The organism is Priestia sp. 53B2, from assembly GCF_056099005.1.
In genome coordinates, this window is sequence record NZ_JBLZXA010000008.1 from 917,051 (window position 1) to 974,721 (window position 57,671).

Here is a 57,671-nt window from a genome sequence, read left to right on the forward strand (position 1 = left end):
AATGGCCTCTGCTTTTAGCGTGGCATTCTCTACAAATGTAACGCCCGTTTCTTCCACGTCTTCAATCTCAGGAAAATCAAGAAGCGATTTTACTTTAAATCCCTTCGGTGAGAAAAGTGTTTCAAAATCTTTTACTTTGCCTGCGTTTTTAGTTGCAATAATGATTTCACGCACGTTAATCCCTTACCTTTCTTTAACCGGAATATAGGCAGCCAGGTGATCAAGAACTTCCTTTTGCTGTTCAATCAATTGATAAACACCCTTTTCCCCTAAATCTAGAAGATGGTTTAACTGTTCTCTCGAAAACGTCGATTCCTCTCCCGTTCCCTGTAATTCTACAAACTGTCCGCTTCCTGTCATCACAATATTCATGTCAACTTCCGCTGTCGAATCTTCTTCATAATTTAAATCTAAAATCGAATTTTCTCCATGAATACCTACTGAAGTCGCAGCTAAGTAGTCACGAATAGGAATTTCTGTTAGCTTGTTCTCTTCAACCAGCTTTCCAAACGCTAAAACCATGGCCACAAAAGCACCTGTAATCGATGCTGTTCTTGTGCCGCCATCTGCTTGAATAACATCACAATCAATCCAAATTGTCTTTTCTCCGACCTTTTCCAGATCGACTACAGAACGAAGAGCTCGTCCGATTAGACGCTGAATTTCCATTGTTCGTCCTGTGACTTTACCTTTTGATGATTCACGTATATTTCTTTGTGCCGTAGCTCGAGGCAGCATAGAATATTCAGCTGTAATCCATCCTTTTCCTTGTCCACGCATAAAAGGAGGCACTCTGTCGTCTATGCTTGCTGTACAAATAACCTTTGTGTCTCCTACCGAGATTAATACAGATCCTTCTGGATGCTTTAAGTATGAAGTATGAAGAGATACAGGTCTCAATTCATTAAATTCCCTACCGTCCAAACGCATTAAGCATGTCCTCCTATTCATTCATTTATATGTAATAGTCTCTTCCATTTTAACTATAAAACAGCGGAAAGAGGTCGCTATTTCAGCAGACCTCTTTCTACTTAGTCCTTTACTAGTATAACAAAAATTTGTTTTTAAAAACTACCTGTGTTCACATTTTTAGGTCTTGAAACTGGTTCCGTTAATTTTTTCCCTTTTTCATCTTTTAGCGTTTTTTTGCCATTCACCTTAATAGCAACGCTGTCTACGGCTTTTTGTTCCGTCAGAGATAACACTAAGGAGTCGAGAACATGCTGAGAAATTTCCGTTCCTTTTAAATTCCCAAAGATGTTTTTATTAAAGTTCAGCGTTAACTCACCGTCCGCATACTTTGGAGCTGCTACGAGCTTTGCATCAGGATTAAAATCTGTCACTAAACCTGATGCAGGCGCAGGTCCTTCTACAAGTTCGTTCACAATGGCAGTGTACATATCTTTGTCATCAGAAGCAATTCGTTTTGTGACAGGAACATAGTAAGTTTGTTTGCCCTCTTGAGCTAAGTAATAAATCGTAACTGGCTTCGTTTGAGTTACGTCAACTACTCCAGTATTATCAAAGTTAATGCCATCTGCTCTGCTCAACCCTTTACTGATTGGCGTATGATTTACAGGCATCTCATCTTTATCATAGCCGTTAATGCGAATTTTAACTTTATTTACGCCTTCAAACTGCGTCAGCGTCCAAGTGACGGCCTGCAGAATACGGAGTTCATCTTCTTTTTTATACTCAGCAAATTCAGGTGAAAAATCTGCTACCATCGTGCCGTCACTTTCCAGCTTTGTCCCTAAAACTCTTGTATCAGCAGGAAGAACCGCTCGGAAATTATTTGGCAATAAGTTTGTGACTGGTCCACCCTCTACTAAATATTCAAGAGACTGTTTAGCGACACCTTTTGATTTAGGAATTTCAAGCGTCTGGGGAACAACGTACCCGTTTTTATCAATTAAGTAGAGTTCTCTTTTGGTAGGCGCAGATGTTTCTGCGGCTTTACTTTGTTTTTTATTAGCTTCCGTTACTTTCGCTTCAGTCGCTAATGATTTTTCATCTTTCACATAGGTGACATCCTTTGGCGGATCAATTTCCTTTGCTGCGTTATCCCCTCCGAAAAGTCCACAGCCGGATAACAATACAGATGTGGTCACCACGGCGGATATGAGAACAAGTTGGGTCTTTTTGGACATTCCTTTCCCTCCTCAGACTGTTTGTACTACTATGTATACGAGCTGTTTTTGCATTTTAGACCAGCTCAAAAAAGTTTTTGTCCACAAAAAAAACCGAGCATGATATGCACGGTTTTAAAGCTTGATATGTTCAACATTATATACAGGGTGCTCAAACCATTTAGATGCAATAGATTGAAACAGTTCTGTTGATCCTGTTGTAAAGAAGTAGTGTTCAGGCTCCATATTTCTAGGAGCTAGTAAATTGCTATAAGAAAGAATGGCACTTACCTCTATTGCCGTTTCTTCACCAGAACTGATTAACTGAACTCGAGGCCCAATTGCTTCTTGAATAACTGGCTTTAATAACGGATAATGCGTACATCCTAAAATAAGGGTATCCATATCTGTATGATAAAAAGGTTTTAATGTTTCTTTTACAATTCGCTGCGCTTCCGGTCCTTCATAATTACCGCTCTCTACAAGAGGTACAAACAAAGGGCATGCTAAATTTTCCACTTCCACTCTCGTATGAAGAGCGCGGAGTGCATGTGTATAGGCTTGACTTTTCACGGTTCCGTTTGTGCCGATTACGCCTATTTTATGATTTTTAGTTACTTTAAGCGCAGCGCGTGATCCTGGTTCAATGACGCCTATAACCGGAATATCGAGCTGTTCTTGAATTTCATCCAGTACAACTGCCGTAGCCGTATTGCACGCAATAACAAGCATTTTAATATCTTTAGCTATTAAATAATTAGTCATCTCCCATGTGAAAGCTCGTACTTCTTCACTAGGACGAGGACCGTATGGGCAGCGGGCTGTATCTCCAATGTACATAATTTGTTCTTTCGGAAGCTGTCTCATAATTTCCTTTGCTACCGTTAATCCACCCACACCTGAATCTATAACACCAATTGGTCTACTCAAAACAATCGCCTCATTTTTCTTTCATTTCATCATGCAATTTTCGTAACGTTACTCGTAAAACTTCCGTTTCACTCGGAGAGAAGTTTGCCAGTACGCCATTTAAATACGTTTGTCTCTTTTCAATTACTTCTTCGATAACACGTGCTCCTTCAGGAAGCAAATGAATACGCACTACGCGGCGGTCTTTTGGATCTTTCACCCGAACCACCAACTTGTTTTTTTCCATACGATCTACTAAATCTGTCGTTGTACTACAAGCGAGAAAAATACGATTTGATAAATCGCCAATCGTCATATCTCCACGTTCGAACAGCCACTGCAAAGCAATAAACTGAGGTGGCGTAATCGTATAGTCTTCTAAAATTTCTCTTCCTTTTTGCTTCACAATCGCTGCAATATGTCGAAGTGACTTTTCTAATTCTGCCACTGTATCCTCATTATTTTTTGCTGTCATACCGTAATCCTTTCCACCTATAAGTCTTATTTTCTATTATTTCTTTCAGTTAAACCCGTCTCTATTGTTTCTCATTTCTATTTTATATTGTGCTCTTTTTTCGGTGATTTTTCAAGGTTAACATGAGGATTCTGCAACGTTCAGCATAAGTCTACATACTCTCATTCAGCATCAAAAAACAGCTGCTCCATAAAAGGAGCAGCTGTTTCTATTAATTATTGATATACAGCTCAAAAACTGAGCTGAAATCTTTTGTTGTGTAGGCTGTTTTTTTATCTAATAACCAAGAAAACGCGGCTTCGTTAATTTCTTTAAATTCACCAGCAACACTTCCACTTGTATTTTTTGTACTGCTTAGCGTAGAAGAAGCTAGCTGAATGCTTTGTTTAGCAAAATCGAGCGCAATTTCATTTTCACGCGTTATTTCAGACATTTTAAACAGCGCTTTATATAAATCTTTTACCTCTTCTATATGCTTTTTGTGTACATCGATAGAAAAAGTCTCCGAGCCAATTTTAAATTTAATTTCCACATCTAAATCGACAGTTCCAGCCGTTTCTAGCATCACGTTTGAAATGTGATTTGTGCTGTAGTTATAGCGGCGAAGCATTCGCTTTTTACTTGTAGCACTTGTTCCATCAAGGTGAATGAGCGCTTTATTGGTAAAGCAATATTCATCTGACTTTGATTTGATTAGAAAATAAATTTTTTCTTGTTCTTCATGCATAACGTAATCGTCTGCATCTACCTTGTCATAATCAACTGACTTAATAACAGAACCAATATCACTTAGCCCCAATACATCAGCAGCTACTTTTCCAAACATTTCCCCATCTCCCTTTTAAAAACGATTGTGTTATTTTCATGTTTTAAGTCTACTGTGCAAATGAGGGGATGTAAATAAAAAAAGGAGCTTCTTTAAAAGAAGCTCCACATTTATTAAAAGAACAAATTTAAAATCATATAGATAAGTGCAGCTAATGAAGCTGAAATTGGCAATGTGATAACCCATGTAATCACCATGCGCTGTGCAGTTCCCCATTTTACACCTTTCACTCGGTGTGCAGAACCTACACCTAAGATAGAAGATGAAATAACATGAGTAGTACTGACAGGTAGATGAATAAACGTTGCTCCAAAGATAATGGCAGCACCTGTTAAGTCCGCAGCTACTCCATTAACAGGACGAATTTTCATAATTTTACCGCCAACGGTTTTAATGATTTTCCATCCACCAATTGACGTTCCAAGCCCCATTGCAACCGCACAAGCCAGCTGTACCCACCACTGAATCTCAGTACCGCTTTGCATATTGTTAGCAATAAGCGCTAGCGTAATGATACCCATTGCTTTTTGCGCATCATTCGTACCGTGTGTGTAAGATTGTAGGGCTGCAGTCAGGATTTGAACGCGTCGAAAACGCTTATTCGTTTTCGTCAAGTTATGGTTTTTAAACGTTAGTTTGATAATCGTATAGACAATATAACCTACTACAAAGGCTAGAACTGGTGAAATTAGAAGAGCTTCAATGATTTTGATGAAACCTTTGTAATTTAAAGCACCAAATCCAGCAGCTGCAATAGCTGCTCCTGCAATCGATCCAATAATTGCATGAGAAGAACTACTCGGGATACCGAAATACCATGTGATTAGGTTCCACGCGATAGCAGAAATTAATGCTGCTAAAATAACGATAGAGCCATTTTGAAGCGTATAAGGATCAACGATATCCTTTGTAATCGTTTTGGCTACGCCCGTAAACGTCATAGCACCGACAAAGTTCATGGTTGCGGCTAAAAGAATTGCATGTCGCGGTTTTAAAGCTTTGGTTGAAACAGAAGTCGCAATGGCATTAGCTGTATCGTGAAATCCGTTGATAAAGTCAAAACCAAGTGCACCAACTACAATTAGAATGGTTAATATTAGCATCGAATCCATTATAATATAGCCCCGTTACGCATTCTTCATAATAACTGATTCTAAGTTGTTCGCAACCGTTTGACAATAATCCGCGATTTCTTCTAGCGTTTCATAAATTTCTTTATATTGAATAACTTTAATTGGATCTTTACATGTTGCAAATAATTGTTTTAGTGCACGACGATATAATGTATCACAATGTGACTCATACTCTTTAATTTTAATTGCATGCTCACTAATTTGAAGAAGCTTTTTCTCAGACAACAAATTAATAGTAATTAAAATCTCTTCAGCACAGCCTTGAATATTTTTAACAAATTCAGCTACATATTCATCAAATGTCGTAATTGAATGAATTTCCATTAAAGCAGCAAAGCTGTCGATGCCATCAAGTACATCATCCATGCTCATCGCTAGCTGTAAAATATCTTCACGCTCAATTGGAGTAATAAATGCTTTGTTCAACTCAGTAATCACTGTATGCACGTATTTATCACCTTTTGATTCATACGCTTTTAAAACGTTGGCAAATTCCTTTAGGTCAGATACATTTTGAAGTTCAAAGCTGCCTAAAAACTCCGCTGAGTCCTTAATATTTTGGGCAATGTCCATTAACATTTCAGAAAACTTGTCTTTTTTTCTTTTGATCACGTTGCAATCCTCCATCCAATTTATCGAAACTTTACCACTCGTTTTTTCTCTCTATCTTTTTATATGTGTTCTAGTTTCTTTTTTCATTTAAAGTAATGGATAAAACTTAGCTGTTCATTACTATAACGAGAGAAACCACCTCTCTTGTGTATCAAAAAATTCTAAAAAAACAAACGTTTACCAGAGCAAAAGTCCCAAAAGGTGGTTCTTTTACTTATAGGTTATGCGATTCATTTTTTTACGCCAAGTCAAAAATTACTCCTATTATTGTTAATTGTCAATAACTTTTCAAACACATTTTTTTAAGTCTCTTTACAATACATTAACAATAATACGTTCATTCCTTTTAAAATAAGGGTTTTCAGAGTTTGTATAAAACTGGGATTTACAAAAACTTAACATTACTCCCCTTGTGTAAATAACAAAAGCCAGCTCCTTTAGAACTGGCTTTTATTATTTACTTATTATATTGCTGAAATACATTTTTCACTTTCGGCACGACGTAATGACTTCCACCTTTATCTTCTACTCCTTCAACCATCATTGAAACGAGTAGGTTTTTCTGTTTGGTGTCCACAGCTACAAACCAGCCGTTTTCCTGCCCTTTTTCACCTTGAGTTTTCTTTAATTCTGCCGTTCCAGTTTTTCCAGCCAGCGTTAACCCATCTATCTTTGCAGCATGACCCGTACCGTTTTTATCTTCAATGACATCAACTAAATCATTTTGAATTAACTGCGCCGTTTCTTTCGATATTACTTGTTTTTTCCATATTCCACTCTCATCACCGTTCATAAGAATAGGCTTTACTATGTTTCCATCGTTTACAATCGATGTATACATCAATGCCAAGTGGAGAGGGTTCACTTGCAGTTTCCCCTGGCCATACCCAGAGTTTGCTAATACTCCCTCATCTTTAATATCTTGATCACCTGCAATTTTAGACGTTTCAAAAGGGTAATTAACAGGCATTTTTTGATTGAACCCAAACTGTTTTAAACCACTGTTAAATTTGTCTAAACCTAGCTTCAAAGCAGTCTGCGCAAAATAAATATTATCAGATGTAACATAAGCATCACGTAAATTAACATTCGGCTTGCTTCCCACTCGTGTTACGTAGAAATTCCCCCAGCTTTTATCTTTTTGCCATTTCTTCCCGCTGATTGATATACTTTCGTTTGGATTTAGCACGCCTTCATCAACTGCTAAAGCTCCCGTGACTAACTTAAATGTAGATCCCGGAGAATACGTTTTGGTAAAGCGATTCATTAACGGCTTATCGGGATTCGTTGAAAGGGATTGATACGTATTAGCATCGATTCCAAAAGAAAAAGAATTCGGATCAAAAGCTGGCGTGCTTACAAGACCTAATATTTCTCCCGTTTTAGGTTGAAGAGCAGTAGCTACTCCTTTTTCATCTTTTAACTGTTCATAAAGGGATTTTTGAACATTCGTGTCTACCGTAACTTGAATGCTTTCCCCGTCTTTTGGATTCACTTTTGCAATTTCATTCTTTTTGTTACCATCTTTATCTACAGTATAAATCGTGACGCCGTCTCGAGCACGAAGCTTATCTTCATATAAAGACTCTAAGCCAATCATTCCAGCTTTAGACTGAGCATTATAGCCTTCATCTTTATGCTCTTTTAAATATTCCGCTGTGACAGGCGCAACGTATCCAACTAAATGGGCACATGCTTCTTCACAAGGATATACGCGCGCATTTACCTTTTTTTGTTGAATGCCTTCTACTTTTTTCAAAGAATTCTCTAAATTAGAGGCATCTTTTTGACTAACTGTTTTAATAGGAACAAATTGATTCTCTTTCACCCAAGAAGCGCTCAGTGCTTGATTAATACTTTTTTCTGAAAGAGCAAGAGTCTTGCTTAATTGTTGTATAGCTTGCTCGCCTCCTTTAGAAAACTGCTGGGGAACAACTCCAACTTGAATCGCTTCTCCGTTTTGAGCTAAATATTTCCCTGAACGATCCATAATTTCTCCACGCACAGCTGACTGATTAGCTACTCTTATTTGCTCTCCTTGCTTAAGTCCTTTAAAAATCATATTAGGCTTCCAATTAATATACCAATTCTCTGTATCCCCTTGTTTTTCTTGAACCACAGCAGCATTTTCTTTAAATGAGATTTCACCGGCTACAGAGTTCATGTTTACTTCAAAAGGTAAAACAGCTTTATGGTCTTTTATTTCTAAGTCTTCTATTTTACTTACCTTCACTTTAAGCTTGTCCGCTTCAATTGCATCATAGATATTTTTATATCGATTTACAAAGTCTTTTTCTGAAATCGTCTTTTTAGCCTCTTTAGACAAGTATCCATACATGCCTTTAAAATCTTCTTTATTCCACATGGCTACATATTTATCAAATCGATCCTGTGCTTTCTGTTGATCATTTGAGCAACCGGCAGTTATTAATAAGAGAATTCCCATAGTAAAAAATAGCCACCCAATTCGTCTCATGATGATTTTCCCCCTTTTTTCAATACCATTTCTCTATCATATAAAATTTTACATAAACTTTCCATCGGAAAGCTACAATCAGGAATTAATTGGTATTACAACCCGCTAAAATTACATATCGACAAAAAAATCAATAGGTAAATAAGAAAAAAATGAACATTTTGTGAATATTTTGTGTCTTTTTTGGAAAGTATTTGATATAATAATTGTAAGAAGAAAAAGAATAGGAGGCGACTAAAATGAGAAGATTCTTACAGTTTTACTTTATGTTTAGTTCTCTGTTCTGTTTTGGAAGCGTTTTCGTCCTACTTATGTCTCAAGAATATTATTTTGCACCGTTATTCCTCACACTGGGCTGTTTAAATATTTTTCTCTTTAAAGTATATATTCAAGAAAGTCGAAAAGATAAACAAGCTGCACCTGAAAAACCTAAACCAACAATTTAACGAACTCGTCTCTCGGCTGAGATGAATGTAAAAGAAGAACCGGTGAATTTTTCACCGGTTCTTCTTTTACGAAGTTGAAGCTTTTGGAAACCTATCGTTTGCAATAATCTCACCGATGCTTTCACTCTTTCCTTCACCGTCATCAATATTTAAAAGCGGGAACAATAACTCTCCTACATGATAAGCCTCTTCTAAATGCGGATAGCCTGATAAAATAAAAGATTCAATTCCTAAAGCTTCATATTCTTTTATTCGTTTCGCTACATTTTCAGCACTGCCTACTAGTGCAGTGCCTGCACCTCCCCGGACGAGCCCTACACCTGCCCATAAGTTAGGGCTAATCGTAAGTTCCTCTCGGGTTCCTCTATGAAGGCACGCCATTCGCTGCTGCCCGACTGAGTCATACCTAGCAAAAGTACGCTGTGCAGCTTGAATCGTGTCGTCGTCCAAATGCTGAATTAATCGATCGGCTGCTTGCCAAGCTTCTTCTTCCGTTTCGCGTACAATAATATGCAAACGAATCCCAAACTTAACGGTTCTGCCTTCTGCTTCTGCTTGCTTTCTCACAGCCGTTATTTTTTCCCTTACTTGTTCAGGAGGTTCGCCCCACGTTAAATACACGTCAGAATGTTTTGCTGCAACTTTTTGTCCTGCGGGTGAAGATCCGCCAAAATAAATAGGTGGAGAAGGTTTTTGAACAGGTGGATACAACAGCTCACTGTTCTCTACATGAATATGTTTTCCTTCATAATTAACCGTATCTCCACCCAATAACCCTTTCCACACATCTAAAAATTCATCCGCAGCTTCATAACGTTCATCATGTGATAAGAAAAGGCCATCTCCCGCTAATTCTGCCGGATCTCCTCCTGCTACTACATTAACTAGTAAACGACCGTTTGAAATTCGATCAAGAGTCGAGGTCATGCGCGCTGCCACGGAAGGCGCCATAATGCCGGGACGTACAGCTACTAAAAATTTTAAACGCTCTGTTTCAGGTATAAGTGAAGCAGCCAATAGCCACGGGTCTTCGCATGATTTCCCCGTTGGAATCAAAACTCCTTCAAATCCTAACCGGTCAGCTGCTTGAGCAACTTGCCGAAAATATGAATAGTCTGCTGAACGACCTCCTCGATTTGTCCCTAGATATCTTCCATCTCCATGGGAAGGAATAAACCATAACATTTTCATGATTCAACACTCCTTTTTGTTTGTTCTAGATGATATCCCAGTTCTTTTAATGAACGTTTAATTCTCGCTTCTGCTTCTTCCGCAATAAACTCAATTTCGTTTTCTTTCGTATAGGCCACCTCAGAATCAACAATATAAACTCCGTGAATAAGAGCAGTAGCTCCTAAAACGGATAATGTCGGCTTAAATACATAATCAAGAGCCAATAGATGAGCAATGGTTCCCCCTGTAGCTATCGGTAGCACGGTTTTATTGTGCAAACCTTTTTCAGGTATTAAATCTAAAAATGTTTTTAAAATTCCTGTGTAGCTAGCTTTATAGATTGGACTGACAATAATAACGGCATCAGCATCTGCGACTTTCTTTTGAGCTTCTTGAATCGCAGAGCTAGAAAAGTTAGCATATACTAAGTCTTCAGCGGGCAAGTCACGGACATGCACGGTTTTCACTTTATATTTTTCATCTTGTAGATATACTGCAATATACTCGCTTAAAGCAGCTGACCTTGATTGCTTTGAAGGGCTTCCTGCAATAATTGTAACCTGGCTCATTATCATCTCTCCTTTTCACTTATAAAACTGATAGATTTACAAGGATTAATACGTGTATAAATCCTTCTTTTATTTTTCACCTGCGTAGCTGTCTCTCCATTTAAGAAGACGCTTTTCTAATACTCGGACAAATGAATCGGTTAATTTGCCTACAACAGCAAAAATGATAATTCCGACAAAAACTACGTCCGTTTGAGAAAACTGTCTAGCATCCATAATCATGTATCCTACACCTTCACTTGCTCCCATTAATTCAGCAACTACCAGTCCGAGCCATGCAATACCTAAGGACAATCGGACACCAAGTAAAATATTAGGAAGAGCAGCTGGTAAAATGAGTTCTGTGATTTGTTTCCATTTACTAAATTGAAGAACACGAGCAACATCAAATAATTTCGAATCAACGCCGCGAATGCCTAGATACGTATTAACATAGATTGGGAAAAATGCACCGTTTGCAATTAGCAATATCTTTGAAATTTCACCAAAGCCAAACCATAAGATAAATAAAGGCGCCAATGCAAGGTGTGGAACAGTTCTAAGCATTTGAATAGATGGATCCATATAGTGCTCCGTTTTCTTTGAGAAACCGACAATTACACCAAATAGTAACCCTAGTCCAGCTCCAACGGCAAAACCTATGGCAGCACGCAAAATACTGATTTGAAGATTAGCTCCGAGTTCCCCAGATACGATGAGCTGTTTAAAAGAAAGTACAATATCAACAGGTGTAGGAAGAACAGTTTTGGATACATAGCCCGCGGAACCAATGATTTGCCACACGACGATAAGCAGAAGTGGCACGACAAGAGAACGAAGGAAAATTCCCTGCTTATTTTTCGCTTCTTCCTTTCTTTTTTTCACTTTTTGCAAGTGAGCTGCTGAAGACTGGACATGTCCTGAAACCACAGATGTTTTACTCATTTTCATCACCTCATTTTTCTTTTAATGTTTTTTCAATAAATGAATTATCAACGACATCTCCAGTATCAATTTTCTTTTTAATAACGCCTAAAGATTGTTGAAAATCAGCTGTTCGCTGTTGTTCTGCAATAATTTCCTTAGAGGTTGGGCGATTATAGGCCGGATTATTTTTTAACACTTGTCTTACTACGTCTTTATCTAGATTTTTTTGTTTTGCTAAAATATCCACAGATTCTTCAAAATGTTCGTTTTGCCATTCCAGCGCTTTTTGATAAACTTGTAAAAACTTAACGACTAACTCTGGATGATCTTTTGCAAAGCCTTCTCTTACAATAGTAAAGCCCGGTGAAGCAACCTTTAATGAAGCGCCGTCTGCTAAAATACGCGCTTCATTTTTTAAGTTTTGCAGTGAGATAAACGGTTCCCAGATTGACCATGCATCCACTGACCCATTCTCAAATGCTGGCTGAGCTTCGTCTGGCTGAAGCTGAATAATCTTTACATCACTTGGCTTCAACCCATTTTGGTCAAGAGCTCTGTACAATAAATTAAAACCGCTGCTTCCTTTCGCAACCGCGATCTTTTTACCTTTTAAATCTTTTACGCTTTTAATCTTGCTCTTTTTCCCTACTAAAATAGCATTTCCTTTCAACCCGTCGCTGGAATTAGCAATTTCTAAAAACGGAATGTCTGCGCCTTGACCAGAAATAACCGGTGAATTTCCAACTTGGCCGAAATCCAAATGTCCAGATGCTAAACTTTCAAATTGCGGAGGTCCGCTTTGAAACTCTGTCCATTTAACATTTACACCTATTTTTTGAAATTCTTTTTCAAACCATTTTTGGTTTTGTGCCAGCATTAAAGGACCTAAGCTTTGTTGGATACCAATATTAATCGTAACGTCTTTTGAATCTTCTCCGCTCGCTTTTTCTTTCGTCCCGCACCCAGCCAATGCGAGAACAAGTACAATAGCTGCAGTTAAAAGTAGCTTTTTCATCTGTTCTGTCTCCTTCTCTGTCTTATTGAATCTTTAATGTTCTCCTGCTTCTTCAAATTCTTTCAGTACTTGCTGCCTTAGCTGCTGAAATGGTAACTCTGTCTTTTTTCGCGGATGACTAATTTCTACTGGAACGACCCGGCTAATTTCCCCTGGTCTGGCACTCATAATCACAATTTTAGTCCCCAAGTAAATGGATTCATCTAAATCATGCGTAACAAAAATCATGGTTGTTTTTTCTTTTTTCCATATGTCTAGCAGCACATCTTGCAAATGAGTGCGAGTAAAAGCATCTAACGCACCAAACGGTTCATCTAACAATAAAACTTCTGGATTTCTTAAAAGAGCACGCGCAATAGCAACTCGTTGAGACATCCCTCCAGATAGTTCTCGAGGATAAGCTTTTTCAAATCCTTTCAGCCTGACAATATCAATTAACTCATCTACACGGCGCCGAACGTTCGAATCTTTCAGCGATAAGTCAGCCGCTATATTTTGCTCCACATTAAGCCAAGGGAACAAGCGGTGTTCTTGAAAGATCATTCCTTGTTTAATGCTAGGTCCGGCTATGTACTTCCCGTTGATTTCAATACGCCCTTCATAATCCATATCAAGTCCTGCAATCATCTTAAGCAGTGTACTTTTTCCGCACCCGCTCGGACCAATAACGGTGATAAATTCACCTTTATTAATCGTAAGATTTACATTTCGCAATGCTTGAGTTACTTGTTCCCCTTTTTGAAATGAGCGGTTAACAGATTGAATGACAACACTCACAGCAATTCCTCCTCCTTGAATTTTTAAATCAAAAGCTCGTTCATCTAAAAACACAAAAGCTCCTACCTGAAAAAGGTAGGAGCTTTCGGTTGACCGATCAGCCCGTTGCTATATTTAACTGATTTGTTATTGGATTATTTTGAATTTTATCATATTAATCCGATTTGTCAACTGTGTTTTATATATTTTATCCTTTTGATTCTTGAGGATTTTGTTTTTTCCATTTAAATACCGAGTTTAAAAATCCGTATATATGCTTAGACTCCTTTGTTAACAAAGGGCCAATAATAGCTAAAATCAATACATAAAGCGCAGCGAATGGCTGAAGAATTGCGGATAATCCTCCTTCAATTCCAATGTTAGCCATAATGATCGAAAACTCGCCTCGTGACATAATCGTTAACCCAATGTTAGTAGAAGCCTTGTGTGACAGCCCGCTTTTTCTTCCTGAGATCATACCGGCTGTAAAGTTACCAATAATCGTAAGCGCAACTGCCCCAAGTGCAAGCCATCCTGCATCCCACAGCGTGAGAGGATCAATACTTAACCCGAAGCTGAAGAAAAAGATAGCCCCAAAGAAATCACGAAACGGTACGACAAGATGTTCAATACGATCGCGATGTTCCGTTTCAGAAAATACAAGGCCAAGCAATAACGCACCAATTGCTTCTGCCACGTGAATTGTTTCTGAGAAGCCTGCCACAAAAAACAATACCGCAAAAACGACGATTATAAAGATTTCGTTTGATGAAATATTTAAAAGTTTATTTAGTAGCGGCGTGGCTTTTCGAGCAATGATAAAGAACAGCATCATATAGCCAAATGCAATTAAAATAGATGTTAAAGATCCAGCAAGCGATCCGTGGTCTCCAAGTACCAACCCTGAAACGACAGAAAGATAAACGGCTAAGAAAATATCTTCAAACATGATGATCCCTAATATCAGTTCCGTTTCTGGATTCGCTGTTCGTTTTAAATCAACCAATACTTTTGCGACAATTGCGCTGGACGAAATCGTAATAATTCCAGCGATAATCAGCACTTCAAGAAGAGGATTTCCTGTCAGGTATCCATACAATAATCCTAAAGTGAAGTTAATTAAAATATAAATAGATCCTCCCACCGCGATGGACCTACCTGATTTAATTAGCTTTCCAACTGAAAATTCTAATCCTAAATAAAAGAGTAAAAAGAGAACTCCAATTCTCCCCATAAATTCAATAATCTCTTGGCTTTCAATAAACTTTAAACTGAATGAGCCAAACTCAGGAGCATGGGGACCGACCGCCATGCCCAGCAGAATGAGGAATGGAATAATCGTAAATTTAAATTTATGTGCTAGTATAGCCGCTAAAGCCACTAGTAACAAAGCTGTCCCAACTTCAAATACTAAATGATCCAATTATGAACTACCTCCTTGTGAAAGCAATTCTTTAATGAGCGTTTTTAAATTTCCTCTTTCACCAGAGATGACAAGCGTATCTCCTTCTTCAATTAACGTATCTGGTCCTGGGGTGGATAATTTTTTTTGCGTGTTTTTAATGACGGCGATGATAGTGACATCATAGTTGCTGCGAACGTCAATTTCACCAATTGTTTTATTGTGAGCTTTCGCTTGTTTTTCAACTTTGTACCATTCAATCACTAAGTCATTAAATGCCACTTCAATGGTTTCCATTGCTTTTGGTTTATAAATCATGCCGCCTAAAATCGCTGCTAGCTGTCTTGATTCCGTATCTGTTAATGTAATATCAAAAATGCTTTCTTCTAAATCTTTTTGATCGAAGTGATAGATTTCACGTCGTCCATCATCGTGAATGATAACGACTACGCAGTTTCCTCCGCTTGTCTCAATTTCAAATTTACGTCCGATTCCTGGCAATTCTGTTTCTTTAATCATCATTGAATGATCACTCCTATAAAGTTTTTAACAAGAATTTTTAAATTTTGTCGCGTTATTTGCATAGAAAATCCGCATAGCAAATAAGCCTAAGAATAGTTGGTAATTTTAGGTTTGAAGGAAAGGCTGTTTAAATTTCAACCTTTTTTATTTAATTGAGGTAACTTGATTGAAAGATTTTTGGATAAAAAAGGGTTTTCTTGAGGATAAAATACGCAATTTGATGCGTTGGAATGATGAGTTTGGCACTCATCCATACTAAAGCAAAAGTTACTATCACACTTTGTATGAGAGATCCTATTTGTTTAACGCTGTGCTTAGCTCCTGGAGACATGTGCACGATATCCGTGTAATGCTGAACCGAACTTTTTGTGACCTTTACTTTTTCAAAGTCGTTATCAATAAATTTATCTGGCAAACTCGCAAAAGGCAAACAGAATATCATGCATAACAATAAGCTCATCCATACATTTTTCATCATCTCACCTCTCTTTCTTCTGAACTAGTATCTCCTTACTTAAAAGTATACGTACTCTGAAATTCAATTTCAAGCAATAAGTTTTTTTTATAAAGATTTACCTTTTTTATAATATTTTCTTAACGTTATTCTTTTTAGATATGTATGCGACACTGAAAAAAATATACAAAAAGCTGGCTTTCTAAGAAGAAAGCCAGCTCATGTTATAGTTCAAGTTCTCCCATTCGAAGGAGTTCTACGACTGCTTGAGAACGCCCCTTGACTCCAAGCTTTTGCATCGCATTAGAAATATGATTTCGAACTGTTTTTTCGCTAATGAATAGTTCACTCGCGATTTCTTTTGTTGTTTTGTCCTGTACTAAAAGCTCGAATACTTCTCGTTCACGCTTTGTAAGTAGCGGTTTAGGTTGAAACTCTTTTTCTTTCAATGTAACCCTCCTTGCCTGATCCTGAGTTGAACTATCGGATGGGTGTAAATTTAGTCAACATATCTTATGTGCGGTATGCCTACGCGGTTACTAGTTTTAGAAAAAATATGCAAAAAACTCTTTTTTGCCTTTAAAAAAGAAAAAAAGCCTGAAGAAGAGCCTTCAAGCCATTTTCATATATTTGATAAACACCTTTTCATCTCTTCATTCCAAGCCACGCTTTTTCCTGTTTCTTTAGAAATTTGCACCATTGTTCCTCTCCCGGTGAGTACAACCTCTCTTTGCTCATTTTGAATCATATAGTGTAAATCAACCGACGAACGTCCAATTCTATGAGCTTTTACAAAAACAGATAGCACGTTGCCAAAATACACTTGTTTGACATAATCGCACTGCAAATCAGCCACCACCGGTATCGTTCCCTCATGCTCACTCGTCCACTTTTGCATAAAGCCAATATGGTGAAAGAATTCCGTACGTATTTGTTCAAAATAAACAAAAGGAACCGTATTATTTAAATGCCCAAACATATCTGTTTCCGAAAATCTTACCTTGATCTCCTGCTTAAACGAAAATGACTCTTTCCAATGATCCATGTCTTCAATATACGAAATATTATTCATCTGTATTTCCTCCGTTCGTCATAGACAAAATAAAACCTCTCCGCGTGGAGAGGTTTTGAGTGATTATACTTGATCGCTACCAAAGAAACTTCTGAATGCTTGAATTGTTGTATCGCGGTTCAAAGCTGCGATTGAAGTAGTCAATGGAATTCCTTTTGGACATGATTGAACGCAGTTTTGAGAGTTCCCGCAGTTCGCTAGTCCTCCATCACCCATAATCGTCTCTAAACGTTCTCCTTTATTTAACGCACCGGTTGGGTGGGCATTAAACAAGCGAACTTGAGAAAGCGGTGCTGGACCGATGAAGTTTGACTTGTCGTTTACGTTTGGACAAGCTTCTAAGCAAACGCCACATGTCATACACTTGGATAACTCATACGCCCACTGACGTTTCTTTTCAGGCATACGCGGTCCCGGACCTAAATCGTATGTGCCATCGATTGGAACCCAGGCTTTTACTTTTTTTAGTGAATCAAACATACGGCTGCGGTCTACTTGCAAGTCACGAACCACAGGAAATGTTTTCATTGGCTGTAAGCGAATTGGCTGTTCTAGTTTATCAACAAGAGCCGTACATGACTGACGAGGTTTACCGTTGATGACCATTGAACAGGCTCCGCATACTTCCTCTAAACAGTTCATTTCCCAGTTTATCGGAGCAACCTCTTTACCTGAAGCATCAACAGGGTTACGTCTGATTTCCATCAGTGCTGAAATAACGTTCATATTCGGACGATACGGAATTTCAAACTCCTGATTGTAAGGAGCAGATTCAGCTGAATCTTGACGTGTAATAATGAAGCGCACTGTCTTTTGGACTGTTTGTTGTTCACTCATTGATTAACGAACCCCCTCTTGTTGTTTTTTTGGTTTTTCATCTTTTTTCTTTGTGTAGTCGCGCTTACGCGGTTTGATTAACGATACGTCTACCTCTTCATAATGGAAAGAAGGAGCCGTTTTCTTATCCACAAAAGATGCCATTGTTGTTTTTAAGAATTCTTCATCGTTACGATCTGGGAAATCTGGCTTATAATGAGCACCGCGACTTTCGTTACGGTTGTAAGCTCCTAGCGTTACAACACGTGAAAGCTGAAGCATGTTTTGCAGCTGACGAGTAAATGGTGCCGCTTGATTACTCCATTTAGCCGTATCATTAATGTTAATACGATCATAGCGTTCAATTAATTCTTGAATCTTTTCATCTGTTTTTAACAGTTTGTCATTGTATCGTACGACTGTCACGTTGTCAGTCATCCATTCCCCTAGCTCTTTATGAAGAACGTATGCATTTTCTGTACCTTGAAGATTCATGATATTGTTCCATTTCTCTTCTTCTTCTTTCACATGACGATCATATACGCTTGAAGAAATAGCATCTGCGCTCTTTTCTAAACCATTGATGTATTCAACCGCTTTAGGACCGGCAACCATACCACCATAAATAGCTGATAATAATGAGTTTGCTCCTAAACGGTTCGCTCCGTGCTGTGAATAATCACACTCACCAGCTGCGAATAAGCCAGGAATATTTGTCATTTGATCGTAATCCACCCATAAACCGCCCATTGAATAGTGTACAGCTGGGAAAATTTTCATTGGTACCTTGCGCGGATCATCGCCCATGAATTTTTCATAGATTTCGATGATACCTCCAAGTTTAATGTCTAGCTCTTTTGGATCTTTATGTGAAAGGTCCAGATAAACCATGTTCTCTCCGTTAATTCCTAACTTCTGCGCTACGCAGACGTCAAAAATTTCACGAGTTGCAATATCACGAGGTACTAAGTTACCGTATGCAGGATATTTTTCCTCTAAGAAATACCAAGGTTTACCGTCTTTATATGTCCAAACGCGTCCGCCTTCTCCACGAGCAGATTCACTCATAAGACGAAGCTTATCATCTCCTGGGATAGCAGTTGGATGAATTTGAATAAACTCTCCGTTTGAATAGTATGCACCTTGCTGATACACGATAGATGCCGCTGAACCTGTATTAATAACTGAGTTCGTCGATTTTCCAAAAACAATTCCAGGTCCACCTGTAGCCATAATAACCGCGTCAGCTGGGAACGTTTTAATTTCCATTGATTTTAAATTCTGTGCAGAAATCCCGCGACAGCTGCGCTCATCATCAAGAACAGCACCTAAGAATTCCCATCCTTCGTACTTTGTCACAAGTCCGGCAACTTCATAGCGACGAACCTGCTCATCTAATGCGTACAATAATTGTTGACCCGTTGTTGCTCCAGCAAAAGCCGTACGGTGATGCTGCGTCCCGCCAAATCGTCTGAAGTCTAACAAACCCTCAGGAGTACGGTTAAACATAACACCCATGCGGTCAAGTAAGTGAATAATACCAGGAGCTGCTTCACACATTGCTTTTACAGGTGGCTGGTTGGCTAAAAAGTCTCCGCCATACACTGTGTCATCAAAGTGTTCCCATGGTGAATCCCCTTCACCTTTCGTATTTACGGCCCCGTTGATTCCACCTTGCGCGCAAACTGAGTGAGATCTTTTTACCGGAACTAGTGAAAATAAATCTACTTGCTTGCCAGACTCAGCAATTTTTATTGTTGCCATCAAGCCAGCTAAACCGCCACCGACTACGATGATTTTTCCGTTACTCATCGGAACCCCACTCCTTCAAAACCTTAATTTTATGCAAATGCGAATAATGTACGAACACCTACAAATGTAAGTGCTAAGAAGATTGCTAATGTCACATAAGTTGAAATTCTTTGAGAACGTGGTGTTACAGTTAACCCCCAGCTAACTCCAAATGACCATAGACCGTTTGCAAAGTGGAAGATCGTAGATACAACACCAACTATGTAGAATGCAAGCATTGCCGGGTTGCTTAAAATTCGTTCCATCATTTGAAAATCTACTTCTTTTCCAAGCGCAGCTTGTATTCTGGTTTCCCATACGTGCCATGTGATGAAGATAAGTGTGATTACACCTGAAACACGCTGAAGGATAAACATCCAGTTACGGAAAAACCCATAGTTGTTAACGTTTGTTTTAGCAGTGAATGCAATGTAAAGACCGTATATTGCGTGAAAAACGATTGGTAAGAAAATAATGAAAATTTCTAGAGCATAGCGGAAAGGTAAGCTCTCCATGAAGTGAGCTGCTTGATTAAATGATTCTTCTCCCTTTGTCGCGAAATGATTCACAACTAAATGCTGTGTTAAGAAAATCCCGATTGGTATTACCCCAAGTAATGAATGGATTCTCCGATATTGAAACTCTCTGTTTGCCGCCATCTGCGTAGACCCCCCTTAGTTAAATGAACATAGTTTGTGAAGAACTTTCTTACTCCCACTAGACAAATAGATTAATCGTGAATAGAGGAAATGAAAACCTTTGCATTTCCTAATAAAGTATGTGACAGGTTAATTTTACTCCCATCGATTAAGAGCGTCAAGGCAAGATATTTAAATCTTCTATAAAATATAAATTTATAAAATTTTATATTTGTTAACGCTTACTATATTGATGTTACAGATTTTTTCTTTCTATTATAATATTGCTTGCCACAACTAAGTAAGCGTTTACTTTATACTTTTATTGTAAACAAGTTCACAAAACATTTACACAGGTAAAAGTACCCTTTTAAAAGGTATATTATGGATTTTTTATCTTTACATCTAACTCTTTTTACCATAATAAAGATCCTCTTACATTTTATTAAAAAAATGCGTGAGAGGTTTTTTAGATTTGTATATAATAGTAGTAAAGAAAGAGGGGAAAGCATGAGCAATTTACAAACAGAATCACAGCAAGAACTTGAAGAGACGATGGAAACATCAGAACCTAATGTCACAGCTGAAACAGAGAGAACTCTTGATCACGTTTCATATTTCGGATACAGCCTTTTGCGTGACGTGTTAATTCCAGAGCTTCTTGGAGACGAAACGAATACCATTTCATACTGGGCAGGAAAACACCTTGCGCGGAAATACCCGTTAAATACAATGGATGAAATCGTCGCTTTTTTTAAAGCAGCTTCCTGGGGAACACTGACGCTCGCAAAAAAAGATAAATATTCACTAGAGCTTGAGTTATCAGGTGATGTGGTCAGCAAAAGATTTCAGCAGGAAACTTGTTCGTTTCATCTTGAGTCAGGATTTGTGGCTGAACAGATTCAGCGTCAAAACAACTGCCTAACAGAAGCCTACCTAACACATAAAGAAAAGAACGGAAAAGTGCTGATTTCCGTGCAGTGGGACCGAAAAGATATCTTACCTACCGAAACACGCGCGGAGCGTTATAAAAAGTAGGAAATACGTATATATAAAAGACGTGGAGATACCACGTCTTTTTTCTCTTCTTTATACTTGCACTGCTTGCTGCTCTTCTAATTCAAATGCTACGTGAAGCGTCTCAACAGCTTTTACCATATCAGCGTGCGGTACAACTGTAGATACTTTAATTTCAGACGTGCTGACCATCTTCACTTCAATTTTCTCTCCTGCCAGCACTTCAAACATTTCGGCTGCAACGCCTGGATTAGAAATCATGCCAGAGCCGACAATTGATACTTTAGCCAGACCGCTTTCATGTTCAATACGCGTATATCCTAAAGTAGATTTATACTCTTTTAAGACGGCAAGAGCGGCGTCTACGTCTACGGTTTTAATAGAAAATGAGATAGAGAGACGATTATTAGCCGTTACGTTTTGAATAATAATGTCCACATTTAACTGTTCTTTTGCTAATGCTGTAAAAATAGTAGAAAGAGTTTGCAACTCGTTGTTTAACCCTTCAATTGTCACCCGTGAAATATTATCTTCAAACGCAATTCCTCTTACGACTAAGTTTTGTTCCATTGAAACTTCCTCCTCAACAATCGTTCCATTCTCATTTTCTAAGCTTGAACGCACTTCTAGCGGTACCTGATAATTTTTTGCAAACTCAACAGCGCGCGGATGCAGCACCCCTGCTCCCAAATTGGCTAATTCTAACATTTCGTCATATGAAATAGAGTGAAGCTTACGAGCATCTTCTACATAGCGCGGATCTGTCGTAAACACTCCTGTTACGTCTGTATAAATATCACATTTTGCAGCTTTTAATGCTGCGGCAAGAGCTACTGCCGTCGTGTCAGAGCCGCCTCGACCTAATGTTGTAATGCTTCCATCTTCTGAACAGCCTTGGAATCCAGCTACTACTACGATTCGACCTCTATCTAATTGGCTTTGAATAAGAGTCGTGTCAATGTGCTGGATTCGTGCATTGCTGTGAACTGCTTCCGTCTGAATACCAGCTTGCCAACCTGTTAGCGAAGTTGCTTCATGCCCTTTGCATTGAAGAGCCATTGTTAACAGGGAAATCGTTACTTGTTCTCCAGTTGTAAGAAGCATATCCATTTCGCGTTTGCTTGGACTGCCCGTAATATCACTTGCTAATTTCACCAGTGCATCTGTAGTTTTGCCCATTGCCGATACAACAACAACTACTTGGTTACCGCGCTCTACTTCTTGGATAACACGGTTTGCTACATGTTGGATACGTTCAACAGAACCAACAGATGTTCCACCAAATTTTTGAACGATTAATGCCATAATTTTGTTCATTCCTTTTCAATAAATTTGCATATGCAGGATGATGAGAAGCTAATTTTTTTTACTCAGACAATAAAAAAAGCAATGAGATGAGCTCTCATTGCTTAACGAACGAAAATTATAAAACATAACCGTCCACTGCCGTGAGATAGCTCTCCAAGAATCTACATCTTGACAATCCTACGTTTATTCAACGCAGAACCAGCAATCATTACTATGAGGTAATGTTCACTTCGGCAAATTTCCCTTTCCGCATCATTCATAAGAGCTCATACCCTTCCTGATACGTACTGATTAAATTTGCACCTCTATCTTCACTTCATTTGATGAAGTGTCGTATGAAATTAGTTAATAGCTTATCAAATATTTTCTATTATTTCAAGACTATTTTTGCAATGTTTCATAAATTTTTTCAGCAATGTTTTGAGGAACACCTGAATTCCGAATATCTTCAACCGTTGCTTCTTTCAATTTTTTCACCGAACCAAAATACTTTAACAAAGCTTTTTTACGCTTTTCTCCCACTCCCGGAATGTCGTCCAGAACGGACTGAAAAGCGGACTTAGAGCGCACTTGACGGTGGAAGGTAATCGCAAAGCGGTGAACTTCATCTTGAATTCGCTGAAGCAAATAAAATTCTTGACTATTGCGTTCAAGCGGTATGATTTGAGGAGGCTCACCAATCATCAGGTTGGAGGTTCTGTGCTTATCATCTTTGACAAGACCTGCTGTAGGCACTAAAAGTCCCAATTCATTTTCGAGAACGTCCTGTACTGCAGCTAAATGCCCTTTGCCTCCATCTACAACAATTAAATCTGGAAGCGGAAGACCTTCTTTTAACGCTCTGGAATACCGTCTGCGAACTACTTCTCTCATGGAACTGTAATCATCTGGTCCCTTTACGGTCTTAATTTTATATTTGCGATATTCTTTCTTTTCCGGTTTCCCATCAACAAAAACAATCATCGCAGAAACTGGGTCTGTTCCTTGAATATTTGAATTATCAAATGCTTCAATCCGATAAGGAGCGGCAATTCCAAGCTCTTCTCCTAACCGTTCAACTGCGCCAACCGTGCGCTCTTCATCTCGTTCAATTAAATAGAATTTTTCACCGAGCGCAATTTTTGCATTTTTACACGCAAGTTCTACTAATTCTTTCTTTTTGCCTCGCTTTGGATGCTGAACCTCTACTTCTACTAATTTCTCAGCCAACTCTGCATCAATCGTTGCTGGAACCATCACTTCTTTTGGCTTAATATTTTTGGCATAAAACTGACCGATAAAAGTTAAGAAATCTTCTTCTGGCTCTTTATAAAAAGGAAACATAGAAACTTCTCGCTCAATTAATTTCCCTTGGCGAATAAAGAAAACTTGAACACACATCCAGCCCTTATCATAAGAATAGCCAAACACATCTCGATTAACAAAATCATTAAACGTTACTTTTTGCTTTTCCATTGTCGCTTCGATATGAGCAATTTGATCTCGATATTCTTTAGCCCGTTCAAAGTCAAGTTCTTCTGAAGCTTTTAACATTTTTTCAGTTAACTCTGTTTTGACATGCTCATATCCACCATTTAAAAACCGCGTGATATTTTCAATAATTTGTTTGTTTTGCTCTTCTTTTACTTCTTTTACGCAAGGAGCTAGACATTGCCCGATATGGTAATACAAACAAGGCCTGTCTGGCATGGTAGAGCACTTTCTTAATGGATAAATGCGATCAAGAAGCCGCTTTGTTTCATTTGCAGCTTGAACGTTAGGATAAGGACCGAAGTATTTCCCTTTATCTTTTTTTATTTTTCTTGTAATAACAAGTCGGGGCTGTTTTTCAGCTGTAATCTTAATAAAGGGATAACCCTTATCATCTTTAAGCATGATATTGTATTTTGGATCATGCTTTTTAATTAAATTCATTTCTAAAATAAGTGCTTCTAAATTAGAAGATGTGACGATATATTCAAAATCGACAATGTCGTTTACAAGTCGAAGCGTCTTTCCGTCATGAGATCCGGTAAAGTAGGAGCGCACTCGATTTTTTAATACTTTTGCTTTTCCTACGTAAATGACCGTTCCATATTTATCTTTCATCAAGTAACAGCCGGGCTGATCCGGTAAAATAGCCAGCTTTTCTTTTAAATAATCGTTCATATTTTTCTCCTTCCTCTTCTCTTACTCTGTCCATCTATACATTCGCTTATGAAGCGTAACCTACATTCTTTCCTGCCTTACAATACATGCACATAAGCCTGATTTATGGCGGTGTTCCTTACATCTAGTATAAAACAAACGAACGCATATTCGCTAAATAAAAGTATTCCCAAAAGAGAAAAAGTGGAGAAAAAGAAAAAACCTAGCCTGAGCTAGGTTTTGACTTACGCGTGTTTATTAATTAATTCTGTTAATGCTTCTTTTGGTTGGAAACCAACTACTTGGTCAACTTTCTCTCCATCTTTAAATAATACTAAAGTTGGGATACTCATAACACCAAATTTTCCAGCCGTTTCTTGGTTTTCATCAACGTCTACTTTCACGATTTTAACTTTATCGTTAAGTTCGCCATCGATTTCTTCAAGAACTGGAGCAATCATTTTACAAGGGCCACACCATGGTGCCCAAAAGTCAACAAGCACTAGGCCTGATTTAATTTCATCTGTAAAGTTTTTATCTGTAGCATGTGCAATAGCCATTTTAATTCCTCCTAAATATATGCAATATCCAAATTCTACTCACAGTATATCACCTTCAAATAAGGTTTGCTAACTTTTTGCTTACATTTATACTGTTTATTCTCCGCTCTAGTTTGTACAATTCACATAAAAACATACGTAGAAAATTTTGTTTTCCATGAGGTTGAGACATAACGAAATGAATCCCGTCTAAAGACGAACAAATACAAGGGCTGAACCGCTTGTGACACCGCAGTTGATTTCTGTGCAAGAATTCGCTTTCTGCAGGAGTCTTCGCCTTGCCCTCCAATCAACTGCTAGAAAGACCCACACACATGAAAGCTACGTTTATCCTAACAAAAAAACGAACCACTAATCAAACATCTTGATCAATGGTTCGTTTTTCACTTCGTCTAAAATACTTTTGTCCCAGCCTCTTACGCAGACTGTACTTTCAGCTTTTTAAATTCTTCCGTTAGCAGAGGCACCACTTCAAATAAATCTCCAACGATTCCGTAATCAGCTACTTTAAAAATATTCGCCTCAGGATCTTTGTTAATGGCAACAATAATTTTTGAATTTGACATGCCGGCCAAATGCTGAATGGCTCCTGAGATTCCGCAGGCAATGTATAAATCTGGTGTGACTACTTTGCCCGTCTGACCGATCTGAAGAGAATAGTCGCAGTAATCTGCATCGCACGCTCCGCGAGATGCCCCAACAGCTCCATTTAACACGTCCGCTAGTTCTTGGAGAGGTCCAAAGCCTTCCGTGCTTTTTACACCTCGACCACCTGCAATCACGACTTTTGCTTCGGATAAATCAACCCCTTGCGTTGCTTTCCGTACAACTTCTTTTACAACTGTACGCAGGTTTTTGATTTCAACATTTAAATCCTCTACATCGCCTGTACGTCCCTCTTCTTTTGCAAGCGGTGAAATATTATTTGGACGAATCGTGACAAACGTAAAAGCATCGGTCATGATTTTCTTTTCAAATGCTTTACCAGAATAAATTGGGCGGGTGAAGACTACTTGACCCCCTCCAACTTCTACATCCGTCACATCGGAGATAAGTCCTTTGTCTAAGCGAGCTGCCAGTTTTGGCGCTAGGTCTTTGCCAAGAGCCGTATGGCCAAATACGATAGCTTCAGGCTGTTCACTTTCAATGATGGCTAATAACGCCTGAGCATAACCATCTGATGTGTAAGCAGCTAAATCTTCATGCTCCGTCACAACAACTTTATTCGCTCCGTACGCAATAAGCTCTTCACTTAAAGCTTTTACGTCCTTTCCTACTAACGCTGCAACAATTTCCCCGCCGTCAGCTACAGTAGACGCTGCGGAAATCGCTTCAAACGATACGTTTCGTAATCCCCCATCACGTGCTTCTCCTAGAACTAACACTTTGCGTCCCATTGCAATACCCCCATTGTTTTGACTTTTGACTTATTAAATGACTTTTGCTTCCTTATGCAGTAAATTGACCAGTTCTGTCACTTGATCTTTTATATCTCCTTGTAATACGCGCCCTGCGTCTTTTTTCGGAGGCAAATAAATTTCAATTGTCTTTGTTTTTGCTTCTACATCATCTTCTTCTAAATCTAAATCATCCAATTCCACTTCAACCAACGGTTTCTTCTTCGCTTTCATAATCCCTGGAAGAGATGGATAGCGAGGTTCGTTCAGTCCCTGCTGAGCTGTTACTAAAAGTGGAAGCGACGTTTCGATAACCTCTGAATCACCTTCCACATCGCGTACAACAGTCACTTTTTCACCTTCGATATCCAATTTTGTAATGGTCGTAATATAAGGGATTTCTAACTGTTCTGCTACGCGCGGTCCCACTTGGCCCGAACCTCCGTCAATCGCTACGTTTCCTGCCAAAATCAAGTCAGGAGATTGTTCTTTTAAGTACTGTGCCAGCAGCCTAGAAGTCGTGTACTGATCGCCATCTTCTATGTCATCTTCCGTATTGATTAAAACCGCTTTATCTGCTCCCATAGCCAAAGCTGTTCGGAGTTCTTTTTCTGATTCTTCCCCTCCTACACTCACGACCGTAATCTCACCGCCATGCTTTTCCTTTAGCTGAATAGCTTCTTCAACTGCATACTCATCGTAAGGATTAATAATAAATTCAGCCCCATCTTCAACAATTTGACCATTTTTTAATGAAAGTTTCTCCTCTGTATCGAATGTTCTTTTTACTAACACGTAAATATTCATTCAATTCCCCTCCTAAGCTTATTTTCCTAAAAATTTAGGCTGGCGCTTTTCAATAAAAGCGGCTACGCCTTCTTGAGCATCCCGGCTTTTGAATACGCTTCCAAAAAACTGCGCTTCTTTTTTGATGCCGCTGTAATAAGCATCTGTTTTTACATGCTGAAGCAGCTGCAAAGTAGCTTTAACAGAGATTGGGCTTTTTTTGGCAATTTTTCTAGCAAGTAAAAATGTTTCATTGATAAGCTGACTTTCTTCAAAAGCTGCATTTGCCAATCCTAACTCCACTGCCTCTCTTCCAGATATTGGATCACTTGTCAGCATCATCTCACAAGCCTTATGAACTCCTACATAACGAGGCAATCGCTGAGTTCCTCCAAATCCTGGTATAATTCCTAACTGAAGCTCAGGCAAGCCCAGCTTAGCGTTTTCTGTTACCAAACGGATATGACAGCTCATAGCAAGCTCCAATCCTCCGCCTAAAGCAGCGCCATGAATAGCTGCAATAACTGGTTTTGGGTAATTTTCAATATACTCAAAGAGCTCTTGACCGTTAACAGCAAGCTTCTCATATTCTTTTTCCTGCTGAAGTGATGTGAATTCTTTTATATCAGCCCCGGCACAAAAGAATTTCCCTTCACCTTTAATGACGATAACCCTTGTCTCTTTACTATCTTCTAAATGTTTTAAAACACTTGAAAGATCTTTTAATAAATCTTGAGACAAAGCGTTAGCAGGTTGTCTATTCAACGTAATGAAGCTTATTGCATCAACAGTTTCAACCTGGATAATCTCCATTTGTTTACGCCACCCTTTCTTCCTATTTTCATTACCTTGCGCTTTTCCCCTCGCAGGGGAGCAGCAGGCTCACTTACCATTATGAGCCGCTGCAGCCGTTTAACAGCAGGGAATGGACTTTATCTACCGATTCTATTAGACCATATCGATGATCGTTCATTACCCATGTTGTAACAGTTTCATCAATCGTTCCAAAAATCATCTGTCGCGCAAGACGAATATCTATATTTTCAGAAAACTCACCCGTTTCGATTCCTGTCTGCAAAATAGAATCAATAAGAGTCAGATAATCTTTTAATACATCGTTAATTTTCAATCTTAAATCTTTGTTCGATTGACGCAGTTCGAGCTGTGTCACTGTAGCTAAATGATGATCCTCCGCTAGAAACGAAAAATGTTTGTCAATTAACACATGAAGTTTTTCTGCTGCGGTTTCAATTCCCGCCAGTTCTTCATAAATTTTTTCTACAAATTGTCCCATCTTCTCTTGAAACAAGGAAATCAAGACATCTTCTTTGTTTTTAAAATATAAATATATCGTACCGTCTGCAACTCCAGCCTGCTTAGCGATTTTAGAAACCTGAGCATTGTGGTATCCGTTTTCTGCTATTACTACTACAGCTGCATCGATAATCTGTTTATACTTTGGCTTATTTCTTCTCAATCTTATACGCTCCTTTAAAATATGAATGATTATTCATTCATATCTTTATAATAAAGAAACCGCAAGTATCTGTCAATTACGTTTCAGTAAAAAATTAAAGGCGACGATCGATTACGTCGCCTTTTTATGCTTTTCATTTTCTTCATCAATCAACGCTCGTCGCAAAATCTTACCGACCGCTGTTTTTGGAAGCTCATTTCGAAATTCATAAAGGCGCGGAACTTTATAAGCAGCTAAATACTTTCTAGAAAACTCATTTAACTCTTCTTCAGTACATCTTACACCATTTTTTAATACAATGTAAGCCTTCACCGTTTCTCCTCTATATGGGTCAGGAACACCCACCACTACAGCTTCTTGAATTTTTTCATGCTCATATAATACTTCTTCAACTTCTCGAGGATAGATATTATATCCCCCGGCAATAATAATATCTTTCTTTCGGTCTACTACATAAAAATAACCTTTATCATCCATATAGCCAACATCACCTGTTAGCAACCATCCGTCTCGCATCACAGCCTCTGTTTCTTCAGGCTGCTTCCAATATCCTTTCATTACCTGAGGACCTTTAACTGCAATTTCTCCTACTTCGCTGACAGCAGCTTCTTTACCTGTTTCAAAAGATAGAATTTTGGCATCTGTGTCTGGCCAAGGCACTCCAATGCTTCCTGATATTCTCTCTTCCCAAAGAAAATTAGCATGAGTGACAGGAGAGGTTTCCGTTAAGCCATATCCTTCCACTAGTTTACCTCCGGTGAGCTTTTCAAACTGCTCCTGCACTTCCACAGGAAGTGGAGCCGAACCGCTCATACATGAATCAATGGAAGATAGGTTGTATTTCGCTAAATCAGGATGGTTTAATAATGCGATGTAAATTGTCGGAGCACCTGGAAATAAAGTAGGCTTCTGCTTATGAATGGTTTTGAGCGTCGTTTTTGCATCAAATTTAGGCAGAAGAACCATCTCATAGTTTTGCAAAACCGATAGAACAAGAACCGTTGTTAAACCATACACATGAAAAAATGGGATAATTCCAAGCACTTTTTCTTCTCCATGCTTGCAGCGGTATAACCAATGTGAACACATCGTTGCATTGGCTACCAAGTTTTTATGAGTAAGCATGACTCCTTTTGGAAAACCTGTTGTTCCTCCGGTGTATTGTAAAATCGCGATATCTTCGTCTGAAATTCCCTCAGCGTTACATACTGCTGGAGAGGATTCATTTATAATACGTTTAAATAAATGAGTAGTCTCTGTATGACTCACATCCACGCTTATCTTCTGCTGCTTGCGCTGAATAAATGGATAGATTATGTTTTTGGGAAATGGGAGATAATCTTGAATAGAGGTAATGACTACGTGCTTTATCTTTGTTAACGCTTTCATTTTTACTACACGCGGATATAGCAAATCGAGTGCAATAATCATGGTCGCTTCTGAATCATTAAGCTGATACTCTAACTCTCTTTCCGTATACAAAGGGTTTGTTTGAACGACTACTCCTCCAGCAAGAAGAACAGCATAAAAGGAAATGACTGCTTGAGGGCAATTTGGAAGCATAATGGCTACTCTATCCCCTCTTTTTAATCCCCGTTCAATAAGGTAAGATGACAGCTTTAGAGAATCTTGATGCAGCTGGGAAAACGTCATTTTTTTCCCTAGAAAATAGATTGCGCTTTTTTTAGGATCCTTTTGAACTGCTTCTTCAAAAAGCTGTGCTAAATTTTTTTGTTCATAATGAAGCGTAGCAGGTATTTCATCCGGATATTGAGAAAGCCATATCTTTTCGGTGGATTCCACACGTATCCTCTCCCTCAAAAAAATAAAAAATTAGAATTTTCTAATTAAAATTATAGTTCATTCTTTTTTTAGATGCAATCGTTATTGAATGTTCTCTTTCCTGCCTAATCACTTTTTCATCCTGCAGCGTAATAAATAAAAATTGGATTTACCCCTGTACATTATCCGAATTTTTTGTATATAATAAAAATTAGATTTTTTTAAGGAGCTGTATGAATTGACAACAACATTGACTAAAGGACCGTTCAAAGCAGATCACGTTGGAAGCTTTTTGCGTCCCGAGCGTATCAAGCAAGCACGATTACAAGTGGAAAACGGGGAAATGACAAAGAAACAGCTTCGAGCAATTGAAGATGAAGAAATTCGTAAGCTCGTAGAAAAGCAAAAACAAATTGGATTAAAAGCCGTCACAGACGGTGAGTTTCGCCGCGCCTGGTGGCACTTTGATTTTCTGTCAGAGCTTGTTGGCGTAGAACTTTACGAAGCAGAGTCGGGAATTCAGTTTCACGGAGTCCAAACAAAAGCTCACGGTATAAAAGTGACTGGAAAATTAGATTTTAATCACCACCCTATGATTGAAGATTATAAATTTCTTCATCGAGCTGTTGGAAAAGAACACGTAGCTAAGTTCACCATTCCAAGCCCTAATATGCTGTTTTTCAGAGGTCATATTGAAGAGTCTGCTTACTCGGATACGGATGTATTTTTTGCTGATTTAGTTAAAACATATCAAAAAGCCATTCAAGCATTTTATGATGCCGGATGCCGCTATTTACAGTTAGATGATACTGCGTGGGCAGTCTTTTTCTCAGAAAAAGGACAAGAACAAATCGCGTCAAAAGGTTTCACGCCCCAAGAATTACTGAAACGTTTTACGGATGCGATCAATGAATCCATTGCCCATAAGCCAGATGATATGGTCATTACAATGCATATTTGCAGAGGGAATTTCCAGTCTACTTATACAGCAAGCGGCGGATATGAAAGTGCGTCAAAAGCTATTTTCAGTCAGTTAATCGTAGATGGACTATTTTTAGAATTTGATGATGAACGCTCAGGAGGATTCGAACCTCTTCGACATGTAAAGCGAGATGATCTTCAGATTGTCCTTGGTCTTATCACATCAAAATTTGGAGATTTAGAAGATCCTGAAGCAGTGAAAAAAAGAATTGCTGAAGCGGCAGAATTTGTTTCTCTTGATCAAATTTGTTTAAGTCCCCAGTGCGGATTTGCTTCTACAGAAGAAGGAAATTTACTAACTGAAGAACAGCAGTGGGATAAAGTAAAGCACGTGATTTCAATTACTGAAGACGTATGGAAGTAATCATTAAAAAAGCTGACCTGCTTTAAGGTCAGCTTTTTTGCTGTCATCATAATGTTAGGAAAAGCTATATAGATAAATAGATAAGACCAATAAGCATAAACACTCCGCATAAAACGAGTAAAATTTTCGCTAACTTCTCCATGACTCTCTCCTATCCTATCCCTGCTCCTATTACATAGGACATACCGATTGAAATAACAAGTGAAATAAACCCAACGGCTCTGTTATCTTGTTCAATTTCATCATCGATTCGAAATTTTGGCGTCAAAAATTCGAAAATAAAATAGCTGACTAGTAAAAGAACGAACCCATATATTCCCCATCCGAGCATTCTTAACAAGTTGTCGTTATGCTCAATCGAATAGCGAAAAATATTAGCTAATCCAAATATTTTCCCACCTGTTGCCATCGCAACAGCCATATTTCCTTTTTGAATCTCTTCCCAATTCTTGTACTTAGTAACGAGCTCAAACACAACAAGAAAGACGACAATGCTCAAGACAACCACGCTGTAATAAGCGGCGGATTCAATATACGGGTCTTTCCAAAAATCCCTCATTTTTGCATCACTCCTAATTTATATTACGCTCCACGTAATGAACTGACAGGTCTCTTTCCTTTACTTGTATCGTTCTTAAAAGAGATAGAAAAACCACCATAGTCCATGAGCCATGTCGGATTTTCTATCTTCATATATGCTTGTTCAGCGCATCTACTGACACCTTTATTTCAGCATTCTTTTATTTAAATTCCACAACCGTAACGCCAGAACCTCCTTCAGAAGCCTCTCCGAAACGAATATTTTTGACAGAACGATGATTTTTCAAATATTCCTGTACACCTTTACGAAGAGCTCCAGTTCCTTTACCGTGGATAATCGAAACGCGCGGATAGTTGGCTAACAAAGCATCATCAATATATTTTTCAACTCGAATCAGCGCATTTTCATAGCGCTCTCCTCTTAAATCCAGTTCTAGATTTACATGATAATCTTTTCCTTTTACCGTAGCAAGCGGCTTCGTTTCTACAGGTTTTGGAGAACTGATATATTCGAGGTCTTTTTCTTTCACCTTCATTTTCATGATTCCCATTTGTACTTGCCATTCATTATTGCTTACTCGTTCCACAAGCGTTCCTTTTTGTCCCCAGCTTAAGACTTTCACTTCATCTCCAGCTTGAAGAGTGCGCTCTTGTTTTTTCGGCACAGCCGGTTTCTTTTTACTTTTTTCAAGAGTTGGAACTGCATCTTCTAGACGCTTACGCGCCTCAATCAATTCATGCTCTTTTACAAGCGCATGATTTTTTTGACTCATTTTACGCAAATCGCTAATGATTTTCTCTGCTTCTTCAGATGCTGCTTTAACTGTGGCTTGAGCTTTTTCTTCAGCTTTTTCGTACAGCTTATCTCGTTTTTCATTAAACTCAATAATCTGACTCTGTAATTCTTTATGAAGCTTCTGAGCCTCTTTTCTTAGCTCTTCAGCTTCTTCTAGCTCGTGTTCAGATTGACGGCGGCTATCTTCAAGAGAGGCAATCATATTTTCTACTTTATTTGTTTCTGAGCCAATATAGCCTTTGGCACGTTCAATTACTTCAGCACTTAAACCTAAACGTTTTGAAATCTCAAAAGCATTGCTTCGGCCCGGTACACCAATCAACAGCTTGTAAGTAGGGCTCAATGTTTCAATATCGAACTCTACGCTAGCATTGACCACTCCTTCACGGTTATAGCCGTACGCTTTTAATTCAGGATAGTGAGTAGTCGCAACTACGCGAGCGCCTCTTTCATACACTTGATCTAAAATCGAAATCGCAAGCGCTGCACCTTCTTGAGGATCCGTTCCTGCTCCCAATTCATCGAACAAGACCAGACTTTCGTGATCTACTTTTTGTAAAATATCTACAATGTTGACCATATGAGATGAAAAGGTACTCAAACTTTGTTCAATCGACTGCTCATCTCCAATATCAGCAAATACGTGTTTAAACACAGCCATTTCCGATCCATCCAGCGCAGGAATCTGCAGACCCGCTTGAGCCATTAACGTAAATAATCCAAGTGTTTTTAACGTTACGGTTTTACCGCCGGTATTTGGCCCTGTAATAACGATAGATGTATATTGATCACCTAGCTCAATATCATTCGCAACGACGTCTTCCTGTGCAATAAGAGGATGTTTTGCCTTCACTAACTTAATATAGCCTCGGTCGTTCATTTTAGGTTTTGAAGCTTTTAGCTCATGGCTATAGCGCCCTTTAGCAAACATGAAGTCCAGCTCACCTAACAGATACACGTTTTGACGGAGTTCATTTGCCACTTCCGCTACCTGAACGGTTAAAGCAATGAGAATACGCTCAATTTCTTGTTTTTCTTTTACTTTTGCTTCTTGAAGCTCATTGTTTAACGTCACAATCGCCTGAGGTTCAATAAATAAAGTTGCTCCAGATGAAGACTGATCGTGCACAATGCCTCCATACGCACTGCGATATTCTTGCTTAACAGGAATAACAAAACGTTCGTTTCGAATGGTAACAATTGCATCTGACAACATTTTTTGAGCAGACGAGGAGCGAATAAGGCTTTCTAGCTTTTCGCGAATACGAGACTCCGTTGAGCGAAGTTTTTGACGAATGCCTCTTAGCTGGTCGCTTGCACCGTCTAGCACTGTACCATTCTCATCAATACTCATTTTAATTGTTTGTTCTACCTCAGGAAGAGGCATTAGTTTTTCGATATGTTCAGTTATAATTGGAAGCTGTAAATCTTCGTCTTCCACTACTTGCTCGATAAATTGCTTGACTTGTCTTGCAGCATAAATAGTGCTTGCTACATCAAGAAGTTCATTAGAGCTTAGCGTTCCCCCAATTTCAGCGCGCTTCACGCTAGGTCGAACGTCAAAAATGCCCCCTAGTGGTACGTTGCCACGCAATCGCAGCACGGTTGTAGCTTCATCTGTTGCTTCCTGCCATTTGACTACTTCTTCATACTGAGTCGAGGGAATCAAATCCGCTACTTTTTCTCGGCCTAAAGAAGAAGCTACTTTTTTCTGAAGCTGTTCCTTAACTTTATTAAACTCTAGTACATGAAAAATACGTGATTGCAAAACTGATTCCTCCTGTTGCTTATTTATGTCGATTTAAAAAGGCGGTTAATTCTTTGAGACTATACGTATTTAATACCGTTTCTGGTTTAAGCCAGCCTTTAATTCCCGTAGATATTCCAATTTCCATATGCTCTAGCATGTCTAGATTGTGAGCATCTGTATTAATAGCAATTTTAACTCCTGCCTCTTGGGCTTTTTTTATGTGTTCAGCGGCTAAATCTAAACGGTTTGGATTCGCGTTTAGTTCAAGAGCCGTTTTTGTTTCTTTAGCTAATTCAATTAGCATATCAATATCTACATCATATCCGTTGCGGCGACCAATCAAACGACCCGTCGGATGGGCGATTAAATCTACATGAACATTGTTTAACGCTTGCTTTAAGCGATTCATAATTTCTTCGCGTGATTGCGAAAAACTAGAGTGAATGGACGCAATAACAAAATCTAGCTCAGCTAGCATTTCATCATCATAATCAAGTGTTGCATCAGGCAAAATATCCATTTCAATTCCTGCTAGTATTGTAAAATCATCGAACTGTGCGTTTAAACGATTAATTTCTTCACGCTGTTTACGAATGCGTTCAGGCGTTAGACCGTTAGCTACTTTTAAATACTGAGAATGGTCTGTAATCGCCATGTACTCATAGCCTCGCGCGCGACATGCTTCCGCCATTTCTTCAATCGAATACGCCCCGTCGCTCCACGTGGAGTGCATATGCAAATCACCTTTTACGGCACCGTAGGTCACAAGCGTTTGAGGCTTTATAAATGCATCTACTTCCGTTCCATCTTCACGAAGTTCCGGCGGAATAAAAGACAGCCCAAAATGTTCATAGAATGCTTGTTCAGACTCAAAAGTCATGACTTCGCCTGTCTCCGCATTTTCAACGCCATACTCGCTAATTTTTTCACCGCGGTCTTTTGCTAATTGACGCATACGCACATTATGATCTTTTGATCCTGTAAAATGGTGAAGCGTTGTGGCAAACGCTTTATCTTCTACAAGACGAAAATCCACAGACACATCGTACTCATAGGCTAACGTTACCGATACTTTTGTATCTCCATTTGCAATGATATCCTTCACATTTGGCAGCGATACTAGCTGTTCACGGACAGCATGAGGCTCAGCTGTTGAAATAATAAAATCAAGATCTTTTACGGTTTCCCTCATGCGGCGAATGCTCCCTGCTTGAGAAAAACGCTCAATGCTATGCATCTGTTTAAGGGCTTCTAAAATTTCTTCCGCTATTGGAAGCATAAAAGCAAGAGGCAAACGATCAGGACGCTTCCCAAACTCTTCAATAGCAGAGATAATTTTCTCTTCTGTCTTTTTACCAAAACCGCTTAGTCCCTGCACTCGATTTTCCATACAGGCCTGATGCAGTGATTCCATATCTCGAATATCCAGCTCTTTATATAATTTAGCGATTTTTTTACCTCCAAGCCCCGGCAGCTTAAGCAAAGGAATAAGTCCTTCAGGAACTTCTTGCTTTAGTTCTTCTAATACGCTTGACTCATTTGTTTCCATATACTCTGTAATGACTGCAGCCGTTCCTTTTCCAATCCCTTGAAGCTTTGTAAAATCCTCAATCTCTGTCAGCGTTCTTTCGTCAGTTTCTAGCGCTGCAGCTGCTTTTCGAAAAGCAGAAATTTTAAAAGGGTTATCTCCCTTTAATTCCATATATGTAGCAATTGTTTCTAACAATTTAATAATATCCTTTTTATTCATCTCTTTTCACCAGCCTATTATCATAATAACGAAACTTTCAAAAACATGATGAGTGACATATTTACTCTCTCAAATTTTCATCTAGACATACTTTTATCCTCGTGAAAACCGCAGATTAGACTGCGATAAAAAAAGAGGGTATCTCAAAAGTATTATGACACTTTCGACACACCCTCTCAACAAGCTATTGTAATTTCATTACATTACACCATACTGAGTCCACAAATCTTGAATCGCAGACGATAGGTATGGAGTATTTTGTACGATATTGATTGCAATTGAAGACTGTTGAATTGGCGTTTGAATTTCACTTACAGGAATCACGGCCCCAATGTATAACAAAATAAAAACGATGATATACACTTCAACGAATCCAAGTGCACCTCCGCCCCATTTATTTAACTGGCGCAGAATTGGCAGTTCGGTTAAAGCCGTTAAAACAGAGCCTGCAAGGCGAAGTACAATGTGAGTAGCAAAAAATAAAATCGTAAATGCAATCATTCGATAAAAAGCGTCTTCTATCGTTCCAGAATCAAATACAAACGATGCGACACTTTGCTGCTGAATATTGTCCGGAAACGGAATCAACAAGCGAAGTCGACTTGCCAAATCTCCACTAAACATATAAGCGACGATAAACGAAACCGCAAAACTGACAATATGAATGAGCTGCAAAATAAATCCTCTTTTAAGACCTGTTACAAAGCCTAAAAGAAGCAATATAATTAAAATGATATTAAGCATTGACTCAGTCATTCCTCTTTTCCATAAAGTTTTTGTTCAAGTCTCTCATAGTCTTCTTTCAGTTTTATATATTCGTGTACAGCATTCACAGCTGTTAATACTGCTAATTTATTGATATCTAAAGAAGGGTCTTTAGTACTGATTTCACGCATTTTTTCATCCACTATAGAGGCGACAAGTCGAATATGGCTTGTACTTTCGCTACCGACGATGCTGTACTGCTGACCAAAGATGTCAACTGTCGCACGTGTTTTATCTTGTCTTGACACGAGAAAATCCTCCGTTCCACGAAAAATCCTAATCCCTATCATACCACGAAGAAGACTTCAATGGAAACATATCTATATTTAAGCTATCATAAGGGATAGTGCTTATAAAGTAAACTAAAATACCCCGAAAGGAGTGAAGCATTATGTCACATGCTGTTATTAAGGTATCAGCTGATCAAATAGCTAAAATGAAGCTTCATTACACATCCTATCTGCAGCCCAAACTTCCGCAGGGAAGTATTTTTTCGGCTAAAACTCCCGGCTGTTCTATCACTGCGTACCGCTCTGGAAAAGTACTTTTTCAAGGAAAAGAAGCTGAAACAGAAGCGGCTAAGTGGGGAGGCCCTTTAGATGCTGCGAAAAAGGCTCCTGTCTCACACCTCCCATCAAACTTCAGCTCACTATCGGTCATCGGTTCTGACGAGGTAGGGACAGGAGATTATTTTGGTCCTATGACCGTAGTTGCTGCCTATGTTCAAAAAGAGCAGCTTCCTTTGTTAAAAGAATTAGGAGTAAGAGATTCAAAAGAGTTAACGGATGCTAAAATCATTGAAATTGCCAAGCAGCTTGTTTCGTTTATTCCCTATAGTTTGCTTGTTTTACATAACGAAAAGTATAATGCATTTCAAGAAAAAGGCATGTCACAAGGTAAAATGAAAGCTCTGTTGCACAACAAAGTTTTATCCAATGTGTTAAAAAAATTGGATCCTGAAAAACCCGATGCCATTTTAATTGACCAGTTTGTCGAAAAAAACACCTATTATAAACACGTGGTAAAGGAAAAAGAAATTATCAAAAAAAATGTCTTTTTCAGCACAAAAGGAGAAAGCGTTCATTTATCTGTAGCTGCTGCTTCCATTATTGCCAGATACGCATTTTTAAAACAAATGGATTTGCTGACGGAAAAGACCGGGATGGTTATTCCCCGCGGAGCTGGCGCACAAGTTGATATCGCCGCTGCTAAAATCATTAAGAAACATGGCGTGAATGCGCTGAACTCCTTAGCTAAAATTCATTTTGCTAATACAGAAAAAGCTTTAAAATTAGCTAAAAAATAAGAGATGTGGAAATCCACATCTCTTTTCTTATTCTTATGAACGAAGCGTTGCACCAAATTCTTTTTCTACAGCCTCTAACACTGCACCATGTGCTTTTGCTACTTCTTCATCTGTTAATGTACGTTCAGGATCTAAGTAACGTAAAGAGAAAGCTACAGATTTCTTGCCTTCTTCCATACGCTCTCCTTCATATAGATCAAATACCGTCACGTCTTTTAAAAGTTCTCCGCCCGCTGCATAGATGACGCGCTGAACTTCTCCTGCAAGAACGTTTTTATCTACAACAAGTGCAATATCACGTGTAATAGATGGGAATCTTGGAATAGCTGAATAACGAACTTCTTCGACATCTGCAGCTAATAGCTCTTGAAGGTGTAATTCAAATACGTATGTTTCACGAAGACCGTACTGTTTCTGAGCAACAGGATGAACTTGACCCACGTATCCAATTTCTTTTTCATCTAACCATACAGCCGCTGTACGTCCAGGGTGCATACCATCTTTTTTAACGGGAGCATATGAGATTCTTTTCTCTAAACCAAGCTGTACAAATAACCCTTCTAGTACACCTTTAATCACATAGAAATCAACGACTTTCTTTTCACCTTGCCAGCCGTGAGTATGCCATAGACCCGTGATTGCACCAGCTACGCGCTCCTGCTCATCCGGTAATTCTCCTTCACCTTTAGATAAGAACACTGAGCCTGTTTCGTATAGCGCAATAGAATCCGATTGGCGAGCATTATTATGCTTAACTGCTTCTAGCAAATGAGGCACTAAGCTTTGACGAAGGTTGCTGCGATCTTCACTCATCGGCATTGCTAAACCAATCGTAGTTGTTGCATTTAGTGCAAACTGAGTAGCTTTTTCAGCGCTCGTTAACGAATATGTTGTTGTTTGTGCTAGTCCCGCACCTTCTAAGAAACGGCGAACTTTACGGCGTCCAAGCTGATACTCCGTTAATTTCCCTGGAGTTGCCACTGTTACAGGAAGCGTTGTAGGAAGGTTGTCATAGCCATACATACGCGCTACTTCCTCGACGATATCTTCTTCAATTGTAATATCGCCTCGACGAGTTGGCACTGTTACAACAATGATTTCGTCTTCCACTTTGTTTTCAAATTGAAGACGGTTCATAATGTCTTGTACTTCTTCCATTGATAGCTCTGTACCAAGCACATCGTTAATACGTCCAAGTGACACAGCTACAACAGCAGGTTCTACAGTTAGTGTATCTACTTCTACAGTACCGCTTACCACTTCACCTGAAGCGTATTCAGCCATTAATTCTGCTGCGCGGTCAGCAGCTACACGCGTACGGTTAGGATCAATTCCTTTTTCAAAACGAGCGCTTGCCTCACTGCGAAGACCGTGGTCTTTTGAAGCTTGGCGAACCGTTAAGCCTTTGAAGTAAGCTGATTCAATGAGAACATTTACCGTATCGTCTTTTACTTCGGAGTTCGCTCCGCCCATTACACCTGCAAGAGCTACCGGCTCACTTCCGTTTGTAATGACAAGCTGATTGCCTTTTAATACACGCTCTTGGTTATCAAGTGTTACAAACTTCTCGCCTTCTGACGCGTGACGTACAACAATTTCTTTTGAACCAAGACGATCATAGTCAAAAGCATGCAGCGGCTGGCCGTATTCAAGCAAAATATAGTTGGTGATATCAACAACGTTGTTATGAGGTCGAATACCAGCTGCCATTAAACGCGTTTGCATCCATAATGGTGACGGAGCAATTTTTACGTTTTTCACAACGCGCGCTACGTAAAGCGGATTGTCTTCTTTTGCCTCTACTTTAACGGAAATATAATCAGCTGCTTGCTCATCAGACGTTTGCACGTTTACTGACGGATACTTCACTTCACGACGTAAAATAGCAGCCACTTCATGTGCTACACCTAACATACTTAAGCAGTCTGAACGGTTTGGTGTTAGCCCTAGTTCTAACACTTCATCGTTTAAGTTTAATGCATCTAGTGCATCCGCTCCTACTTCAGCATCGCTTGGGAACACGAAGATGCCTTCTTGATAATCTTTTGCCACAAGCTTGCTTTCAATGCCAAGCTCTTGAAGAGAACAAACCATACCGTTCGATTCTTCACCGCGAAGCTTAGCACGCTTGATTTTAAAGTTACCTGGAAGTACAGCTCCCAATTTTGCAACCGCTACTTTTTGACCTTGTGCCACGTTCGGTGCTCCGCACACGATTTGAACGATTTCTCCTCCGCCAAGATCTACTTGACAGCGGCTTAATTTATCAGCATTTGGATGCTGTTCACGTTCTACAACGTGACCAATTACCACTCCGCTGATGCCTTTATTTAAGTTTTCTACACCTTCAACTTCAATTCCACTTTTTGTGATTTTATCTGCTAACTCTTCTGCCGTTACGCCTGATAAGTCAACATACTCTTGTAACCAACGATAAGATACAAACATCGTAGTCCCTCCTTTATACTTGTTTAAATTGATCTAAGAAACGAACATCATTTGTATAGAAATGACGAATATCATCCACGCCGTGTTTTAACATAGCAATACGCTCTACACCGATTCCAAAAGCAAAACCACGATATTTAGTTGAATCGTATCCAGCCATTTCAAGGACATTTGGATGAACCATGCCGGCTCCTAAAATTTCAATCCAGCCTGTTTGTTTACATACATTACAGCCTTTACCTCCACATTTTGCACACGATACGTCTACTTCTACAGACGGCTCAGTGAACGGGAAGAAACTTGGACGAAGACGAATTTCACGGTCTGCACCGAACATCTTTTTCACAAATACTTCAAGCGTGCCTTTTAAATCGCTCATACGAATGTTTTCGTCTACTACAAGACCTTCAATTTGCATGAATTGATGAGAATGCGTAGCATCATCGTCATCGCGGCGGTACACTTTACCCGGGCAAATAATTTTAACAGGTCCTTTGCCTTCATTCTTGTTCATAACACGAGCTTGAACAGTTGATGTATGCGTACGAAGAAGCGTTTCTTCCGTAATATAGAACGTATCTTGCATATCACGTGCTGGGTGACCTTTTGGCAAGTTCAGCGCTTCGAAATTATAGTAGTCCTGCTCTACTTCCGGTCCTTCTGCTACTTCATAGCCCATTCCTAAGAATAAATCTTCTACTTCTTCAACCACGCTTGTTAGCGGGTGATGCGTACCTGCTTTAACAGGGCGTCCTGGCAGCGTTACGTCGATTGTTTCTGAAGCAAGTTTACGCTCTACCTCAGCTGCTTCTAACGCCGTTTGTTTTTCTTCAATTTTAGATGCAATAGCTTCACGCACTTCATTTGCAAGTGCTCCCATTACAGGACGCTCTTCAGCTGAAAGTTTCCCCATACCGCGAAGTACTTCTGTGATAGGGCCTTTCTTTCCTAAATAAGCTACGCGTACGTCGTTTAATTCTTTTAAAGCACTTGCTGCTTCGACTTTTGCAATTGCTTCTTGTTGAAGTTCTTGTAAACGTTCTTTCATCACTTATTCCTCCTTTTAACGTAAAAAATGACAAATAAAAAAACCTCCTCCCAAAAAAGGGACGAGGATTAGTCGCGTTACCACCCTTGTTAACTATATACACAGACGTATACAGTTCACTTCATTCAAGTTAACGGAATCTCCGGAACACCTTTACATCTATATAAGATGGTCTAAGTGTCAACTCAAGAGGTGAATTCACTTATTACATTTATAAAAATGCTTTCAGTCGCGGCATTTTCTCCCTGCATAAACGGACATAAGCTACTGCTCTCTTTCATCGTTTTTTACATATGTAACTATTGTATTATTATAGTGAAAACACGTTCTCGATGCAACTACATTCCGCGTAAATAATAAAGTAAGATTCCAGAAGCGATGGCAACATTTAGCGACTCGCTCTTTCCATAGATGGGAATGTACAGATTCTGATCCGTTTGTTCCAGCACTTTCTCGCTTACGCCGTTTCCTTCATTTCCCACAATCAGCGCAAATTCGTTTGAAGGTTTTACGCATGTGTAGACCTTTCCATTTTGTAGCGACGTGCCGTAAACTGCTATTCCTCTTTCTTTTAACAGTGAAACCATTTCGAGTAAATCACCTTTTACCATTGGAAGGTGAAAAATAGCTCCTTGCGTTGAACGAACGACTTTTGGGTTGTACACATCCACGCTGCCCTCTCCAACGATAATAGCCTCCACTCCGGCAGCATCAGCGGTTCGAATAATCGTACCTAGGTTACCTGGATCTTGCACCGCATCTAAAAGCAATACTTTCTGTGCTGTATGAATGATTTCTGCATGCTTCGTTTGAAAACACACAGCGATAATTCCTTGAGGTGTTTCTGTGTCAGATAATAACTTGATTATTGCTTCGTTGACAACGGTTATTTCGATACCATCTATGTTCCACTGTGCTGGCACTTCGATCGATTCGCGTATAATTAGTTCCTTTACGCAATCCTTATTTTTGATAGCTTCTTCCACTAAATGAAAGCCTTCTACCATAAAAAGGCCCTGCTTATCACGGTCTTTTTTATTATGCAGCTTTTTCCACGCTTTTACCTGCGGATTTTTAACTGAATCAATTTGTTTCACAAACATAACTCCTTTATCTATACAAAAATAAATAGTTCGATTACATTTTGCTCAATAATCATTAGATAAGTTTCACTTTATTGTACATAGAAATCGCAAAGAAAACAAAAACTATTGGTAACTTTACGATAGCTGAGGTGAAAATGATGGATCTTAATTTACGAAATGCTGTTATTGCAAACGTTTCAGGAAACTCAAAAGAAGAGCTTGAAGCTACAATTTCTGACGCTATTCAAAGCGGTGAAGAAAAAATGCTCCCTGGACTTGGTGTTTTATTTGAGGTGCTTTGGGAAAAGTCTCCAGAATCAGAAAAAGAAGAAATTCTGACAACGCTTGAAAACGGTTTAAAATAAATAACCTTTTCCTATGTACAACAAAAAGCTCATTCTCCTAGGAGAATGAGCTTTTTTTAATTATACGTAATTGCATTCACCGTATTTCGGTCTAAGCGTTTAATTACTTCGGCAATTAATTTAACTGCATTTTCATAATCATCACGATGAAGCATCGCTGCATGAGAATGGATATAACGAGTTGCGATCGTAATCGAAAGTGCTGGCACCCCGTTAGCTGAAATATGGATAGAACCTGAGTCCGTACCGCCTCCAGCGATTGCATCAAATTGATATGGAATATTTAATTCATCTGCCACATCTACCACTGTATCTCGAAGTCCTTTATGAGAAACCATGGAAGCATCATATAAAATGATTTGCGGACCATCTCCCATTTTAGAAGATGCTTCTTTATCAGAAACACCAGGTGTATCTCCAGCGATACCGACATCAACAGCAAATGCAATATCCGGTTCAATAAAGTTAGCGGATGTTTTTGCACCTCTAAGTCCAACTTCTTCTTGCACCGTTCCTACACCATACACAACATTTTCATGTGTTTCATTTTTTAAAGCTTTTAATACATCGATAGCGATTGCACAGCCAATACGGTTATCCCAGGCTTTCGCTAGCAGCATCTTTTCGTTGTTCATAACCGTAAATTCGAAATAAGGCACAACCTGATCGCCAGGTTTCACTCCCCACTCCGCTACTTCTTCTCTGCTAGAGGCACCAATATCAATGAACATATCTTTAATGTCAACTGGCTTTTTACGAACTTCTGGAGGCAGGATATGAGGAGGCTTTGAGCCAATAATCCCCGTTACCTCTCCTTTAGATGTAACGATGGTTACGCGTTGAGCAAGCATAACTTGAGACCACCATCCGCCTACCGTTTGAAAACGAATAAAGCCGCGTTCATCAATTTGAGTCACCATAAAGCCTACTTCATCTAAGTGACCGGCTACCATAATTTTAGGCCCTTGTTCGTTGCCCACTTTTTTTGCAATCAAACTGCCTAGCCCATCCGTCGTTACTTCATCTGCATAAGGTGCAATATATTTCTTCATAACCTCACGCGGTTCACGTTCATTACCAGGAATTCCTTTTGCATCTGTTAGTGCTTTAAGCATCGTCAATGTTTCATCTAACTTTGTCATATGGATTACCCCTTTCATATGTATACCTCTATTATAGCTAAAAAGAGGTTGAAGTAAAATTTCCCATCCCTTTATTTCTAGTATCCTTGTTCTTGGCGTTTAAAATTCACTTCATTTTTTGAGATGTACGCCTTTTCAATATGTTCAGCGGAAAAACCAAACATATCGCCAAGCCTCATGTAAGATACAAACATGTCCACATAGTTTTCTTTCGACTGATCCTGCTCGAAAGCAGCAACTTGTGCAAATACCTGTAAAAATTGTGCTGTTTTTGAATCACTTGCTTTTGCATTTGGTAACTCAGTTAAATCATCGTATCCTTTTTCAATCCCTAAAGAAAGGATAAAATGTACGCCGTCCACAAATTCTTCTAAAATAACAGCGTCTTCAGCCGGAGGTTTGACGCTCCAAAATTTGAAGCAGCGCGTTTCGTTTGCCAGTTCTCCCATTTCGACAAGCAGTGCTAAAAGCTTTCTCGGAATCAAATCTTCCTTATGAAGCTGATGCTTGTCCTCTATATGCTGATCCAGCTGGCGCTGCATGATAAATAACTGTTGTAAATTCAATGTAATCACTCCTGTAATTATGTATATCTTCTTCTTTTTAAACCAATAAAGAAATTATATCAAAAATCATGAAACTTTTTAGAGACTCGAACGTAAAGTAAGAAAACTGTGCCTTGTAAAGGAGGGAGCGTTATGTTTGTTATTGTTATCGTTCGCGTGTTCATTTTCGCGCTTGTTGCTTACACACTATTAAAGCTGGTTCAGCATTTTCGCAGTCCAAATCGGAAGCTTGTAGCAGCTCAGGAACATCAGCAATTTTTTGTCGTTGACGAAAAAACGAATATCCGCAAAAATTTTCTACTAACGTATAAAGGTATTTTATTTGAAGGAGAAAAATACAGCAATCCCAATGAACCAGAATCTTTGTCAATTACAATGGTGTTAACAGATCCATCTCGATTACATGAACTGCAAAAACAAGATTTCAAGCTGCTGGAAAGCCACGTACACGACATGTATCCAAATGCTCCTATTCGCTGGAAAAGCCCCGTTCGAGAATTTTTACACTGAGCACAAAATCACTTGTGCTCAGCTGATAACAAAAAAGAAAAGTAAATCAAGAGCAGCAAGAATAGGAAAACCTACTGTAAACGATGTGTGCTTCGTTTTATGACGATAGTAATACATACCAATCAGTCCTCCAATGGCTCCTCCGATAGCAGCTACCGTCCACAATGTGCTTTCGGCAATTCTCCACTCATGTCTTTTCGCTTTTTGTTTATCTCTATACATCATTCCTACCCCTATTATATTAATAACAATAAAATAGGTAAGCAGCAGTTCATTCATGATATGTCCTCCGATAGCAAAAAAGCCTCATCATCTAAAGATGACGAGACTTTATATTCATTACTTATCTAAGCCTTTTTTAGCAGCAGTTGCTAATTCAGCAAATGCTTTTTCATCAGCTACAGCTAAGTCAGCAAGCATTTTGCGGTTAACTTCAATACCTGCTAATTTTAAACCGTGCATTAAACGGCTGTAAGAAAGACCGTTCATACGAGCAGCTGCATTAATACGTGTGATCCATAATTTACGGAAGTCACGTTTTTTCTGACGACGGTCACGATAAGCATACATGTGAGATTTCATAACTTGCTGATTAGCAACTTTATATAATCTATGCTTCGAACCGAAGAAACCTTTAGCTAATTTTAAAACTTTTTTACGACGTTTGCGTGTTACTGTACCGCCTTTTACGCGTGGCATAATTGTTTACCTCCTGTATTGTTTCTATCTCAACCCAAATTACTTAATGTTATCTAATAAGTGACGGATACGTTTGAAGTCACCTTTGCTTACTAAAGAACCTTTACGTAATTTACGCTTTTGTTTTGTAGATTTGTTAGCGAATAAATGGCTTGTGTAAGCACGAGCACGTTTTAATTTACCGCTTCCAGTCTTTTTGAAACGCTTTGCAGCGCCACGATGTGTTTTCATTTTTGGCATGGGGTGTTCCTCCTCGTTCTATTACTTTTCGTTTTTAGGTGCCAAGACTAAGAACATGCTGCGGCCTTCCATTTTAGGAGCCGATTCAACTGAACTTACATCTTCGCAAGCTTGTGAAAAACGTTCAAGTACTTTTTGGCCAATCCCTTTATGAGTAATGGCACGACCTTTAAAGCGAATAGACGCTTTCACTTTGTCACCTTTTTCAAGGAACTTGCGTGCGTTACGAAGTTTAGTGTTAAAATCATGTTCATCAATTGTTGGACTTAAACGAACTTCTTTTAAGTTTACAACTTTTTGGTTTTTACGAGCTTCTCTTTCTTTACGTTGTTGCTCATAGCGGAATTTACCGTAGTCCATAATACGACATACCGGCGGTTTCGCATTTGCAGCAACCATTACTAAGTCAAGATTTACTCGTGAAGCAATTTCTAATGCTTCATTTTTTGATTTAATTCCTAATTGTTCACCGTTTTGATCAATTAGACGAACTTCGCGAGCTCGAATGCCCTCGTTTACCATCATGTCCTTGCTAATAAGTAGCCACCTCCAAGGTTTAATGAGCGAATACGCTTGCTTAGACCGATTATTAACTCACACAAAAAAGTGTGAGTACATACTGCACCCACACTTCTATCGTTTTAATTAAGATACGATGTACCTGCTAACTGCTCTATGCGTCACTCAGGTGAGAAGCGGGTGCTTCTTCTTCTGTATAAACAAGTATTCAATTACTTAAGCTATTATAGTATCAACAAAGACAAAAGTCAATGATTTCGTTCTTTTTTCACAACAAAAATTATTGTATCAAAGGAAAAACATTTATGCAATAGTTTTTTATAAATGTTGCATAAAAAAGCAGAGAATTTCAATTCTCTGCTTTTTTCATTAACGAGATGCTTCTGCTTTTACATTTTGTAAAAAGGCTTGGAAGTTCACTGTTTCTGAATTCTGCTCACCATATTTACGTACATTTACTGCTTTATCCTCTACTTCTTTATCCCCTACAACAAGCATATAAGGAATTTTTTGCATTTGAGCCTCACGGATTTTATAGCCAATTTTCTCATCTCGAGAATCAAGTTCCACACGAACACCCGCAAGCTGAAGCTGTTCTTGCACTTCTTTTGCATACTCAAGGTGAACCGTAGGTGATACCGGAATCACTTGAACTTGTACAGGTGCTAACCACGTTGGGAAAGCTCCTTTGTATTCTTCGATTAAGAAAGCTACAAAACGTTCCATTGTTGACACCACGCCGCGGTGAATAACAACCGGTCGATGTTGTTTTCCGTCTTCTCCTACATACGTTAAATCAAATCGTTCAGGAAGTAAGAAATCCAATTGAACCGTAGATAGCGTCTCTTCTTTACCAAGAGCTGTTTTAACTTGAACGTCTAGTTTTGGACCGTAGAATGCCGCTTCGCCTTCAGCTTCATAATAATCAAGGTCAAGCTCATCCATTGCGTCTTTTAACATGCTTTGTGCTTTTTCCCACATTGCATCATCATCAAAGTATTTTTCTGTATCTGCAGGGTCACGGTAAGATAGACGGAATGAATAATTTTCAAATCCAAAATCTTTATAAACCGCTTCAACTAAGCGAACTACACGAATAAATTCTTCTTTGATTTGGTCGGGACGTACAAAGATATGCGCATCATTTAGCGTCATGCCTCGAACACGCTGAAGTCCTGATAATGCTCCTGACATTTCGTAGCGGTGCATCGTTCCAAGCTCAGCAATACGGATTGGAAGCTCACGATAGCTGTGAATACCTTGTTTGTAAACCATCATGTGATGAGGACAGTTCATCGGACGAAGAACCAGGTCTTCGTTATCCATTTCCATTGCAGGGAACATGTCATCTTGGTAGTGCTCCCAGTGACCAGACGTTTTGTAAAGTTCTACACTTCCGAGCACTGGAGTGTAAACGTGCTGATAACCAAGGCTTACTTCTTTATCTACGATATAACGCTCGATAATACGGCGGATCGTCGCACCTTTTGGAAGCCATAAAGGCAGACCTTGTCCTACTTTTTGAGAATTTGTAAATAAGTTTAGCTCTTTACCAAGTTTACGGTGATCACGTTCTTTTGCTTCTTCAAGAAGACGAAGATGCTCGTCTAAATCTGCTTTTGTAAAGAATGCTGTACCGTAAATACGCTGCAACATTTGATTATCGCTGTCTCCGCGCCAATAAGCACCCGCCACGCTTAATAGTTTAAATTCTTTAATTTTGCCTGTTGACGGCACGTGCACGCCTCGGCAAAGGTCAAAGAATTCGCCTTGTTGGTAAATCGTAACCTTTTCACCTGCTGGAATCGCATCGATCAATTCAAGCTTCAGTTCATCGCCAACTTCTTTAAAAAGTTGAATGGCTTCTTCACGAGAAACTTCTTTGCGTTCAATTTCAATATTTGAATTAACGATTTTTTTCATTTCTTTTTCAATTTTACCTAAATCTTCAGGAGTAATTGATTCTTCCATATCGATGTCATAGTAAAAACCGTTTTCGATAACCGGTCCTACACCTAGCTGTACTTTTGTATCTTTGTATAAACGTTTGATTGCTTGAGCCATTAAATGCGCTGTACTATGACGCATAATTTCAAGCGCTTCAGGAGCATCTTGCGTAATGATTTCAAGACTGCCATCTTGTTCGATTGGCGTACGTAAATCCAGCAGCTCGCCGTTTACGTTGCCTGCTAATGCTTTCTTCTTTAATCCCGGGCTAATAGAAGCCGCAATATCTTCTGTTGATGATCCTTTTGGATACTCTTTAACAGCTCCATCAGGAAATGTCATTTTGATTACTTCTGACACAACTTTCCACTCCTTTAACATAACTGAATAAACTTTTTGTAAAAACAAAAAACTCGTCCCTTATCAAAAGGGACGAGTTGTGTATACACGCGGTACCACCCTTGTTTCCTCTTCGTATCTTGGATAACCCAAAGAACCCGAAGCGGCTCGAGGTTTTATAACGGAAATTCCGTCAGTAATTACTAGAGGCTCTGCTCGTTTACTACTGAAGTTTAGAGGTGGTAAGAATATATTCCGTGTTAGGAGATTTTCAGCCTAGATCTCCCTCTCTATAAACCGTAAATATACACTCATGTCCTCATCATAACTTGTAACATATAGCTGTTTTTCAATATGCATTTATTATATTCATTTTCAAAATAGAAATCAACCTTTCACGTTATATTTTGCTTTTGATCAAACGGAAATTCATTTTTTTCATATAACATAACTTTTTCTTGGAAGATATTTTGAATGGTATAAACAAAATCATGATCATGCTGGTCGCTATACAGATGAATAGCAGCTGGAGATAAACTTAGCAAAGGCGCGATAATAGTTGAGTCTATGTATAATGATTCTTGTTCAGATAAAAAGGCCTCTGCTAGAGCTGCACATTCACGTTCAGGAACATATCTACTATTGTGGTCGTACAACACAAACTTGTTTTTATTCAAGTGCATTACATACACATCGCCTGTAGATGACTGTCTTTCATTAGCTGCTTGACGCAGCTGATGAATAAGAATTTGATAGTCTTGTTCAAGCTTATATTCATCAATCGCCAGCTCGGCATAATAGCGCAGCCGCTCTTGATATTCTTTTAAACGGAATTGGAGAAAAGACTCAAAGGTGAATGTTACATTATGAATGAAGAAGTCTTGAAGAGCCTGGCGGATAAGTAATTCTCTTGGAAAAGAAAATGTTTTTTGCGGAATTTCGCCTCTCTCTCCTTCCATAATCCCCCCCATAATTTGAAGCAGCAAATCTTGCTCTTCCTCTTCTGAATAGAAAAATTGTTCTTTTAATATGTTTACCATCATCTTTTTTTCTTTCTTTTTTAAAATCACGTGGGTTAATACCGGTATCACCATGTCTTGTAAAATGGCCTCTCTATTGTATGTCTCATCAATGACTAAAAGCTGATTATTCACCAGCTTCAAGCACTGTGAACCATATGATAAAGCGCTTCGCTTCGCGCATAAAGACTCATATACAACGACTGCGTCTTCTACATATTTAAAGAATATTTTCATTCCTCATAGCCCCCCTTTGGACACGCTTTATTAATGTATATGGGGCAACATGCAAAAAAATGAGCAAGTCGTTACAAGAAATGTAAAACGACCTGCTCATCTATTTCGTTTATTCTCTCCATTCATTTCAACAGGAATTGCTAGAGACTTAATTCGTTCCATGACACGAGCGGCTTTGAGCTCTTCCTGTTCGCCTCTTTGGGTATAAGTCAAATGATGTTGAAGCTCTTTAAAATTTAAATTCGAGCTGAAAAATGTCGGCAAATTTTCGAGCATACGGAATTGTAAAATGGTTCCGAGCACATCGTCTCGCATCCAGCTCGTTACGGATTCTGCTCCGAGATCATCAAGCATAAGAACCGGTACTTTTTTGACATACTCTATTTTCTCATTGAAGCTTTGATCTTGAAACGAACCTTTTAACTCACGCAAAAACTCAGGGACATACAGAATGGTAGATTTCACTTTCTTTTCGGCTAACGCATTGGCAATTGCTCCAAGAAAATACGTTTTCCCCACACCAAACGAACCGTGTAAATATAAAGCTTTCATTTTCTTATTTGGCTCATATTCTCGCACAAAATCTCTTACTAGTTTAATGGCTTCAAATCTTCCCTGCTCAATTTCAATATCAGACATTGTTGCCTGTAAAATTTCTTTCGGGACGTACATACACTGAATAAAAGATTCTTGTTCTTTCCGCTCATCTTCTTGTACTTTTCTAGGACAGCGTTCATACTGTAAATCAATATTACGGCCTTTTACAACCAGCTGAGGGTGGTATCCTTTCACCATGTTGACGCAGCTTTGCAGAGAAGGACACTTATCACAGCATTTGCTTTGGTCGATAAATTCATGCATCTTCATCAGACCTCGGTCGACCATTTGCTCATCTAACTCATGGCGATGCTCTTGCAAAAATGTTTTAACTTCGGGATTAGACAGGATACTGTTTCTTAATGCTTCTAAGCGTGCTTTAAAATCTTTTTTGTTCACTAACTGATTTAGTGAATCATTGATAGGCTTCATCTTTTTCACCTCATCTCTATCATACCTGCTTTTTATTCTTTATGCTTTTGTTTTAGCTCTTGATCTAACTGCTTGAGCTCTTCTTGTAGCTTTCGTTTTTCTTCTTCAAATCCGTCCACTTCTTTTGAAGGCTGCTTTTTCTCTTCTTTTTCTTCATCGCTCAGCCACTCTGGAACCATTTCTTTACGCACAATCTTTCGTCCAGCCGTTTTTTTATTTTGCTTTGCTTCGGTCCAGTTCTGATATTCTTTCTGTTCATTTTTAGCTAAATTCATGGCATCTTGAACAGTTTGTACCTTTTTGCGCGCCCAGTGTCCAGCAATTTTCTCTACATAGCTCTTAGATAATTTCATATCGGATCTTAGCATAACATAGTAAATTAGAACATTTACTACCCCTGGTGAAAGCTTTTGGTTAAACATCACTTCTTCAATCATTTGCAAATCTGCTTTTGAAGGCTCTGCTCCCCCGGAAAACTCGATCAAAAGCTGTCGAGGAGACGTCACTTCAAGCTGTTGAATGAGCTGCTCTTCTTTTGTCTGGGGGTTCTTTTCCTGCATGGTACGAAGCATAGGCGGCTGAATTTGTTCGCTTAGATTTGGAAGTGCTTCTCCATTTTCAAATTGGTAAAAGGACTGTGCTGCTTTTCTAAGCAATTCAATATCAACTTGATCGTTCTCATTTAACGAATCGAGCACCACATTTTTCATTTGAAGAGGATCGATACCGTATAAAAAGGCTAGCTTTTCAATCGCTTGTTTTACTTTAGATGTAATGGACCTTTTCGAAATCATTGAATCTGTTAGACCTGCTAAAAATAAATCAAAATCAAAGGAATCCGGGCTCATCTCAATAGAAGCACGTTTGGAGGAATCCACAAAGTCGGTTTGAGCATCAGGAGAAAATACATCCTTGCTTTCAGACTGAAAACTTGGAGCCAGCTCTGTTGCTTTAACTGATTTAAATACATCGTTAAATGAATGCGTCACATCCTTGAACGATTGGTCATCGACGAGTGAATCCGAAAAATAATTTTTTACTTTTTGAAAGATGGATTTTCCAAGTCGGTTATATAAATATACATTTAACACGCCATCGTTAAAAAACTGATGGGGCGTAAGAGGAGGAACGAGCTCATAAATGAACACACGAACATCATCTGCTTCCTTAATATATGTTTTTAACAAACCAATGCCTTCTAATTTTAACCGCTCATGGTAAATAGCTTTCAAATTAATTTGCATCATTGACATTAGATGATGATGCGTAGACTCTTTCCCCCATAAACGATCTTGTTCCAGCTCGCTCCATAGCGTCATATACAGACCAAAGCACGTTGTACCCACCAACGGCTGATAGAGCATGGTTAAAATCTTTCGGTCGTATTCCTGCAGTATGCCGTTCGAACGAACAACATAACGATCGACCGGTATCATTTCTTTCCAATGTTGTTCTTTCATGTCGTTCCCTACCTACTTTTAAAGTAATAGAAATGACAAAAAAAGAGCCTAAAGAATACTTCAATAGCTCTTTTACAGTCGTTCCTTCTTAATTAAATCTTTTAATTCATCAATAAATACATTGATGTCTTTAAATTGTCGGTATACAGAAGCAAATCGAACATAAGAGACTTCATCGATAGCAGCTAATCGCTCCATCACCATTTCTCCTACCACATCTGACTGCACCTCTGATGTACCCTGACTGCGCAGCTCTGTTTCAATATCGTGTACGGTATCTTCTAATTGTTTTAAGCTTACTTGGCGTTTTTCACACGCCTTAATTAACCCTCGAAGGATTTTGTCTTTGCTGAACTCTTCTCTCGCTCCATCTTTTTTTACAACAATTAACGGAAGTTCTTCTACTTTCTCAAAAGTTGTAAAACGATAGTGACACTCTTCGCATTCACGTCTTCTACGAATAGAGCGGCCTTCTTCTACAGGGCGCGAGTCCAGCACTCTCGTTCCATTGTAATGACAGGATGGGCACTTCATATTCTCAGCTCCAATAATAAACCTTGTTTTTCTTTTTATTTTCTCTTATATAAGTTAATTTCCATCTATGTTAGCAGGCTATTCGCCATTTATTATGATTTTTATCATCATTTCCTTTAACAAACACGATGTTGTATTAAAGGATTTACTTTATTCCATCTTATAGAAAACAAGGCTTGAATACAAGTAAAGGAAAAGGAATTTCCCCATTTTATTTCCTGAAATTCAAAAATGATAAGGAACTTACGAAGAAAGAGGAATAAGTTTTTGATCAAAGGTCTTATAAAGCGTACGTACAAGTTCTTTACTAAAACCAAAATCAAACGGTACCACTTTTGATTCTGTTGTAGCAGAAAAATCGATAGCAGTTTCAAGAGGACGTACGTTAATAATGGTAATCACAACAAAAGCTTTTCTTCCTTTTACAACGTTTAAGCTAATTTCTCCTCGCTCTTCATACGCAGCAAGTATCTCTATCCCTTGCATGTGCTTCAACATTTCATGAACTTGCTTAAATGCATTCCCGGCCGTTGTTTTGTAATAATGCGTTTTTAGAGTCGGATCTGAATGGTGATCGCTTGTTTCTACATGATTAGAAAATAAAGATTTAACTGCTTGTACTACCCCCATGTTGTTATCCCCTTTGTTTTTGCGTATTAAAAATTTATATACTAAAAAGAGGTGTGTAATACACCTCTTAACTTACGTAATCAATCGACACTATTAAAGTGCATTCGCTTTAGTTTGTTTTACCTGAACAGGACCCATTCCACGTGGTAATTCAATTGTTTCACGTGTCTGTGCACTTAGAGCATCTGCAATATAATCTGCTGCGATTGTAGGATCTAAATGACCACAAGTATAAACATCGATACTTGCATAACCATGCTCTGGGAAGCTGTGAATCGTTAAATGTGATTCTGAAATAATAACAACGCCACTTACACCTTGAGGTGCAAATTTATGGAACGCTACTTCGCGAACTTCCGCACCAGATTTTAAAGCTGCATCAACAAACGTTTTTTCAATATAATCAATATCATTTAACTTATCGAAATCGCATCCCCATAATTCTGAGATGACATGACGACCCATTGTTTCCATAATGATATTTCCCCCTTTAACAATTTTTAATCGTTAAACATGAAGTTCTTTCGCCATATAGCATGTTAACTACCACGGGGGAAAGTTAGTCCAAAGAGGTCCTAACCCTTTAAGTAGCCACATCACCGAAAGGTACACAAGAAGTTCACGAAACATAGTATACTTTGTTTACATTTATTTTGCAATACGTGTTTTGATTTTATTAAAGATTGTTCTTGCAGATAGACCTATACAAATTACCCCTGTATTCTCGTGAGACAGTGTATAAAAGCTGCTAAACGACTATTAATTTTTTATTAAAATTGAGGAAAATAAACACCCCTTTGCATGCTTATCTTATTGCTTTTCCCTATTCTTTTGAATAAAAACAAAAAAAACAGGGCGATAGCTCCCTGTTTTTTTAAAAGCAATCAATAGCTTTCTTAGCTTACTCTTATTTTTGATCCATTACGCATTTCTGCAGCAATATATCTTACCAAATCCACTACGCGCTGAGAGTAGCCCCACTCGTTATCGTACCAAGCTAACACTTTAATTTTATGATCTTCCATTACGATCGTGGATAGTCCATCTACAATAGCTGAATGAGGATTTGTATTAAAGTCAATTGATACGAGTGGTTCCATTGTTAAATTTAAAATATTCTTTAACGGTCCTTCAGCAGCTTTAATAAACGCTAAATTAACATCTTCCATCGTCACAGGCTTCCTTACATCCACAACTAAATCGACAAGCGATACGTTTGGCGTTGGCACACGAAGCGCCATCCCATGAAGTTTTCCTTTTAAATGAGGAAGAACTAATGAAAGCGCCTTGGCTGCTCCAGTTGTTGTAGGAATAATTGATTGAGCACACGCACGAGCTCTTCGCAAATCTTTATGTGGATTATCGATATTCTTTTGATCATTTGTATATGCGTGAACGGTCGTCATTAAACCGTTTTCAATTGTGAACGCTTCGTCTAGTACCTTGACAACTGGAGCTAGACAATTTGTCGTACAAGAGGCATTGGAAATAATGTTATGCTGATTTACATCAAACTCTCGTTCGTTTACGCCCATCACAATGGTGATATCTTCTTGTTTACCCGGTGCCGTTAAGACAACTTTTTTTGCACCTGCTTCAATATGTAACTGCGCTTTTTCTCTTGAATTAAATTTTCCCGTTGCTTCAACAACTAGATCAATCCCAAGCTCTTTCCAAGGCAAATTCAGCGGATCACGTGAATTTAATAGCTGAATTCTTTTACCGTTAACAATTAGCGCATCATCATCACATTTGACATCTCCATTAAATGGTCCATGTATAGAGTCATATTTGATTAAATGTGCTAACGTTTCTGCTGGATAAGATGCATTTATTGCAATAATATCTAAATTTTCCTCTATAATCGCTGTGCGAAACACCATTCTTCCTATTCTCCCAAAACCATTAATGGCAATACGTGCTTTCATGGCTATACCCCTCTCTATATGTGTTATACTATTTAACTTTTTATATTGAATAGTATAACATAAATATTTAAAAAGTGAATAATATTAATTTTTTTTAATAAATTATTTTAATTAAGTTTTACTATATGTATATAGCGAGAACAGATATTTAACACATTCTTTTTTAGAAGCCCTTAAATATTCCAAATAAAAAAAGAGTGAATGCAATCATTCACTCTTTAATCTAGCCATAGGGCTAATATACTTAAAAGCTGTTGTTTTGTTTCCTCTACAGGACCGTTGTTATTGATCACCGCATCGGCTAAGGCTACTTTTTGAATCAAAGGCAGCTGTGCATGGATACGCGCATAGGCATCCTCCGCCGAGAGGTTATTACGCGACTTTAACCTTGCTAGCTGCACAGACTCATCGACATATACAACCACTACTTTATCGACTAAGTGTGTCAAATCGCTTTCAAACAGCAGCGGAATATCTAATACAACGGCTTCGTAACCTTCCTCTATATAGCTTTCCTTTTGAGAAAGCATTTCTTTTCTTACAGCAGGATGTACAATTGCATTCAACTTTTTACGTTCTTCCTCTTGATAAAACACTATTTCCCCTAAAGCCGCTCGATTGATCTCCGCGTTCTCGTGAAGAATAGAACGGCCGAACGTCTCGACAATTTGTTTGTATGCTTCTTTTCCTGGTTCTACGACTTCTTTTGCAATGTGATCAGCATCAATTACTGGAATATTGATATCTCGTAGCATTCCGGTTACCGTGCTTTTTCCGCTTGCAATTCCGCCCGTTAATCCAATTACAATTGACATTGGTCTCTCCTTTATCTCTTTATTTAAAATCTAAAAATACCTAAAATAATAAGCAGAACTCCTGGTACAAACGAGAACATTTTCATCCATGATAAACGTGAAAAAACCTTGCCAAATTTTATGCCCGCACTTAAAAAAAGAGAACTCATAAGAGCTACAGCAATTGCTAGAGCATACGGCGAATAACCTAATAAAGCCGCTCCAAACCCTGCTCCAAATGCATCAAGAGATAATGCAATTCCAAGTATAAATGCTTCAATTCCATTGATGGAACCTGAATTATCT

60 protein-coding genes, 1 riboswitch and 3 other annotated features (2 of these 64 running past the window's edge) are annotated in these 57,671 nt (G+C 38.7%); of the genes, 6 read left to right on the forward strand and 54 right to left on the reverse strand.

The genetic code is table 11. From position 1 onward, the window contains the following. The 9 genes from ACN6NE_RS08105 to ACN6NE_RS08145 all read right to left on the reverse strand — a co-directional run. Positions 1–174, reverse strand: partial view of an XTP/dITP diphosphatase gene (locus tag ACN6NE_RS08105; protein ID WP_474325086.1) — the 5' end (the start) only. The gene continues 420 nt to the left of window position 1, outside the view; the window shows 174 of its 594 coding nt (coding positions 1–174); the start codon lies at positions 172–174; its stop codon lies off the left edge, out of view. Between the two features lie 9 nt (positions 175–183). After that, positions 184–930 (reverse strand): ribonuclease PH, encoded by a 747-nt coding sequence (gene rph, locus ACN6NE_RS08110; RefSeq protein ID WP_013059379.1) that lies wholly within the window; start codon positions 928–930, stop codon positions 184–186. 134 nt (positions 931–1,064) lie between these two features. Then, on the reverse strand, positions 1,065–2,150 hold the full coding sequence (locus tag ACN6NE_RS08115) for a GerMN domain-containing protein (protein WP_025601439.1): 1,086 nt from the start codon (positions 2,148–2,150) through the stop codon (positions 1,065–1,067). 114 nt (positions 2,151–2,264) lie between these two features. Then, positions 2,265–3,059 carry a glutamate racemase gene (gene racE, locus ACN6NE_RS08120; RefSeq protein WP_013085145.1) on the reverse strand — a complete coding sequence of 265 codons (795 nt, stop codon included), beginning with the start codon at positions 3,057–3,059 and terminating at the stop codon, positions 2,265–2,267. Positions 3,060–3,069: 10 nt separating this feature from the next. Then, positions 3,070–3,513 (reverse strand): MarR family winged helix-turn-helix transcriptional regulator, encoded by a 444-nt coding sequence (locus ACN6NE_RS08125; RefSeq protein WP_013059382.1) that lies wholly within the window; start codon positions 3,511–3,513, stop codon positions 3,070–3,072. 211 nt (positions 3,514–3,724) lie between these two features. Continuing rightward, the gene (locus ACN6NE_RS08130) at positions 3,725–4,339 is read right to left on the reverse strand and encodes a PH domain-containing protein (protein ID WP_474325089.1); all 615 of its coding nucleotides are present in this window, start codon (positions 4,337–4,339) and stop codon (positions 3,725–3,727) included. Between the two features lie 113 nt (positions 4,340–4,452). After that, positions 4,453–5,451, reverse strand: coding sequence for an inorganic phosphate transporter (locus tag ACN6NE_RS08135; protein ID WP_129704965.1), 999 nt, complete (start codon positions 5,449–5,451; stop codon positions 4,453–4,455). 15 nt (positions 5,452–5,466) lie between these two features. After that, positions 5,467–6,099, reverse strand: a complete 633-nt coding sequence (locus ACN6NE_RS08140) for a DUF47 domain-containing protein (protein WP_029711160.1) — start codon at positions 6,097–6,099, stop codon at positions 5,467–5,469. A gap of 442 nt (positions 6,100–6,541) precedes the next feature. After that, the gene (locus tag ACN6NE_RS08145) at positions 6,542–8,560 is read right to left on the reverse strand and encodes a penicillin-binding transpeptidase domain-containing protein (protein WP_474325092.1); all 2,019 of its coding nucleotides are present in this window, start codon (positions 8,558–8,560) and stop codon (positions 6,542–6,544) included. 239 nt (positions 8,561–8,799) lie between these two features. Here ACN6NE_RS08145 and ACN6NE_RS08150 point away from each other — a divergent pair, with 239 nt between their 5' ends. Next, positions 8,800–9,006, forward strand: coding sequence for a hypothetical protein (locus ACN6NE_RS08150; RefSeq protein ID WP_013059387.1), 207 nt, complete (start codon positions 8,800–8,802; stop codon positions 9,004–9,006). A 66-nt stretch (positions 9,007–9,072) separates the two neighbouring features. Here ACN6NE_RS08150 and ssuD read toward each other — a convergent pair whose 3' ends face one another. The 13 genes from ssuD to ACN6NE_RS08215 all read right to left on the reverse strand — a co-directional run bounded on the left by ssuD (position 9,073) and on the right by ACN6NE_RS08215 (position 20,141). Next, complete coding sequence (gene ssuD / locus ACN6NE_RS08155) at positions 9,073–10,197, reverse strand: FMNH2-dependent alkanesulfonate monooxygenase (RefSeq protein WP_474325094.1); 1,125 nt, start codon at positions 10,195–10,197, stop codon at positions 9,073–9,075. Beyond that, the gene (gene ssuE / locus ACN6NE_RS08160; protein WP_474325096.1) at positions 10,194–10,748 is read right to left on the reverse strand and encodes an NADPH-dependent FMN reductase; all 555 of its coding nucleotides are present in this window, start codon (positions 10,746–10,748) and stop codon (positions 10,194–10,196) included. The genes ssuD and ssuE overlap by 4 nt, the downstream gene beginning before the upstream one ends. Before the next feature lie 69 nt (positions 10,749–10,817). Then, entirely contained in the window at positions 10,818–11,672 is an 855-nt protein-coding gene (locus ACN6NE_RS08165) for an ABC transporter permease (RefSeq protein ID WP_474325098.1), read from the reverse strand. A 10-nt stretch (positions 11,673–11,682) separates the two neighbouring features. Next, positions 11,683–12,669, reverse strand: a complete 987-nt coding sequence (locus ACN6NE_RS08170) for an aliphatic sulfonate ABC transporter substrate-binding protein (protein WP_474325100.1) — start codon at positions 12,667–12,669, stop codon at positions 11,683–11,685. A 33-nt stretch (positions 12,670–12,702) separates the two neighbouring features. Next, the gene (locus tag ACN6NE_RS08175; RefSeq protein WP_026106708.1) at positions 12,703–13,446 is read right to left on the reverse strand and encodes an ABC transporter ATP-binding protein; all 744 of its coding nucleotides are present in this window, start codon (positions 13,444–13,446) and stop codon (positions 12,703–12,705) included. A 187-nt stretch (positions 13,447–13,633) separates the two neighbouring features. Then, positions 13,634–14,848 carry a cation:proton antiporter gene (locus ACN6NE_RS08180; RefSeq protein ID WP_129704978.1) on the reverse strand — a complete coding sequence of 405 codons (1,215 nt, stop codon included), beginning with the start codon at positions 14,846–14,848 and terminating at the stop codon, positions 13,634–13,636. After that, positions 14,849–15,349 carry a cation:proton antiporter regulatory subunit gene (locus tag ACN6NE_RS08185; RefSeq protein ID WP_129704979.1) on the reverse strand — a complete coding sequence of 167 codons (501 nt, stop codon included), beginning with the start codon at positions 15,347–15,349 and terminating at the stop codon, positions 14,849–14,851. Between the two features lie 148 nt (positions 15,350–15,497). Then, complete coding sequence (locus ACN6NE_RS08190) at positions 15,498–15,827, reverse strand: hypothetical protein (RefSeq protein WP_474325102.1); 330 nt, start codon at positions 15,825–15,827, stop codon at positions 15,498–15,500. Positions 15,828–16,027: 200 nt separating this feature from the next. Continuing rightward, positions 16,028–16,252 carry a spore germination transcription factor GerE gene (gerE, locus tag ACN6NE_RS08195; RefSeq protein WP_013059396.1) on the reverse strand — a complete coding sequence of 75 codons (225 nt, stop codon included), beginning with the start codon at positions 16,250–16,252 and terminating at the stop codon, positions 16,028–16,030. 173 nt (positions 16,253–16,425) lie between these two features. Further along, positions 16,426–16,875, reverse strand: coding sequence for an acyl-CoA thioesterase (locus ACN6NE_RS08200; RefSeq protein ID WP_129704980.1), 450 nt, complete (start codon positions 16,873–16,875; stop codon positions 16,426–16,428). 63 nt (positions 16,876–16,938) lie between these two features. Then, complete coding sequence (gene sdhB / locus ACN6NE_RS08205) at positions 16,939–17,712, reverse strand: succinate dehydrogenase iron-sulfur subunit (RefSeq protein ID WP_013059398.1); 774 nt, start codon at positions 17,710–17,712, stop codon at positions 16,939–16,941. A 3-nt stretch (positions 17,713–17,715) separates the two neighbouring features. Further along, the gene (gene sdhA / locus ACN6NE_RS08210; protein WP_129704981.1) at positions 17,716–19,503 is read right to left on the reverse strand and encodes a succinate dehydrogenase flavoprotein subunit; all 1,788 of its coding nucleotides are present in this window, start codon (positions 19,501–19,503) and stop codon (positions 17,716–17,718) included. Between the two features lie 29 nt (positions 19,504–19,532). Continuing rightward, complete coding sequence (locus tag ACN6NE_RS08215) at positions 19,533–20,141, reverse strand: succinate dehydrogenase cytochrome b558 subunit (RefSeq protein ID WP_013059400.1); 609 nt, start codon at positions 20,139–20,141, stop codon at positions 19,533–19,535. A gap of 489 nt (positions 20,142–20,630) precedes the next feature. On the opposite strand from ACN6NE_RS08215, the gene ACN6NE_RS08220 reads away from it, so the two are divergent. Next, positions 20,631–21,158: a YslB family protein gene (locus ACN6NE_RS08220; protein ID WP_013059401.1), complete on the forward strand. Its 528-nt coding sequence runs from the start codon at positions 20,631–20,633 to the stop codon at positions 21,156–21,158. A gap of 51 nt (positions 21,159–21,209) precedes the next feature. Here the strand turns inward: ACN6NE_RS08220 and ACN6NE_RS08225 are convergent, their stop codons facing one another. From ACN6NE_RS08225 to ACN6NE_RS08260, 8 genes are all read right to left on the reverse strand, one after another. Continuing rightward, positions 21,210–22,442: an aspartate kinase gene (locus ACN6NE_RS08225; RefSeq protein ID WP_474325106.1), complete on the reverse strand. Its 1,233-nt coding sequence runs from the start codon at positions 22,440–22,442 to the stop codon at positions 21,210–21,212. Between the two features lie 141 nt (positions 22,443–22,583). After that, positions 22,584–22,761, reverse strand: a riboswitch (Lysine riboswitch). A gap of 65 nt (positions 22,762–22,826) precedes the next feature. Then, positions 22,827–24,593: an excinuclease ABC subunit UvrC gene (gene uvrC, locus ACN6NE_RS08230; RefSeq protein ID WP_057233274.1), complete on the reverse strand. Its 1,767-nt coding sequence runs from the start codon at positions 24,591–24,593 to the stop codon at positions 22,827–22,829. 224 nt (positions 24,594–24,817) lie between these two features. Continuing rightward, the gene (gene trxA / locus ACN6NE_RS08235) at positions 24,818–25,132 is read right to left on the reverse strand and encodes a thioredoxin (RefSeq protein ID WP_013059404.1); all 315 of its coding nucleotides are present in this window, start codon (positions 25,130–25,132) and stop codon (positions 24,818–24,820) included. Positions 25,133–25,548: 416 nt separating this feature from the next. After that, positions 25,549–26,529 (reverse strand): electron transfer flavoprotein subunit alpha/FixB family protein, encoded by a 981-nt coding sequence (locus tag ACN6NE_RS08240; RefSeq protein WP_129704984.1) that lies wholly within the window; start codon positions 26,527–26,529, stop codon positions 25,549–25,551. A gap of 33 nt (positions 26,530–26,562) precedes the next feature. Beyond that, positions 26,563–27,336 (reverse strand): electron transfer flavoprotein subunit beta/FixA family protein, encoded by a 774-nt coding sequence (locus ACN6NE_RS08245; protein WP_129704986.1) that lies wholly within the window; start codon positions 27,334–27,336, stop codon positions 26,563–26,565. An 18-nt stretch (positions 27,337–27,354) separates the two neighbouring features. After that, positions 27,355–28,128, reverse strand: coding sequence for an enoyl-CoA hydratase (locus tag ACN6NE_RS08250; RefSeq protein ID WP_129704988.1), 774 nt, complete (start codon positions 28,126–28,128; stop codon positions 27,355–27,357). Positions 28,129–28,207: 79 nt separating this feature from the next. Further along, entirely contained in the window at positions 28,208–28,792 is a 585-nt protein-coding gene (locus ACN6NE_RS08255; RefSeq protein WP_013059408.1) for a TetR/AcrR family transcriptional regulator, read from the reverse strand. Between the two features lie 111 nt (positions 28,793–28,903). Continuing rightward, positions 28,904–30,595: an AMP-binding protein gene (locus tag ACN6NE_RS08260; protein WP_474325110.1), complete on the reverse strand. Its 1,692-nt coding sequence runs from the start codon at positions 30,593–30,595 to the stop codon at positions 28,904–28,906. Between the two features lie 217 nt (positions 30,596–30,812). Between ACN6NE_RS08260 and ACN6NE_RS08265 the strand changes: the two genes are divergently transcribed. Next, positions 30,813–31,919 (forward strand): 5-methyltetrahydropteroyltriglutamate--homocysteine S-methyltransferase, encoded by a 1,107-nt coding sequence (locus tag ACN6NE_RS08265; protein ID WP_474325111.1) that lies wholly within the window; start codon positions 30,813–30,815, stop codon positions 31,917–31,919. 151 nt (positions 31,920–32,070) lie between these two features. On the opposite strand, the gene ACN6NE_RS08270 is transcribed toward ACN6NE_RS08265, so the two are convergent. From ACN6NE_RS08270 to zapA, 5 genes are all read right to left on the reverse strand, one after another. After that, a complete protein-coding gene (locus ACN6NE_RS08270; RefSeq protein ID WP_013059411.1) occupies positions 32,071–32,478 on the reverse strand; it encodes a DUF350 domain-containing protein in 408 nt (135 codons plus the stop codon). Positions 32,479–32,659: 181 nt separating this feature from the next. Continuing rightward, the gene (locus ACN6NE_RS08275) at positions 32,660–35,023 is read right to left on the reverse strand and encodes an endonuclease MutS2 (protein ID WP_474325113.1); all 2,364 of its coding nucleotides are present in this window, start codon (positions 35,021–35,023) and stop codon (positions 32,660–32,662) included. 19 nt (positions 35,024–35,042) lie between these two features. After that, positions 35,043–36,755 (reverse strand): DNA polymerase/3'-5' exonuclease PolX, encoded by a 1,713-nt coding sequence (gene polX, locus ACN6NE_RS08280; protein WP_129704997.1) that lies wholly within the window; start codon positions 36,753–36,755, stop codon positions 35,043–35,045. 198 nt (positions 36,756–36,953) lie between these two features. Beyond that, a complete protein-coding gene (locus tag ACN6NE_RS08285; protein ID WP_474325115.1) occupies positions 36,954–37,511 on the reverse strand; it encodes a CvpA family protein in 558 nt (185 codons plus the stop codon). Beyond that, a complete protein-coding gene (gene zapA / locus ACN6NE_RS08290; RefSeq protein WP_129704999.1) occupies positions 37,508–37,768 on the reverse strand; it encodes a cell division protein ZapA in 261 nt (86 codons plus the stop codon). Before zapA ends, ACN6NE_RS08285 begins: the two co-directional genes overlap by 4 nt. Positions 37,769–37,911: 143 nt before the next feature. On the opposite strand from zapA, the gene rnhC reads away from it, so the two are divergent. Beyond that, positions 37,912–38,826, forward strand: a complete 915-nt coding sequence (rnhC, locus tag ACN6NE_RS08295; protein WP_474325116.1) for a ribonuclease HIII — start codon at positions 37,912–37,914, stop codon at positions 38,824–38,826. 33 nt (positions 38,827–38,859) lie between these two features. On the opposite strand, the gene pheT is transcribed toward rnhC, so the two are convergent. The 3 genes from pheT to ACN6NE_RS08310 all read right to left on the reverse strand — a co-directional run bounded on the left by pheT (position 38,860) and on the right by ACN6NE_RS08310 (position 43,425). Beyond that, entirely contained in the window at positions 38,860–41,274 is a 2,415-nt protein-coding gene (pheT, locus tag ACN6NE_RS08300) for a phenylalanine--tRNA ligase subunit beta (RefSeq protein WP_474325117.1), read from the reverse strand. A gap of 13 nt (positions 41,275–41,287) precedes the next feature. Further along, positions 41,288–42,322 carry a phenylalanine--tRNA ligase subunit alpha gene (gene pheS, locus ACN6NE_RS08305; RefSeq protein WP_014458064.1) on the reverse strand — a complete coding sequence of 345 codons (1,035 nt, stop codon included), beginning with the start codon at positions 42,320–42,322 and terminating at the stop codon, positions 41,288–41,290. A gap of 54 nt (positions 42,323–42,376) precedes the next feature. Further along, positions 42,377–42,612: a binding site (T-box leader), on the reverse strand. 48 nt (positions 42,613–42,660) lie between these two features. Beyond that, positions 42,661–43,425 carry a TrmH family RNA methyltransferase gene (locus tag ACN6NE_RS08310; RefSeq protein ID WP_474325119.1) on the reverse strand — a complete coding sequence of 255 codons (765 nt, stop codon included), beginning with the start codon at positions 43,423–43,425 and terminating at the stop codon, positions 42,661–42,663. 140 nt (positions 43,426–43,565) lie between these two features. On the opposite strand from ACN6NE_RS08310, the gene sspI reads away from it, so the two are divergent. Further along, complete coding sequence (sspI, locus tag ACN6NE_RS08315) at positions 43,566–43,772, forward strand: small acid-soluble spore protein SspI (protein WP_013059420.1); 207 nt, start codon at positions 43,566–43,568, stop codon at positions 43,770–43,772. A gap of 56 nt (positions 43,773–43,828) precedes the next feature. Here sspI and ACN6NE_RS08320 read toward each other — a convergent pair whose 3' ends face one another. Together ACN6NE_RS08320 and ACN6NE_RS08325 are read right to left on the reverse strand one after the other, a co-directional pair. Beyond that, positions 43,829–44,914 (reverse strand): M42 family metallopeptidase, encoded by a 1,086-nt coding sequence (locus ACN6NE_RS08320; protein ID WP_116073886.1) that lies wholly within the window; start codon positions 44,912–44,914, stop codon positions 43,829–43,831. 77 nt (positions 44,915–44,991) lie between these two features. Next, a complete protein-coding gene (locus ACN6NE_RS08325; RefSeq protein ID WP_474325120.1) occupies positions 44,992–45,480 on the reverse strand; it encodes a dUTP diphosphatase in 489 nt (162 codons plus the stop codon). A 132-nt stretch (positions 45,481–45,612) separates the two neighbouring features. Here ACN6NE_RS08325 and ACN6NE_RS08330 point away from each other — a divergent pair, with 132 nt between their 5' ends. Next, a complete protein-coding gene (locus tag ACN6NE_RS08330) occupies positions 45,613–45,990 on the forward strand; it encodes a hypothetical protein (protein WP_474325122.1) in 378 nt (125 codons plus the stop codon). A gap of 18 nt (positions 45,991–46,008) precedes the next feature. On the opposite strand, the gene ACN6NE_RS08335 is transcribed toward ACN6NE_RS08330, so the two are convergent. The 14 genes from ACN6NE_RS08335 to ytaF form a co-directional block, all read right to left on the reverse strand. Next, the gene (locus ACN6NE_RS08335; RefSeq protein ID WP_474325124.1) at positions 46,009–46,269 is read right to left on the reverse strand and encodes a DUF1294 domain-containing protein; all 261 of its coding nucleotides are present in this window, start codon (positions 46,267–46,269) and stop codon (positions 46,009–46,011) included. Between the two features lie 60 nt (positions 46,270–46,329). Beyond that, positions 46,330–46,689, reverse strand: coding sequence for a 50S ribosomal protein L20 (gene rplT / locus ACN6NE_RS08340; protein ID WP_013059425.1), 360 nt, complete (start codon positions 46,687–46,689; stop codon positions 46,330–46,332). 39 nt (positions 46,690–46,728) lie between these two features. After that, positions 46,729–46,929 (reverse strand): 50S ribosomal protein L35, encoded by a 201-nt coding sequence (gene rpmI, locus ACN6NE_RS08345; RefSeq protein ID WP_013059426.1) that lies wholly within the window; start codon positions 46,927–46,929, stop codon positions 46,729–46,731. Between the two features lie 21 nt (positions 46,930–46,950). Further along, a complete protein-coding gene (gene infC / locus ACN6NE_RS08350; RefSeq protein WP_013059427.1) occupies positions 46,951–47,454 on the reverse strand; it encodes a translation initiation factor IF-3 in 504 nt (167 codons plus the stop codon). 69 nt (positions 47,455–47,523) lie between these two features. After that, positions 47,524–47,646, reverse strand: a sequence feature (ribosomal protein L20 leader region). A gap of 171 nt (positions 47,647–47,817) precedes the next feature. Beyond that, the gene (gene thrS / locus ACN6NE_RS08355; RefSeq protein ID WP_474325219.1) at positions 47,818–49,776 is read right to left on the reverse strand and encodes a threonine--tRNA ligase; all 1,959 of its coding nucleotides are present in this window, start codon (positions 49,774–49,776) and stop codon (positions 47,818–47,820) included. Positions 49,777–49,820: 44 nt separating this feature from the next. Then, positions 49,821–50,069, reverse strand: a binding site (T-box leader). Between the two features lie 60 nt (positions 50,070–50,129). Beyond that, positions 50,130–50,990 carry a sporulation protein YtxC gene (gene ytxC / locus ACN6NE_RS08360; protein ID WP_474325126.1) on the reverse strand — a complete coding sequence of 287 codons (861 nt, stop codon included), beginning with the start codon at positions 50,988–50,990 and terminating at the stop codon, positions 50,130–50,132. 96 nt (positions 50,991–51,086) lie between these two features. After that, a complete protein-coding gene (gene dnaI, locus ACN6NE_RS08365) occupies positions 51,087–52,019 on the reverse strand; it encodes a primosomal protein DnaI (protein WP_013059430.1) in 933 nt (310 codons plus the stop codon). 32 nt (positions 52,020–52,051) lie between these two features. After that, positions 52,052–53,479, reverse strand: coding sequence for a replication initiation and membrane attachment family protein (locus ACN6NE_RS08370; RefSeq protein ID WP_474325129.1), 1,428 nt, complete (start codon positions 53,477–53,479; stop codon positions 52,052–52,054). A gap of 72 nt (positions 53,480–53,551) precedes the next feature. Beyond that, positions 53,552–54,013, reverse strand: coding sequence for a transcriptional regulator NrdR (gene nrdR, locus ACN6NE_RS08375; RefSeq protein ID WP_013059432.1), 462 nt, complete (start codon positions 54,011–54,013; stop codon positions 53,552–53,554). Between the two features lie 243 nt (positions 54,014–54,256). Further along, entirely contained in the window at positions 54,257–54,643 is a 387-nt protein-coding gene (locus ACN6NE_RS08380; RefSeq protein WP_129705022.1) for a cytosolic protein, read from the reverse strand. Positions 54,644–54,736: 93 nt separating this feature from the next. Then, a complete protein-coding gene (speD, locus tag ACN6NE_RS08385) occupies positions 54,737–55,117 on the reverse strand; it encodes an adenosylmethionine decarboxylase (RefSeq protein ID WP_013059434.1) in 381 nt (126 codons plus the stop codon). 422 nt (positions 55,118–55,539) lie between these two features. After that, positions 55,540–56,571 (reverse strand): glyceraldehyde-3-phosphate dehydrogenase, encoded by a 1,032-nt coding sequence (locus ACN6NE_RS08390; protein ID WP_013059435.1) that lies wholly within the window; start codon positions 56,569–56,571, stop codon positions 55,540–55,542. A gap of 218 nt (positions 56,572–56,789) precedes the next feature. After that, on the reverse strand, positions 56,790–57,386 hold the full coding sequence (gene coaE / locus ACN6NE_RS08395) for a dephospho-CoA kinase (protein ID WP_474325130.1): 597 nt from the start codon (positions 57,384–57,386) through the stop codon (positions 56,790–56,792). 23 nt (positions 57,387–57,409) lie between these two features. Next, on the reverse strand, positions 57,410–57,671 hold the end of the coding sequence (ytaF, locus tag ACN6NE_RS08400; RefSeq protein ID WP_129705024.1) for a sporulation membrane protein YtaF. The gene runs 368 nt beyond the window's last position; 262 of the gene's 630 nt are visible here — the last part of the coding sequence; its start codon lies off the right edge, out of view; it ends in the stop codon at positions 57,410–57,412.

Excerpts from the sequence above, each read along its gene's own strand:
- rph (WP_013059379.1), bottom strand. The coding sequence starts at position 930 with ATGCGTTTGGACGGTAGGGAATTTAATGAATTGAGACCTGTATCTCTT.
- ACN6NE_RS08115 (WP_025601439.1), bottom strand. The coding sequence starts at position 2,150 with ATGTCCAAAAAGACCCAACTTGTTCTCATATCCGCCGTGGTGACCACA.
- ACN6NE_RS08125 (WP_013059382.1), bottom strand. The coding sequence starts at position 3,513 with ATGACAGCAAAAAATAATGAGGATACAGTGGCAGAATTAGAAAAGTCA.
- ACN6NE_RS08130 (WP_474325089.1), bottom strand. The coding sequence starts at position 4,339 with ATGTTTGGAAAAGTAGCTGCTGATGTATTGGGGCTAAGTGATATTGGT.
- ACN6NE_RS08135 (WP_129704965.1), bottom strand. The coding sequence starts at position 5,451 with ATGGATTCGATGCTAATATTAACCATTCTAATTGTAGTTGGTGCACTT.
- ACN6NE_RS08140 (WP_029711160.1), bottom strand. The coding sequence starts at position 6,099 with ATGGAGGATTGCAACGTGATCAAAAGAAAAAAAGACAAGTTTTCTGAA.
- ACN6NE_RS08145 (WP_474325092.1), bottom strand. The coding sequence starts at position 8,560 with ATGAGACGAATTGGGTGGCTATTTTTTACTATGGGAATTCTCTTATTA.
- ACN6NE_RS08150 (WP_013059387.1), top strand. The coding sequence starts at position 8,800 with ATGAGAAGATTCTTACAGTTTTACTTTATGTTTAGTTCTCTGTTCTGT.
- ssuD (WP_474325094.1), bottom strand. The coding sequence starts at position 10,197 with ATGAAAATGTTATGGTTTATTCCTTCCCATGGAGATGGAAGATATCTA.
- ssuE (WP_474325096.1), bottom strand. The coding sequence starts at position 10,748 with ATGAGCCAGGTTACAATTATTGCAGGAAGCCCTTCAAAGCAATCAAGG.
- ACN6NE_RS08165 (WP_474325098.1), bottom strand. The coding sequence starts at position 11,672 with ATGAGTAAAACATCTGTGGTTTCAGGACATGTCCAGTCTTCAGCAGCT.
- ACN6NE_RS08170 (WP_474325100.1), bottom strand. The coding sequence starts at position 12,669 with ATGAAAAAGCTACTTTTAACTGCAGCTATTGTACTTGTTCTCGCATTG.
- ACN6NE_RS08185 (WP_129704979.1), bottom strand. The coding sequence starts at position 15,349 with ATGATGATTAAAGAAACAGAATTGCCAGGAATCGGACGTAAATTTGAA.
- ACN6NE_RS08190 (WP_474325102.1), bottom strand. The coding sequence starts at position 15,827 with ATGATGAAAAATGTATGGATGAGCTTATTGTTATGCATGATATTCTGT.
- ACN6NE_RS08200 (WP_129704980.1), bottom strand. The coding sequence starts at position 16,875 with ATGAATAATATTTCGTATATTGAAGACATGGATCATTGGAAAGAGTCA.
- sdhB (WP_013059398.1), bottom strand. The coding sequence starts at position 17,712 with ATGAGTGAACAACAAACAGTCCAAAAGACAGTGCGCTTCATTATTACA.
- sdhA (WP_129704981.1), bottom strand. The coding sequence starts at position 19,503 with ATGAGTAACGGAAAAATCATCGTAGTCGGTGGCGGTTTAGCTGGCTTG.
- ACN6NE_RS08215 (WP_013059400.1), bottom strand. The coding sequence starts at position 20,141 with ATGGCGGCAAACAGAGAGTTTCAATATCGGAGAATCCATTCATTACTT.
- ACN6NE_RS08220 (WP_013059401.1), top strand. The coding sequence starts at position 20,631 with ATGAGCAATTTACAAACAGAATCACAGCAAGAACTTGAAGAGACGATG.
- ACN6NE_RS08225 (WP_474325106.1), bottom strand. The coding sequence starts at position 22,442 with ATGGCATTAATCGTTCAAAAATTTGGTGGAACATCTGTTGGTTCTGTT.
- uvrC (WP_057233274.1), bottom strand. The coding sequence starts at position 24,593 with ATGAACGATTATTTAAAAGAAAAGCTGGCTATTTTACCGGATCAGCCC.
- trxA (WP_013059404.1), bottom strand. The coding sequence starts at position 25,132 with ATGGCTATTGCACATGCTACAGATAAAAACTTTACAGATGAAATTAAA.
- ACN6NE_RS08240 (WP_129704984.1), bottom strand. The coding sequence starts at position 26,529 with ATGGGACGCAAAGTGTTAGTTCTAGGAGAAGCACGTGATGGGGGATTA.
- ACN6NE_RS08245 (WP_129704986.1), bottom strand. The coding sequence starts at position 27,336 with ATGAATATTTACGTGTTAGTAAAAAGAACATTCGATACAGAGGAGAAA.
- ACN6NE_RS08250 (WP_129704988.1), bottom strand. The coding sequence starts at position 28,128 with ATGGAGATTATCCAGGTTGAAACTGTTGATGCAATAAGCTTCATTACG.
- ACN6NE_RS08270 (WP_013059411.1), bottom strand. The coding sequence starts at position 32,478 with ATGAGGGATTTTTGGAAAGACCCGTATATTGAATCCGCCGCTTATTAC.
- polX (WP_129704997.1), bottom strand. The coding sequence starts at position 36,755 with ATGAATAAAAAGGATATTATTAAATTGTTAGAAACAATTGCTACATAT.
- ACN6NE_RS08285 (WP_474325115.1), bottom strand. The coding sequence starts at position 37,511 with ATGACTGAGTCAATGCTTAATATCATTTTAATTATATTGCTTCTTTTA.
- rnhC (WP_474325116.1), top strand. The coding sequence starts at position 37,912 with ATGTCACATGCTGTTATTAAGGTATCAGCTGATCAAATAGCTAAAATG.
- pheT (WP_474325117.1), bottom strand. The coding sequence starts at position 41,274 with ATGTTTGTATCTTATCGTTGGTTACAAGAGTATGTTGACTTATCAGGC.
- pheS (WP_014458064.1), bottom strand. The coding sequence starts at position 42,322 with ATGAAAGAACGTTTACAAGAACTTCAACAAGAAGCAATTGCAAAAGTC.
- ACN6NE_RS08310 (WP_474325119.1), bottom strand. The coding sequence starts at position 43,425 with ATGTTTGTGAAACAAATTGATTCAGTTAAAAATCCGCAGGTAAAAGCG.
- sspI (WP_013059420.1), top strand. The coding sequence starts at position 43,566 with ATGGATCTTAATTTACGAAATGCTGTTATTGCAAACGTTTCAGGAAAC.
- ACN6NE_RS08320 (WP_116073886.1), bottom strand. The coding sequence starts at position 44,914 with ATGACAAAGTTAGATGAAACATTGACGATGCTTAAAGCACTAACAGAT.
- ACN6NE_RS08330 (WP_474325122.1), top strand. The coding sequence starts at position 45,613 with ATGTTTGTTATTGTTATCGTTCGCGTGTTCATTTTCGCGCTTGTTGCT.
- ACN6NE_RS08335 (WP_474325124.1), bottom strand. The coding sequence starts at position 46,269 with ATGAATGAACTGCTGCTTACCTATTTTATTGTTATTAATATAATAGGG.
- rplT (WP_013059425.1), bottom strand. The coding sequence starts at position 46,689 with ATGCCACGCGTAAAAGGCGGTACAGTAACACGCAAACGTCGTAAAAAA.
- rpmI (WP_013059426.1), bottom strand. The coding sequence starts at position 46,929 with ATGCCAAAAATGAAAACACATCGTGGCGCTGCAAAGCGTTTCAAAAAG.
- infC (WP_013059427.1), bottom strand. The coding sequence starts at position 47,454 with ATGATGGTAAACGAGGGCATTCGAGCTCGCGAAGTTCGTCTAATTGAT.
- thrS (WP_474325219.1), bottom strand. The coding sequence starts at position 49,776 with ATGTTAAAGGAGTGGAAAGTTGTGTCAGAAGTAATCAAAATGACATTT.
- ytxC (WP_474325126.1), bottom strand. The coding sequence starts at position 50,990 with ATGAAAATATTCTTTAAATATGTAGAAGACGCAGTCGTTGTATATGAG.
- dnaI (WP_013059430.1), bottom strand. The coding sequence starts at position 52,019 with ATGAAGCCTATCAATGATTCACTAAATCAGTTAGTGAACAAAAAAGAT.
- ACN6NE_RS08370 (WP_474325129.1), bottom strand. The coding sequence starts at position 53,479 with ATGAAAGAACAACATTGGAAAGAAATGATACCGGTCGATCGTTATGTT.
- nrdR (WP_013059432.1), bottom strand. The coding sequence starts at position 54,013 with ATGAAGTGCCCATCCTGTCATTACAATGGAACGAGAGTGCTGGACTCG.
- ACN6NE_RS08380 (WP_129705022.1), bottom strand. The coding sequence starts at position 54,643 with ATGGGGGTAGTACAAGCAGTTAAATCTTTATTTTCTAATCATGTAGAA.
- speD (WP_013059434.1), bottom strand. The coding sequence starts at position 55,117 with ATGGAAACAATGGGTCGTCATGTCATCTCAGAATTATGGGGATGCGAT.
- ACN6NE_RS08390 (WP_013059435.1), bottom strand. The coding sequence starts at position 56,571 with ATGAAAGCACGTATTGCCATTAATGGTTTTGGGAGAATAGGAAGAATG.
- coaE (WP_474325130.1), bottom strand. The coding sequence starts at position 57,386 with ATGTCAATTGTAATTGGATTAACGGGCGGAATTGCAAGCGGAAAAAGC.